The 57,671-nt window shown below is 54.7% G+C and carries 50 protein-coding genes (2 of these 50 only partly in view); 26 read left to right on the plus strand and 24 right to left on the minus strand.

The window, feature by feature from the left end:
* Positions 1-1,370: the 3' portion of a Re/Si-specific NAD(P)(+) transhydrogenase subunit beta gene (gene pntB, locus NXS97_RS02390; protein ID WP_013025871.1), read on the plus strand. 19 nt of this gene lie to the left of the window's left edge; 1,370 of the gene's 1,389 nt are visible here — the last part of the coding sequence; its start codon lies off the left edge, out of view; its stop codon occupies positions 1,368-1,370.
* A gap of 48 nt (positions 1,371-1,418) precedes the next feature.
* On the opposite strand, the gene uspE is transcribed toward pntB, so the two are convergent.
* Both uspE and NXS97_RS02400 read right to left on the minus strand, forming a co-directional pair.
* The gene (gene uspE / locus NXS97_RS02395; RefSeq protein ID WP_013025870.1) at positions 1,419-2,372 is read right to left on the minus strand and encodes a universal stress protein UspE; all 954 of its coding nucleotides are present in this window, start codon (positions 2,370-2,372) and stop codon (positions 1,419-1,421) included.
* 119 nt (positions 2,373-2,491) lie between these two features.
* Complete coding sequence (locus tag NXS97_RS02400) at positions 2,492-3,232, minus strand: FNR family transcription factor (RefSeq protein ID WP_013025869.1); 741 nt, start codon at positions 3,230-3,232, stop codon at positions 2,492-2,494.
* 318 nt (positions 3,233-3,550) lie between these two features.
* On the opposite strand from NXS97_RS02400, the gene smrA reads away from it, so the two are divergent.
* A complete protein-coding gene (gene smrA, locus NXS97_RS02405) occupies positions 3,551-4,117 on the plus strand; it encodes a DNA endonuclease SmrA (protein WP_014593778.1) in 567 nt (188 codons plus the stop codon).
* Here the strand turns inward: smrA and NXS97_RS02410 are convergent.
* Positions 4,114-5,034: a LysR substrate-binding domain-containing protein gene (locus tag NXS97_RS02410; RefSeq protein ID WP_013025867.1), complete on the minus strand. Its 921-nt coding sequence runs from the start codon at positions 5,032-5,034 to the stop codon at positions 4,114-4,116. The two genes, smrA and NXS97_RS02410, sit on opposite strands and share 4 nt — an antisense overlap.
* A 318-nt stretch (positions 5,035-5,352) precedes the next feature.
* Between NXS97_RS02410 and NXS97_RS02415 the strand changes: the two genes are divergently transcribed.
* Both NXS97_RS02415 and NXS97_RS02420 read left to right on the plus strand, forming a co-directional pair.
* Positions 5,353-6,693, plus strand: a complete 1,341-nt coding sequence (locus NXS97_RS02415; RefSeq protein WP_013025866.1) for an aromatic acid/H+ symport family MFS transporter — start codon at positions 5,353-5,355, stop codon at positions 6,691-6,693.
* Between the two features lie 67 nt (positions 6,694-6,760).
* A complete protein-coding gene (locus NXS97_RS02420; RefSeq protein ID WP_116219753.1) occupies positions 6,761-8,101 on the plus strand; it encodes a VOC family protein in 1,341 nt (446 codons plus the stop codon).
* A 33-nt stretch (positions 8,102-8,134) separates the two neighbouring features.
* Here NXS97_RS02420 and NXS97_RS02425 read toward each other — a convergent pair whose 3' ends face one another.
* Positions 8,135-8,569: a DoxX family protein gene (locus tag NXS97_RS02425; RefSeq protein ID WP_029568808.1), complete on the minus strand. Its 435-nt coding sequence runs from the start codon at positions 8,567-8,569 to the stop codon at positions 8,135-8,137.
* A gap of 172 nt (positions 8,570-8,741) precedes the next feature.
* Here NXS97_RS02425 and NXS97_RS02430 point away from each other — a divergent pair, with 172 nt between their 5' ends.
* Both NXS97_RS02430 and NXS97_RS02435 read left to right on the plus strand, forming a co-directional pair.
* Positions 8,742-10,262 (plus strand): carboxylesterase/lipase family protein, encoded by a 1,521-nt coding sequence (locus NXS97_RS02430; RefSeq protein ID WP_112900368.1) that lies wholly within the window; start codon positions 8,742-8,744, stop codon positions 10,260-10,262.
* 210 nt (positions 10,263-10,472) lie between these two features.
* Entirely contained in the window at positions 10,473-12,143 is a 1,671-nt protein-coding gene (locus NXS97_RS02435) for a methyl-accepting chemotaxis protein (RefSeq protein ID WP_013025862.1), read from the plus strand.
* Between the two features lie 56 nt (positions 12,144-12,199).
* Here NXS97_RS02435 and pepT read toward each other — a convergent pair whose 3' ends face one another.
* Positions 12,200-13,426, minus strand: a complete 1,227-nt coding sequence (gene pepT / locus NXS97_RS02440; RefSeq protein ID WP_116219752.1) for a peptidase T — start codon at positions 13,424-13,426, stop codon at positions 12,200-12,202.
* A 127-nt stretch (positions 13,427-13,553) separates the two neighbouring features.
* Between pepT and NXS97_RS02445 the strand changes: the two genes are divergently transcribed.
* Positions 13,554-15,149 carry an ABC transporter substrate-binding protein gene (locus NXS97_RS02445; RefSeq protein ID WP_013025860.1) on the plus strand — a complete coding sequence of 532 codons (1,596 nt, stop codon included), beginning with the start codon at positions 13,554-13,556 and terminating at the stop codon, positions 15,147-15,149.
* A 102-nt stretch (positions 15,150-15,251) separates the two neighbouring features.
* A complete protein-coding gene (locus NXS97_RS02450) occupies positions 15,252-15,518 on the plus strand; it encodes a DksA/TraR family C4-type zinc finger protein (RefSeq protein ID WP_014605780.1) in 267 nt (88 codons plus the stop codon).
* Between the two features lies 1 nt (position 15,519).
* On the opposite strand, the gene NXS97_RS02455 is transcribed toward NXS97_RS02450, so the two are convergent.
* The 6 genes from NXS97_RS02455 to NXS97_RS02480 form a co-directional block, all read right to left on the minus strand.
* Positions 15,520-15,618, minus strand: a complete 99-nt coding sequence (locus tag NXS97_RS02455) for a YoaK family small membrane protein (protein ID WP_015700245.1) — start codon at positions 15,616-15,618, stop codon at positions 15,520-15,522.
* A gap of 26 nt (positions 15,619-15,644) precedes the next feature.
* Complete coding sequence (locus NXS97_RS02460) at positions 15,645-15,968, minus strand: hypothetical protein (RefSeq protein ID WP_112900371.1); 324 nt, start codon at positions 15,966-15,968, stop codon at positions 15,645-15,647.
* Between the two features lie 456 nt (positions 15,969-16,424).
* On the minus strand, positions 16,425-17,609 hold the full coding sequence (locus NXS97_RS02465; protein WP_019105173.1) for a sugar transporter: 1,185 nt from the start codon (positions 17,607-17,609) through the stop codon (positions 16,425-16,427).
* A 165-nt stretch (positions 17,610-17,774) separates the two neighbouring features.
* Positions 17,775-18,320, minus strand: a complete 546-nt coding sequence (gene cybB / locus NXS97_RS02470) for a cytochrome b561 (protein WP_112900372.1) — start codon at positions 18,318-18,320, stop codon at positions 17,775-17,777.
* 202 nt (positions 18,321-18,522) lie between these two features.
* Positions 18,523-18,780 carry a hypothetical protein gene (locus tag NXS97_RS02475; RefSeq protein ID WP_112900373.1) on the minus strand — a complete coding sequence of 86 codons (258 nt, stop codon included), beginning with the start codon at positions 18,778-18,780 and terminating at the stop codon, positions 18,523-18,525.
* A gap of 165 nt (positions 18,781-18,945) precedes the next feature.
* Entirely contained in the window at positions 18,946-20,193 is a 1,248-nt protein-coding gene (locus NXS97_RS02480) for an MFS transporter (RefSeq protein ID WP_015700247.1), read from the minus strand.
* Positions 20,194-20,287: 94 nt separating this feature from the next.
* On the opposite strand from NXS97_RS02480, the gene NXS97_RS02485 reads away from it, so the two are divergent.
* The 3 genes from NXS97_RS02485 to bioD all read left to right on the plus strand — a co-directional run bounded on the left by NXS97_RS02485 (position 20,288) and on the right by bioD (position 23,340).
* Complete coding sequence (locus NXS97_RS02485; protein ID WP_014593769.1) at positions 20,288-21,175, plus strand: LysR family transcriptional regulator; 888 nt, start codon at positions 20,288-20,290, stop codon at positions 21,173-21,175.
* A gap of 133 nt (positions 21,176-21,308) precedes the next feature.
* On the plus strand, positions 21,309-22,526 hold the full coding sequence (locus tag NXS97_RS02490) for an ROK family transcriptional regulator (protein ID WP_014605784.1): 1,218 nt from the start codon (positions 21,309-21,311) through the stop codon (positions 22,524-22,526).
* A 115-nt stretch (positions 22,527-22,641) separates the two neighbouring features.
* Positions 22,642-23,340, plus strand: coding sequence for a dethiobiotin synthase (gene bioD, locus NXS97_RS02495; RefSeq protein WP_013025851.1), 699 nt, complete (start codon positions 22,642-22,644; stop codon positions 23,338-23,340).
* A gap of 124 nt (positions 23,341-23,464) precedes the next feature.
* Here bioD and osmV read toward each other — a convergent pair whose 3' ends face one another.
* The 4 genes from osmV to NXS97_RS02515 all read right to left on the minus strand — a co-directional run bounded on the left by osmV (position 23,465) and on the right by NXS97_RS02515 (position 26,902).
* A complete protein-coding gene (gene osmV, locus NXS97_RS02500) occupies positions 23,465-24,601 on the minus strand; it encodes an osmoprotectant ABC transporter ATP-binding protein OsmV (RefSeq protein WP_015700251.1) in 1,137 nt (378 codons plus the stop codon).
* On the minus strand, positions 24,601-25,248 hold the full coding sequence (osmW, locus tag NXS97_RS02505) for an osmoprotectant ABC transporter permease OsmW (RefSeq protein WP_116219751.1): 648 nt from the start codon (positions 25,246-25,248) through the stop codon (positions 24,601-24,603). Before osmW ends, osmV begins: the two co-directional genes overlap by 1 nt.
* A 9-nt stretch (positions 25,249-25,257) precedes the next feature.
* Positions 25,258-26,121: a glycine betaine ABC transporter substrate-binding protein gene (locus NXS97_RS02510; RefSeq protein WP_227008738.1), complete on the minus strand. Its 864-nt coding sequence runs from the start codon at positions 26,119-26,121 to the stop codon at positions 25,258-25,260.
* A 64-nt stretch (positions 26,122-26,185) separates the two neighbouring features.
* A complete protein-coding gene (locus tag NXS97_RS02515; protein ID WP_013025847.1) occupies positions 26,186-26,902 on the minus strand; it encodes an ABC transporter permease in 717 nt (238 codons plus the stop codon).
* Between the two features lie 377 nt (positions 26,903-27,279).
* Between NXS97_RS02515 and NXS97_RS02520 the strand changes: the two genes are divergently transcribed.
* On the plus strand, positions 27,280-28,743 hold the full coding sequence (locus NXS97_RS02520) for an MDR family MFS transporter (protein ID WP_116219750.1): 1,464 nt from the start codon (positions 27,280-27,282) through the stop codon (positions 28,741-28,743).
* 115 nt (positions 28,744-28,858) lie between these two features.
* Here NXS97_RS02520 and NXS97_RS02525 read toward each other — a convergent pair whose 3' ends face one another.
* Both NXS97_RS02525 and NXS97_RS02530 read right to left on the minus strand, forming a co-directional pair.
* Positions 28,859-29,155 carry a DUF1161 domain-containing protein gene (locus NXS97_RS02525; protein ID WP_110015140.1) on the minus strand — a complete coding sequence of 99 codons (297 nt, stop codon included), beginning with the start codon at positions 29,153-29,155 and terminating at the stop codon, positions 28,859-28,861.
* Between the two features lie 45 nt (positions 29,156-29,200).
* The gene (locus tag NXS97_RS02530) at positions 29,201-29,524 is read right to left on the minus strand and encodes a DUF1283 family protein (RefSeq protein WP_013025844.1); all 324 of its coding nucleotides are present in this window, start codon (positions 29,522-29,524) and stop codon (positions 29,201-29,203) included.
* 132 nt (positions 29,525-29,656) lie between these two features.
* Here NXS97_RS02530 and NXS97_RS02535 point away from each other — a divergent pair, with 132 nt between their 5' ends.
* Entirely contained in the window at positions 29,657-29,983 is a 327-nt protein-coding gene (locus NXS97_RS02535) for a YnfA family protein (RefSeq protein WP_028715174.1), read from the plus strand.
* A gap of 28 nt (positions 29,984-30,011) precedes the next feature.
* Here NXS97_RS02535 and ydfG read toward each other — a convergent pair whose 3' ends face one another.
* The gene (gene ydfG / locus NXS97_RS02540; RefSeq protein ID WP_014605789.1) at positions 30,012-30,758 is read right to left on the minus strand and encodes a bifunctional NADP-dependent 3-hydroxy acid dehydrogenase/3-hydroxypropionate dehydrogenase YdfG; all 747 of its coding nucleotides are present in this window, start codon (positions 30,756-30,758) and stop codon (positions 30,012-30,014) included.
* 372 nt (positions 30,759-31,130) lie between these two features.
* Here ydfG and guaD point away from each other — a divergent pair, with 372 nt between their 5' ends.
* From guaD to dcp, 5 genes are read left to right on the plus strand one after another with little or no spacing between them, the layout of a single operon-like run.
* Positions 31,131-32,459, plus strand: a complete 1,329-nt coding sequence (gene guaD / locus NXS97_RS02545) for a guanine deaminase (protein WP_024471971.1) — start codon at positions 31,131-31,133, stop codon at positions 32,457-32,459.
* Complete coding sequence (gene xdhA, locus NXS97_RS02550; protein WP_116219749.1) at positions 32,456-33,895, plus strand: xanthine dehydrogenase small subunit; 1,440 nt, start codon at positions 32,456-32,458, stop codon at positions 33,893-33,895. The genes guaD and xdhA overlap by 4 nt, the downstream gene beginning before the upstream one ends.
* On the plus strand, positions 33,885-36,251 hold the full coding sequence (xdhB, locus tag NXS97_RS02555) for a xanthine dehydrogenase molybdopterin binding subunit (protein ID WP_014605792.1): 2,367 nt from the start codon (positions 33,885-33,887) through the stop codon (positions 36,249-36,251). The genes xdhA and xdhB overlap by 11 nt, the downstream gene beginning before the upstream one ends.
* The gene (gene xdhC, locus NXS97_RS02560) at positions 36,238-37,026 is read left to right on the plus strand and encodes a xanthine dehydrogenase accessory protein XdhC (protein WP_013025839.1); all 789 of its coding nucleotides are present in this window, start codon (positions 36,238-36,240) and stop codon (positions 37,024-37,026) included. Before xdhB ends, xdhC begins: the two co-directional genes overlap by 14 nt.
* A gap of 48 nt (positions 37,027-37,074) precedes the next feature.
* Entirely contained in the window at positions 37,075-39,117 is a 2,043-nt protein-coding gene (gene dcp / locus NXS97_RS02565) for a peptidyl-dipeptidase Dcp (protein WP_013025838.1), read from the plus strand.
* Between the two features lie 30 nt (positions 39,118-39,147).
* On the opposite strand, the gene hpxO is transcribed toward dcp, so the two are convergent.
* Positions 39,148-40,305, minus strand: a complete 1,158-nt coding sequence (gene hpxO, locus NXS97_RS02570; protein ID WP_013025837.1) for an FAD-dependent urate hydroxylase HpxO — start codon at positions 40,303-40,305, stop codon at positions 39,148-39,150.
* Between the two features lie 259 nt (positions 40,306-40,564).
* Here hpxO and NXS97_RS02575 point away from each other — a divergent pair, with 259 nt between their 5' ends.
* Positions 40,565-41,746, plus strand: coding sequence for a glycosyltransferase (locus NXS97_RS02575; protein WP_013025836.1), 1,182 nt, complete (start codon positions 40,565-40,567; stop codon positions 41,744-41,746).
* A gap of 532 nt (positions 41,747-42,278) precedes the next feature.
* The gene (gene ampC, locus NXS97_RS02580) at positions 42,279-43,421 is read left to right on the plus strand and encodes a class C beta-lactamase (RefSeq protein WP_370620509.1); all 1,143 of its coding nucleotides are present in this window, start codon (positions 42,279-42,281) and stop codon (positions 43,419-43,421) included.
* A 58-nt stretch (positions 43,422-43,479) separates the two neighbouring features.
* Here the strand turns inward: ampC and NXS97_RS02585 are convergent, their stop codons facing one another.
* On the minus strand, positions 43,480-44,373 hold the full coding sequence (locus NXS97_RS02585; protein WP_014593760.1) for an SDR family oxidoreductase: 894 nt from the start codon (positions 44,371-44,373) through the stop codon (positions 43,480-43,482).
* 610 nt (positions 44,374-44,983) lie between these two features.
* On the opposite strand from NXS97_RS02585, the gene NXS97_RS02590 reads away from it, so the two are divergent.
* Positions 44,984-45,733 (plus strand): LuxR family transcriptional regulator, encoded by a 750-nt coding sequence (locus tag NXS97_RS02590; RefSeq protein ID WP_013025833.1) that lies wholly within the window; start codon positions 44,984-44,986, stop codon positions 45,731-45,733.
* Here NXS97_RS02590 and NXS97_RS02595 read toward each other — a convergent pair.
* A complete protein-coding gene (locus NXS97_RS02595) occupies positions 45,705-46,337 on the minus strand; it encodes an acyl-homoserine-lactone synthase (RefSeq protein ID WP_014593759.1) in 633 nt (210 codons plus the stop codon). The genes NXS97_RS02590 and NXS97_RS02595 overlap by 29 nt on opposite strands.
* Positions 46,338-46,862: 525 nt before the next feature.
* Here NXS97_RS02595 and NXS97_RS02600 point away from each other — a divergent pair.
* Positions 46,863-48,251: an MFS transporter gene (locus NXS97_RS02600; protein ID WP_014593758.1), complete on the plus strand. Its 1,389-nt coding sequence runs from the start codon at positions 46,863-46,865 to the stop codon at positions 48,249-48,251.
* A 22-nt stretch (positions 48,252-48,273) separates the two neighbouring features.
* Complete coding sequence (locus NXS97_RS02605; protein WP_116219748.1) at positions 48,274-50,649, plus strand: glycoside hydrolase family 3 N-terminal domain-containing protein; 2,376 nt, start codon at positions 48,274-48,276, stop codon at positions 50,647-50,649.
* Positions 50,650-50,712: 63 nt separating this feature from the next.
* On the opposite strand, the gene NXS97_RS02610 is transcribed toward NXS97_RS02605, so the two are convergent.
* Positions 50,713-51,156 (minus strand): GNAT family N-acetyltransferase, encoded by a 444-nt coding sequence (locus NXS97_RS02610; RefSeq protein ID WP_013025829.1) that lies wholly within the window; start codon positions 51,154-51,156, stop codon positions 50,713-50,715.
* A 114-nt stretch (positions 51,157-51,270) separates the two neighbouring features.
* Here NXS97_RS02610 and hipB point away from each other — a divergent pair, with 114 nt between their 5' ends.
* Complete coding sequence (gene hipB / locus NXS97_RS02615; protein WP_013025828.1) at positions 51,271-51,510, plus strand: type II toxin-antitoxin system antitoxin HipB; 240 nt, start codon at positions 51,271-51,273, stop codon at positions 51,508-51,510.
* Positions 51,510-52,619: a HipA domain-containing protein gene (locus tag NXS97_RS02620; RefSeq protein WP_116219747.1), complete on the plus strand. Its 1,110-nt coding sequence runs from the start codon at positions 51,510-51,512 to the stop codon at positions 52,617-52,619. Before hipB ends, NXS97_RS02620 begins: the two co-directional genes overlap by 1 nt.
* A gap of 45 nt (positions 52,620-52,664) precedes the next feature.
* Here NXS97_RS02620 and NXS97_RS02625 read toward each other — a convergent pair whose 3' ends face one another.
* Positions 52,665-53,081, minus strand: a complete 417-nt coding sequence (locus NXS97_RS02625; RefSeq protein ID WP_014605803.1) for a GFA family protein — start codon at positions 53,079-53,081, stop codon at positions 52,665-52,667.
* 450 nt (positions 53,082-53,531) lie between these two features.
* Entirely contained in the window at positions 53,532-55,400 is a 1,869-nt protein-coding gene (gene kup, locus NXS97_RS02630; protein ID WP_013025825.1) for a low affinity potassium transporter Kup, read from the minus strand.
* An 873-nt stretch (positions 55,401-56,273) separates the two neighbouring features.
* Between kup and NXS97_RS02635 the strand changes: the two genes are divergently transcribed.
* Positions 56,274-57,671, plus strand: the 5' portion of a protein-coding gene (locus tag NXS97_RS02635) for a methyl-accepting chemotaxis protein (RefSeq protein WP_064373810.1). It continues 243 nt past the right edge of the window; the window shows 1,398 of its 1,641 coding nt (coding positions 1-1,398); its start codon is at positions 56,274-56,276; its stop codon lies off the right edge, out of view.

Below are 57,671 nucleotides of genomic sequence, written 5' to 3' on the forward strand. Positions count from 1 at the left end.
CAGCAGCATACATTGTTGCCGCAATACTTTTTATTATGAGCCTTGCCGGGCTTTCTAAACATGAAAGCTCAAGACAAGGGAATCTCTTTGGCATCAGCGGCATGGCAATTGCGCTCATCGCCTCCATTTTTGGTCCCGATAGTAGCAATGTCGTCTGGATTTTGCTGGCCATGGTGATCGGCGGGGCCATCGGCATCCGGTTAGCCAGACGGGTTGAAATGACAGAAATGCCCGAGCTGGTTGCCATTCTGCACAGCTTTGTCGGGCTGGCTGCGGTATTGGTGGGGATCAACAGCTATATCGATCATGCCCCCGGACTGCCCGCAGTCATGGAAAATATCCATCTCAGCGAAGTGTTTATCGGTATCTTTATTGGTGCGGTCACCTTTACAGGATCGCTGGTTGCGTTCGGTAAGCTGTGCGGGAAACTGTCGTCCAGACCGCTGATGTTGCCTCACCGGCATAAGCTGAATCTGCTGGCGCTGATCGTGTCATTCCTGCTGTTGCTGTGGTTCGTCAACACAGACAGTAGCGGCGCGCAGGGATTTGCCCTGTTTGTCATGATGGTCATTGCACTGGCTTTCGGCTGGCATCTGGTTGCCTCCATCGGCGGGGCAGACATGCCGGTCGTCGTTTCTATGCTGAACTCCTATTCAGGCTGGGCGGCGGCGGCGGCAGGCTTCATGCTCAGCAACGATCTGCTTATCGTAACCGGCGCGCTGGTGGGGTCATCGGGTGCCATCCTCTCCTACATTATGTGTAAGGCGATGAACCGTTCGTTTATCAGCGTCATTGCCGGCGGCTTTGGCAGCGACAGCAGCGCGGTAACGGACAGCGAAGAGGCTGGCGAACACCGCGAGATCAGTGCGGAAGACACCGCAGAAATGCTTAAGTCATCCACGAGCGTCATTATCACGCCCGGCTACGGGATGGCGGTGGCACAGGCACAGTATCCGGTGGCCGAGATCACCGAAAAACTGCGCGCCCGTGGCATCAAGGTACGCTTCGGTATTCATCCGGTCGCTGGGCGTTTACCCGGCCATATGAACGTCCTGCTGGCTGAGGCAAAAGTGCCTTATGACGTGGTACTGGAGATGGACGAAATTAACGATGACTTCAGCGACACGGATACGGTGCTGGTGATCGGTGCCAACGATACGGTCAATCCCGCCGCTCAGGACGATCCCGGCAGCCCGATTGCCGGTATGCCGGTGCTGGAAGTGTGGAAGGCGCAAAACGTGATTGTGTTTAAGCGGTCAATGAATACCGGCTATGCCGGTGTGCAAAACCCGCTGTTCTTCAAAGAAAACACCCAAATGCTGTTTGGTGATGCCAAAGCCAGCGTGGAAAATATTCTTAAAGCGCTGTAATAAACAAGGGCGACACAATGTGTCGCCCTTGTTGCGAACCTCGCCTGATTAGTCGTGCTCGTCATCCTCTTCAAGCGTAATCGGCGAAACAAAGTCATCCGGTTTTATCGCCAGCAGATCGCAGCGCAGGTGATCGATCACCTGTTCCGCCGTGTTGCCCAGGAAAGCGGCCGATAGTCCGGTTCGGCCAATAGTGCCTAATACCACAATCCCCGCGCCCAGATGCCCTGAAAGTTCGGGTATGACTTCTTCCGGTAAACCTTTCTCGACATGGGTGAACTCTTCACTGATAGAGAACTTCTGCCGTAGCGCTTTCATCGCCACCAGGTGCTGGCCACGAATCGCGTCGTTGTACACACTGGGATCAAAGTCGGGCAGCTCAATGGCAATATTGATCGGCGTGATGGGATAGGCGCCCACCAGATGAACTTCGGTATGGTTTACGCTTTCTGCCAGTTTAACGGTTTCACGAATGAGTTTCTGATTCAGTGCATCGTGGTGAGGTTCTTCGCTGGCGAGGTTAACCGCCACCAGAGCTTTGCCACCTTCGGGCCAGGGCTGATCTTTGACCATCCACACCGGACAAGGACATTTACGCAACAGATGCCAGTCCGTTGGCGTAAAGATCACCGCTTCCAGCCGATCGTGCTGGTGCGCCATCTTAAGCACCAAATCATGCTGATGAGCCAGCACTTCCTGAATGATGGCTTCGTAAGGACGGTTATGCCAGATCACTTTGATATCAATATCCACGCCTGCATCCAGATAGGCCTGGGCCTGTTCGCGTATCCACTCTGAGCGCTGAGAGATCACGCCCTGACGCATTGAGGTGCGCTCATCCGGTGAGAGCAGGGTGGTCATCTCATATGAGAAGTCGTAGATAGGCAGAAAAGCTTTGATTTTGCCGCCGATAAGCTGGTTGAGATATACCGCACGTCGCAGCGCGGGCTGGTCATCCTGTTGAGGATCGATGGCGACCAGAATATTTTGATACTGGGACATAGGCTACTCTCCTTAAACCAAAGCGACTGGATTAAAGATAGCCTATGTTCAACGCAGTAAGAAAGTGAAAAAGATGTAGCCGGATCAATAAAATAACATTTATTAACCCGGCTTAACCATCAGGCTGCCTGATGGCTCTGGCCCGCCAGACCTTCCAGCATGGCGTGGTTCTCAATAGTGATGTATTTCCCTTTCACCGCCAGCATGCCTGATTTCTGAAAACGCCCCAGCAAACGGCTAATGGTTTCAACGGTTAACCCCAGATAGTTGCCGATATCGCCACGCGTCATGGTCAAACGGAACTCACGCTGTGAGAACCCCCGCTGACCGTAACGGCGGGATAAGTTCCAGATAAAGGCCGCCAGCCGTTCTTCAGCGTTCTTCTTGGACAGCAACAAGATCATGTCCTGATCGCCTTTGATTTCGCCGCTCATCAGACGCATCATCTGCTGACGCAGGGCCGGCATTTTGCCCGATAAATCATCCAGCGTATCAAAGGGGATTTCACAGACCATCGCCGTTTCCAGCGCCTGGGCAAAGCTTGGATGGCTGGCATTCATGATGGCGTCAAAACCGACCAGATCACCCGCCAGATGGAACCCGGTAATTTGTTCATCGCCCTGTTCAGTGATGGTATAGCTTTTGATCGTGCCGGAACGGATAGCATAAAGGGAGCGGAGGTCGTCACCGGCTTTAAACAGCGTATGACCTTTCTGAATGGGTTTCTTTCGCTCAATAATGTTATCTAGCTGATCAAGCTCATGTTCGTTCAGTGTGAAAGGGATGCATAACTGGCTAATGCTGCAATCCTGGCAGTGAATCGCACAACCGCCTGACTGTATACGTTTTTCAGGGAACATAGTGGTTTGCTCGACGATAATTGACTGCGGTCAATTTTACCATTTTTCGCTCGCAAAGGAACTCATCCGAGCAGTTTTTAGGCATACAAAAAGTGTGGTCTGTTACACTTCGCTTAAGGCTGTTATTACTGGCTTTCTTGATGTCAAAGTGTAACGGCCGTCAATATATGTTTACGGTTTTATGATTTCAGACAGGATCTTTCTTTATCTTAAGGCCGGGAATAAGGGTTAAAAACGGGGTTAGCGCAGACTTTCCCGATTTTGCTACTATTCGGGTTAAGCACTATTTTGCGTCATATCATTTTACAGGGGCGAGCGATGAACCTTGACGATGACAATCTGTTCCGTGACGCGATGAATGACGTTACGCCACTCAGAGATGCGGACAACACGCGGTGGAATCCGCTCTCCGCCAGTAAAAAAGCACGTCAACTGCCGCCAGAACAGGAAGATGAAAACATCTTAACGCGCGGTTATCTGGATATTATCCCGCTGGATCAGCCTCTGGAATACAAAGCAGAGGGCATTCAGCAGGGCGTGTTAGATAAGCTACGCAAGGGGCAGTATACGCTGGACGCCAGCCTTAACTTACTGCGTCAGCCTGTAGAGGTCTGTCGCCAGAACCTGTTTAATTTCATTCGTGAGGTGCGGCAAGCCGGGTTTCGCAACCTGCTTATCATTCACGGTAAAGGGCGCGACAGTGAATCCCACGCCAACATCGTACGAAGTTATCTGGATCGTTGGCTACGGGAGCTGGATGAGGTGCAGACCTTCTGTGTGGCGCAAAAGCAGCACGGCGGGGCGGGCGCGCTTTACGTCGGATTACGTAAGACCGAGAAAGCGCGTCAGGACAACTGGGAGCGACATGCAAAACGCAGTCGCTAACTGTGAAATTTACGAATAGTACTCATCAGAACCTCAGCGCTCAGGCTTAAGGTATCGCCGGTCCGGGTGATAATACCGACCGGCTCGCCAGGGCCTGGAGAGGTAATGGGCAGCGAGAAGACGGCGTTGTGACTGAGATCTTCTTTAATAGCGCCTGAAGGCACAAACCAGATGTAGTCATAGCGTAGCGCCAGTTGGCGGGCCAGCGAGGTGGAAGAGGTTTCAACGCAATGTGGCGGTAAACAGCAGCCCTGCTCGTCAAGCATCTGCTGGGCCAGGCGGCGCGGAGCCGTCCCTTCGGGGGAAATCACTACCGGCCACTGCATGGCGCGGGATAAGGTGACGTTGTCACTTAACAGGGGATGTTCCGGCCTGACAACCAGTTTTAATGATTCGAGGAACAGCAGTTCATAGGTTAAGCCGGTCATCATCTCTTTATCAGCCATACGACCAATGCCGATATCAAATTCGCCCGCGCGCAGTCCGGCCAGCAAGACATTGTTGTGCAACGTGGCAACCTGAATGGTGGTGTTAGGACGCAGTTGATGAAAGCGATCGAGAATCTGTGGCAACATGCCCATCGCGGCAGTCGTAAGCGCGCCAAGCCGAATCACGGCAGGACGCTCGTTGATCTGTTCGTTAAAACTCTGACCGGCATGGTTCAGTGCATCCAGCACCTTTACCGCATGCGTCAGAAACTGCTCTCCCATGGTGGTGAGCTGTGCGCCCAGTCGGCCGCGTTCGAACAGCCTGACGCCCGTTAGTTCCTCGAGTTCGTTAAGGGTTTTAGAGAGTGCAGGCTGGCTAAGACTTAACGTCTCGGCTGCACGCCCCAGCGTTCCCTGCTGCGCAACGGCAACAAAGGCATGTAAATGACGCAAGCGAATGCGCTGATTGAAAAGGATATTTTTTTCCATTTCCTAAACTTAATGACATTGCCAGGTAACTGGCAACTATTTAAGCTGGATTTTGTTAACTTTGCTGCAAATTTTTATTAACAATATGTACTTTTTATCGGGTTTTCATTTAAGTTACTGATAAATAATGCTTGAGGCGCTATCGTCGGATAACGTAGCCGCCAGTCGTGACTGAAAAATCATTAACTTAACTGACCATTTTTTGAATGATTATTATTCTCGTGTAAAATTCACGCGTTTTATCGTTAACGATCGGCTATCATAAGCGCCGTTTTTTTTACCAAAACTGATAGTTATTTCGTTAAGGAGAGTACGTCCGTGAGCAGCGTTGAGTCGGTAGACGTTCGCCGGTTAATCAATCAGGGTGCCCTGAGCGGTGGCCAAATTCGATTGATTGTACTCTGTTTTATCGTCGTGGCGCTTGATGGGATGGATATCGCCATCATGGGGTTTATCGCGCCCTCGCTGAAAGCGTCCTGGAACGTCACGAACCATCAGTTAGGCGTCGTCATTAGTGCGGCGCTTATTGGCCTGGCGCTGGGCGCCATGATCGCCGGTCCACTGGCCGACCGCTTTGGTCGTCGCTTAATGATTATATTCAGCGTGCTGTTTTTTGGCTTATGGACGCTGGTCACCGCGTTTTCGCATAGCATTGAGCAGATGATCCTGTTCCGCTTTTTGACCGGGCTCGGATTGGGCGCAGCCATGCCGAACGTCAGCACCCTGGTCGCAGAATATGCCCCCGAGCGCCGTCGCTCATTCATCATCACCGTGGTTTTCTGCGGCTTTACCTTTGGCGCAGCCAGCGGAGGCTTTGCGGCATCCTGGCTGTTACCGCGTTACGAATGGCATTCTGTTCTGTTGCTGGGCGGTATTTTACCGCTGCTGGTGCTCCCGGTGCTGATACGGCAACTGCCAGAATCAGTGCGTTTCTTAATTAGCCGTGGTGCGCCGGCAGAACGCATCCGAACCATTCTGGAGCGTATGATTCCGGGCAGTACGAACCCGCACAGTCAGTTTCAATCTTCCGAAGCGGACGCCACTCAGCCAGACAAAAACGCAATCGCCACGGTTATCTCTCCCCGCTACCGTACTGGCAGCCTGATGCTGTGGGGCGGCTATTTTATGGGGCTCTTTCTGGTTTATCTGATAGGCAGCTGGCTGCCTTCGCTGGTGAGTAAACAGGGGATGACCGTGACCCAGGCCGCCATTATCACCGCCATGTATCAGGCGGGCGGCACCCTGGGCTCGTTATTTGCCGGCTGGCTGATGGACAGATTTAATGCCAACCTGGCGTTGGCCGTCATCTATTTTTGTGGCGGGATTGCCATTGTGGCGTTGGGTTTCTCACCGGCGCAGGTCACCGTCATGAGCAGCATAGCCTTCTGTAGCGGCTTTTGCTTTAACGGTGCTAATACCGGAATGAATGCCTTATCAGCCAGCTATTATCCTACCCATGCCCGCGCGACCGGCTCCAGTTGGATGCATGGCGTGGGCCGAATCGGTGCCATCCTCAGCGCGTTTGTGGGAGCAGAAATGCTGTCGCTCGGCTGGTCTTTTAACCTGATCTTTTTGCTTCTGGCGATTCCGGCCGTCCTCACGACAGCGATGCTGGTGATTAAAAACCGTTATGGTTTTAAGCCGATCACAAATTCATGATTTTTTCCGCTGACGGCAACGCGTTGGATTACAGTAGCTGCAACGCTCATGCTTTCAGGTGGTGATTATGGATAACGCTATCAGTGCGGATGCCATCCGTACGGGCTTTTCAAAGGCAATGTCGGACATGTATCAGCAGGAAGTGCCGCTGTACGGCACGTTGATGCAGTTGGTCAAAGACGTTAATCAGGCCTCGCTGGCGGCGGACAGCGCCCTGCAGCAGCGCCTGGCGCAAGCCGATGAGCTGAGCCGTTTAAGCCTGGAACGCCACGGTGCAATCCGCGTTGGCAGCGCCGAAGAACTGGCCATGCTGCGTCAGATGTTCGCCGTTATGGGCATGTTCCCGGTCGGCTATTATGACCTTTCTCAGGCGGGCGTACCGGTACACTCAACCGCGTTTCGCCCTGTTGACGACGACGCGTTGCGTCGTAATCCGTTCCGTATTTTTACCTCATTACTGCGGCTTGAATTGATTGAAGACCCGGCGCTGCGCGATGAAGCTGCCGCAATCCTGGCCTCGCGGGACATTTTCACCGCAGGCTGTCGCGCATTAATTCAACAGCATCAACAGCAGGGCGGTCTGACTGAGACGCAGGCGCAGCGCTTTATTACCGAGGCGTTAGAAACCTTTCGCTGGCACTCGCATAGCCTTGTTGAAAGCCACACCTATCAGGCCCTTAATCAACAACACCGGCTAATTGCGGACGTCGTGTGTTTTCCTGCCTGTCATATCAACCACCTGACACCGAGAACCCTGGACATTGATCGCGTTCAGGCGTTAATGCCCGAACGTGGTATCGATCCCAAAAACGTTATTGAAGGCCCGCCTCGGCGCAAGGTGCCGATTTTATTACGCCAGACCAGTTTTAAAGCGCTGGAGGAACCTGTCGTTTTCAAAGATGGCTATCAGGGCACCCATACGGCAAGATTTGGTGAGATAGAACAGCGCGGCGCAGCCTTAACCCCACAGGGGCGCGCGCTTTACGATCGGCTGCTGACTGAGGCCGGAAGCGGCGCTGACAATCAACAGCATCAGCAACGGTTGTCTGCTGTATTTCAGGCTTTTCCGGATAACGAAACCGATCTACGCCGGGAGGCTATGGCCTGGTTTCATTATCGCCTGAGTGATAAAGGCCGGGCTGAACCGCCTCAGCCCGGTGAACCGCTGGACGCCCTGATCGAACAGGGCCGCATTCTGGCCGATCCCATTATTTATGAGGATTTTCTACCGGTCAGTGCGGCGGGGATTTTTCAGTCCAACCTCGGGGATCACACCCAGGCGCGCTCGTCAGGCCAGGCAAGCCGCAGCAGCTTTGAAGCCGCACTGGGCTGCGCAGTACTGGACGAAATGGCGCTGTATGCCCAGCGTCAGGAAGCCTCATTACAACGTTGCGGCCTGGCATGCTAACCCACCGGGGCGCGATTGCCCCGGATTGCGCGACTATTGCAGCCGTGAATCACGTATCAGCGTGAATCTTCCCGCACCCAGCAGCATGATCACCAGCGCACCCAGCAGAAACAGCGCTTCGGTCTCCAGCGACCAGGCGCCCACGCCGGTGCGATGCCATAGTGCCCCAGTTTTGACCAGCAGCGTTGCCACCACCATATTCACCGCCACAATGAACGCCGCAGGCCGCGTCATCAGCCCCACAATCAGCATCAGCGGGGCGATAATTTCCCCGATCCAGGCACCCCAGGCAAGAAATCCTGGCAAGCCGTGCTGGTGCAGCAGTTGGGAAATCCAGCCCACCCCGTGCACCAGCTTGAACTCACCGTGAAACAGCAGCAGTCCACCCAGTGTCAGACGCAATAACAGCTTGCCCAGGTCAGGATGATCGGTCATTCGAACAAAAAGCTGATTGATGCCACTGAACATTTTCTATTCCTCTCACGCGTTAAACGACATGCAGTACTAAAAACAGGTTCGCCGGGAGCGGTCAATCCCGGCGGACGTGCGCCGCACATTTTCGGTATTTTTACCCGCTGTGTTTCTGGACAAAGACAGATGGCCTGAAATAATGACCGCCTACGCAGACAAGGAATAATGCATGAAAAATGAGCACGGCCTGAAGATCGCTATCGCGGACGGTGAGCTGCAAGGCGGCATCGATGACGGGATCTTTGTGTTTAAAGGTATTCCTTATGCTGCGCCGCCGGTGGGGGACCAGCGCTGGCGCGCGCCCCAGCCCGTCATCCCCTGGCAGGGCGTGCGAAGCGCACTGCATTTTTCTGCCGCGAGCTGGCAGAACCGCGAATACTGCCTTGCGATTGGCGGCGGCGATCCCGGCGATTTCAGCGAGGACTGTCTTTATCTCAATGTCTGGACGCCTGAACTGCAGCCCGATAAGCCTCTGCCGGTGATGGTATGGCTGCACGGGGGCGGATTTACCCTCGGTTCCGGCGGGCTGGCTCCCTACAACGGCAAACCGCTGGCCTCACGCGGCGCGGTTATCGTCACGATTAACTATCGGCTGGGCCATCTGGGCTTTTTTGCCCATCCGGCCATGGAAAAAGAGCAGTCGGCGACCGGGACGCTTCACAATTTTGCCCTGCTGGATCAGATCGCGGCTTTACGCTGGGTTCAGCGCCATATTCACGCATTCGGCGGCGATGTCCGTAACGTAACGCTGTTTGGCGAGTCATCTGGCGCACGTAGCCTGTTATCGCTGTGCTGTTCGCCCCTGTCAGCCGGTTTGTTCCACAAGGGAATTGTGCAGAGTGCCTATAGTCTGCCAGACGTGACGCGTACCACGGCGCTTGAGAAAGGCGTGCAGGTGGCCAGACGTTTAGGTTTGCCCGCTGATGCCAGCATGGAACAGCTGCGCGCGCTGCCTGCTGAGGCCTTTTGGTCACTGGACAGCAGCTACGGGCTCGGTCCTGTTGCCATCGCGGGCGATGCGGTCCTTCCCGCGCCGGTACTGGAGACGTTTATGGCCGGACGTCAGCATCGTCTGCCGCTGATGGCCGGAAGCAACAGCGACGAAGCCAGCGTACTGGCGTATTTCGGTGTCGATGCCGCCACGGTGGTAGACCGGCTTCGTCGTCAAAACCGGTTCAGCTATCAGCTGTTGAAATGGATTTATCCGCTTGAGACGGATGCGTTGCTCGGACGTGCCGTGGCACGGGATATGACGTTTAGCCTGCTTCCCTGGCTGGTGATGCGGGCGCAGCAAAAAGTCGCTATGCCGGGCTGGCGCTATTGGTTTGATTACGTATCTGAACATTCGCGGGACCTTTTTCCGCACGGCACCTGGCACGGTAACGAAATCCCCTACGTCATGAATACGCTGCATAACCTGCCCGCTGTCAGCGACGATCGCCGCTTTACGGCCGCCGATTACGCGTTTGCGCAGCAGGTCAGTGACTACTGGTTTCTCTTTGCCCGCGACGTGGACACCAGCACGACGCAACTGGACGGGATCTTGCCCTGGCCTGCCTGGCAGGCGAATAATGACGTGACAATGTCACTCGGGTGCGAGGGAAAAGCGGGGCTCAGACTCATGCCGCGCTTTATGCGTCGGCGGCTGGCGCTGTTTCGTCTGATGATGTCGCGTATGGTTCGCCTATAGTGCTCCCTCAGCCCTCAGCCCTCAGCCCTCAGCCCTCGTGCCGGGTGCCATCCTGCGCGCCCTCCAGGCTGATTTTTGCTGGAACGATAATCTGTCGCGGAGGCACTGCACCAGCATAAAAAAGTTTAACAGCGCTGTTACATTTTCGGTCTTTCTGCCGATATATCCCATACGCCCGGTGTCACGGGTTAACGTTTAAGGGATTTCAGTATGGGTATGCTTAAAAATTTCACAATTCGCGCGGTAATGCTGACAATACTCGGGCTGTTTTGCCTGCTGTGGAGCGGAATCGGGCTGTTCAGTATTCATTCGCTCAATTCGTTGAGTGACGGCAACGATGTCGATCGCCATATCGTGGAGCAGATGACCGCGTTGAGTAAGGGCAACGATCAGTACTTTCGTATGATTACGCGCCTGTCGCGCGTCATGGAGAAAAAAGCGGCAGGCACAGCGCAAAACGATGAGGCTTTCGCGCCCGTACAGCAGGCACTGGACAGTATGTCTCAGCAACTGACCCTGTTCAAACAGCTCTCTCCCGGCCCAATGGATGCAGCCGTTGCCAATGACGTTATTGATAAATGGCAAAAACTGCTCGACCAGGGCGTGACGGTTCAGCTTCAGCGTGCCCGCCAGGATTCGCTGGACAGCTATCGCCAACAGGCAAATGACGTCACCCCTGCGCTGAGCCGTGCCTTTGGTGCCAGTACTGAAAACTTCAATAAAGTGGCAAGTGTCAAACTGGGTCAAACGCGGGTTGAAGTCGATCGCATGACCGCGATGACCAAAACCCTGATTTCAGTCACCGTGGTGATTGGCTTGCTGATTCTGCTGTTTACCGACCGTTATCTGGTAAAAATGTTGGTTAAGCCGCTGGAAAAAATTCGCGAACATTTTTCAGTCATCGCCAAAGGCGATCTCAGCAAGCCGGTTGAAGATATGGGCCGTAACTGCGTCGGCAAACTGGTGCCCTTACTGAGCGCCATGCAGGACAGCCTGCGCGAAGCCGTCAGTGCGATTCGTAGCGGCACGGAAAACATTTCACGCGGAGCCGCTGAGATTTCGATTGGGAATAACGATCTGTCTTCACGTACGGAAGAGCAGGCTGCCGCGCTTGAGCAAACCGCAGCCAGTATGGAACAACTGACGGCGACCGTGAAATTCAATGCGGAAAATGCGCGTCAGGCCAGTACCCTGACCGAAGCCGCAACGATCACGGCCAAACAGGGCGGTAGTCTTGTCGGTGAAGTGGTCACCACGATGAACGGAATCTCTGACAGTTCGAAGAAAATTGCAGAGATTACTAACGTCATCAACAGCATTGCGTTCCAGACCAATATCCTCGCGCTTAACGCCGCAGTAGAAGCCGCCCGCGCCGGGGAACAGGGCCGTGGCTTTGCCGTTGTGGCCAGTGAGGTCAGAAATCTGGCCCAGCGTAGTGCGGGTGCGGCAAAAGAGATCGCTGGCCTGATTGCGGATTCCGTTGAGCGCGTGGAAAAGGGGGCGCAACTGGTTAGCACGACCGGCGGCACCATGAGCGGTATTCTGAAATCGGTGCAGGATGTTGACGCGATCATGAAGCAAATCGCGGCCGCCTCAGAAGAACAAAGCAAAGGCATTTCGCAGGTTGGCACGGCGGTAACGGAAATGGACAGCGTAACCCAACAAAACGCCGCGCTGGTGGAAGAAGTCTCCGCCGCCGCCAGTGCGCTGGCGCTGCAGACGGAAGCCTTGCAGGCCTCTGTCGCACAGTTCCGCCTGTCCAGCGATGCGCCCCTGGCACCGACGTCAACGCGGAAGCCGCCCTCACAGCCGGCCAGCCCAACGACCTCATTCCAGCCTAAAGCCGCGTCGGCGGATAACGGCGATTGGGTAACTTTCTAAACCCGCATCTGACCACCGCCTTCATCGCGAAGGCGGTTTTTACTGCCTGTATCCCATCACTCCGCCGCCAGATAACACAGCTTCTCTGCCACCTGGTATGACTTCACAAAGGAGGTCACGGGCAGGAACTCAAAGCGCGAATGGAAGTTATGCGCGCCAGTAAAGAAGTTGGGTGTTAACAGACCTTTCGCCGACAAAGCCGCGCCATCGGTGCCGCCGCGCATGGGGATCACCTTAGGCGCAATATCCAGCGCTTGCAGGGCGGCGAAAATCAGATCAACCGCCCGACGATCTTCGCCCATCGCATTGCTGATATTGCTGTAAATATCGCGAAGGGTTAGCTCAACTTTGCCCGTGGGATAGCGCGCGGCGATGATATCTCTGACCGCCTGCAGCTGCTGTTTGCGTGCAGCAAAGCCTGCCAGATCAAAATCGCGAATCGAGGCGTTAAGCGTGGCAATGCTGGCGTTGGCCTGCATCTCGTTAAACCAGATATAGCCTTCGCGACCCTCGGTATGTTCCGGCGTCGCCTGCCGGTCGAAGTGGCTGATAAAATCGTGAGCCATCAGTAAGGGATTGACCAGCACGCCTTTGCCCGACATCGGATGCGCCGGCACACCGGTAAAGCGGATTTCCGCTGCGGCCGCGTTGAAGTTCTCATAAACGACTTCGCCCAGCTCGCAGCAATCAATCGTCCAGGCGAAATCCACATTAAAACGGGTTTCAAGATCCAGCGCTTTCGCGCCGCGCAGCCCGATCTCCTCATCCGGCACGAACGCCACCACGACGTCGCCGTGTTTGCCCTGCAAATTCTCCATCAGCGTCATGACGACGCTCACGGCCGCCTTGTTATCGGCGCCCAGCACGCTGGTGCCGTCGCTGAAAATAATCTGCTGGCCGATATAGGGCGCGATCTCCGGGTGCGCATCCCGACGTAACCAGATGTCCTGCTGTGGGTTCAGACAAAGGTCTTCACCCTGCCAGGTGAGGATCTGCGGGTGAATGTCAGGGGACAGCCCCACGTCAACCGTGTCGATATGGGTGATAAACCCCACGCGCGGCGCATCGGGGCAGTTTCCTCGTTTCAGCGCCGTTACCGTGGCATGTTCATCAATCACAACCTGCTCAAGGCCAAGGTCACGTAATTCGTCCGCCAGCAGCTGCGCCATCGCGTGCTGGCTGGGGGTGCTGGGTAAGGTGGTGGACTTTGCATCACTTTGGCTGCTTACCGCCAGGTAACGAAAAAAACGCGTAATGAGTTGCGCCTGAAGTTTGTCGGTCATTACTAATCCTTATTAGTTGACGTACTGCGGGGTTCGCTATGGTGGTGATTCATGCTATCTATCAAAGCGCTAAATCATTCATTTAGATATTCAGACTAACGGAAGTCAACAGAAAGCGAGGACAATAATGAGAAACAGGTTTACGACCCTGGCACTGCTTACTGCAGGTGTGGCTCTGGCGGGCGGCGTCCATGCAAAAACGCTGGTGTACTGCTCCGAAGGCTCCCCTGAAAATTTTAATCCGCAACTTTACACCTCGGGAACCAGCGTGGATGCCAGTGCTGTACCGGTATTCAATCGCCTGGTGGACTTCAAACCGGGCACGACCGAACTGATTCCCAGCCTGGCAGAACGTTGGGATATCAGCCCGGACGGCAAGGTTTATACCTTTTATCTTCGGCACAACGTCAAATTTCAGAGCAATAAGCAGTTTACGCCCAGCCGCGATTTCAACGCAGATGATGTGATCTTCTCGTTTATGCGGCAAATGGACAGCAAAAATCCCTATCATGCGGTCTCTGGTGGCAATTATTCCAACTTCGACAGCCTGCAGCTGGCGACGCTTATCACCCATATCGATCGCATCGACGATCACACCGTGCGCTTCACCCTGGCCCATCCGGAGTCACCGTTTTTGGCCGACCTGGCCTGGTACTTTGCCTCTGTCCATTCAGCGGAATACGCGGACAAGATGCTAAAGGCCGGCACGCCAGAGAAGGTGGATATGGACCCGATAGGCACCGGACCTTTCCAGCTAGTGCAGTATCAAAAAGATTCACGCATTCTCTATAAGGCGTTTCCTGACTACTGGCAGGGGAAAGCCAAACTGGATCGGCTGATTTTCAGCATCACGCCGGATGCCGCCGTGCGCTACGCCAAACTGGAAAAAAATGAGTGTCAGGTGATGCCATTCCCTAATCCGGCCGACCTGGACAAAATGCGACAGAACAAGGCGATCACGCTCAAACAGGCAGCAGGGCTGAATACCGGTTTTCTCGCATTCAACACCACTAAAGCGCCCACTGATAATGTGAAAGTCCGTCAGGCGCTGGCCATGGCGATAAACAAACCCGCCATTATTGAGGCCATTTTTAAAGGCACGGGCACGGTCGCCAAAAATATTCTTCCGCCTGGCGTCTGGAGCGCAGACAAGGATCTCAAAGACTACGATTACGATCCGGAAAAGGCTAAAGCCCTGCTGGCCGAAGCGGGTGTGAAACCGGGAACGGAAATCGCGCTGTGGGCGATGCCGGTTCAGCGCCCCTATAATCCGAATGCGCGCCGGATGGCGGAGATGATCCAGGCCGACTGGGCAAAAGTCGGCATCAAGGCCAACATCGTGAGTTATGAATGGGGCGAATACCTCAAACGCGTGCGCAACGGTGAACATCAGGCTGCCCTGATGGGCTGGACAACGGCGACGGGCGATCCGGATAACTTTTTCGGACCGCTCTATACCTGCACCGCGGCGAAAGGTGGTTCAAACTCATCAAAGTGGTGCTATCAGCCGTTTGAAACCCTGATCACCCAAGCCCGGGCCGAACCGGATCAGCGCAAACGGACTCAAATGTACCTGCAGGCGCAGCAGATCATGCATGACCAGATGCCCGCCGTCATGATTGCCCACTCCACCATTTATGAACCGATACGCACGACGGTCAGCGGTTATGAAGTGGATCCCTTCGGCAAGCATATTTTTTATCAGGTCGATATCAAGCCGTAATCCATGATGCGGCGGCTCACAGGGACGTGTGCCGCCTTGCCTGCAAAATGTCAGATATGTTGTACAGTTAAGAGTGTGTTTGGTGTTCAGAAGGGAAATAACATGGCGAACGGTTGGGCTTCAGAAGGGGCGGTTCAGGAACAGATCGACAGTACCGTTAACGACGGGATCGAACGCGTGCGCCAGTCGATCGGTCAGGGCGAAAGCGCCACGGAATGTGAACTGTGCGGCGAACCGATACCGGCGGCGCGCCGTCAGGCACTGAAAGGCGTGCGCTACTGTGTCACCTGTCAGGAAAAAATCGATAAGCAGCAAAAAGAAACCAGCCTTTACAACCGTCGCGGCAGTAAAGACAGCCAGCTTCGCTGACTTATGATCCCGGCATGGCCAGGCCGCTGCCGATGAACCAGGCGAGAAAACCGATGCCGGCCACGATGATAGCAATGGGGAACAACAGACCAATTCTCATGTTTATCCTGTGAGTCTATTCAGGGATTAAGCCAGCCGTAACACGGCGTGATGGTTCTTCAGCAACGTAAAGAGTTCAAACTGGGTCGCCTCATTTACCGCACGCCGTATCTCGCCTTTGGTGTAAATCATTGTGTGGATATGACCCAGTTGACGCCACACAACAATCGCCGAGGCCACAAGCGCGCAGGTATTCTCTGCCTGCACACATTCTACTGTGGCATGGCAGGCATCGTCTAAGTCATTGAGAAAAATTTTCACCTCATCAGTGGGCAAGATTGCCCGAATATCATCCAGCATGACCCGGCTGACGCTGCGTGACAAATAAAGAGTTAACCACTTCCTCGTCATTATGACACCTGACGTTAACGATTTTCTCCGTTATACGGGGTAAACATAGGTAATGGAAGTGTTGAGAATAGGGTAGTGATATTTAACGAACTTTTTTAGCTTATTAACGGCAGGCGAATTCCCAGACGTTTTTTACCTTAACGATGCGGCTTAAATAACCAATTTACACGTGCCAATTTTATACCGGCCAATACGCTGTCTCAGGTTACGACGTTAAAAACGCGGGGGGCGGTGCGTATTCCGTTATTTAATGTTTAGGGTTGTCTGTGACCTTAATTCACAGACTCGTGCTGGCTAATGTCGGGCAGGCTGGTGACGCGGCGTGATCGATGACGCAGATAACCGCCAACGCGCGGCGGCATTATCCCGGTGCCGGTAGCCGAGCGGCTGTTTTCACGCATTGTGTCTGTGAGGAATAAACCAGAGCAGGCTCCGTCATCACGAAGCCTGCTGTTGTCATCCGTTCGAACGCAGTTGCGGATAACGTTTGAAAATATAAATACACCATAACAGCGCCGCGAGTCCGATGATCGCTCCCACATTACCCACATCAGACAGGCTCATGTAAGCGCTGACCTGGCTGCCTAATAGCGCGCCCGCACCAATACCGATATTATAAATACCGGACATTAATGACATCGCGACGTCCGTCGCGTCTGAGGCTAAAGACAGCACGCGGATTTGCATCGCCAGGCCAATCATCATCATTGCCATTCCCCAGACCACGCACAGGGTAATGATTGCGCCGGGCCGGACTGCGGCGAAGATTAACAGTCCCATGCACAGCGTCACCAGCGCGATAGCGGCAATCAGCAACGCAGAGGGGAATTTTTTCCCCAGCGAACTGAATAACAGGCTACCAATAATGCCCGCCGAACCGAACAGCAGCAGCAGTAAGGTGGTGAACCCCTCGCTGGCATTGGCAACGAGCTGCATAAAAGGCTCAATATAGCTGTAGGCCGTATAGTGCGCGGTCACAATTAACGTCACCAGCAGGTACATCCCGACCAGCGCCGGTCGGCGGAACAGCAGGGGAACGCTGCTAAGCGAACCCGTGTGCTCGCTGGGCAACCGTGGCAGGATACGCGCCAGCATAATCATCAGCACCAGGGCGGACAGCCCGATCACGCCAAACGTTGTTCGCCAGCCCAGCGCCTGACCGACCACGCGTCCAATCGGCACGCCCAAAACCATTGCCAGCGCGGTGCCGGTTGCCAGCATGCTGAGTGCCTGGGTTTTTTTACCTGCGGGGGCAACACGAATTGCCAGCGATGCTGTAATTGACCAAAACACCGCATGGGACAACGCAATTCCCACACGGGATACGATCAGGGAGGTAAAACTCCACGCAAATGTAGAAAGCACATGACTGGCAATAAAGACGATAAACAGAACCGTTAACAGGAACCGGCGTTCAATATTCCGCGTCAGCAGCATCAAAGGCAGTGACAGTAAGGCCACCACCCAGGCATAGATCGTCAGCATAATGCCCACTTCAGACGTTTTCATCGAAAAGCCTGCGGCAATATCGGACAGTAAACCGACCGGCACAAATTCGGTGGTATTGAACACAAAAGCGGCGATGGCCAACAAGACCACGCGTAGCCAGGCCGTTTTACGGGAAACAGTTGTTAATGGCATGAGAAGTTAAATCAGTCTGTGCGTCAAAAAGGAGTCAGGGCGATCACCCCATGATAGTGACCTGCGTCACACTTTAGCGGTTATTGTGGAGGAATTACGCGCCGGGTGGAACCACCAGGCGCAGATTAAGATGAAATTTTTTTGCCCGATACGGCCGTATGGCGTTTACGGCTCGCGATGACGCTGTCCGGGCATCATCCGCAGCAGCGTATTGTCCTTCAGGGCGTAATGATGAAACAGCGCCGCCGCCACATGTAAGCCAATCAGCCAGTAGCCAAGTGGGGCCAGCATTTCGTGCCAGTCGGTCAGCATATCCGACAGATCAAAGTCAGGTTCGGCCGCCACCGGCATCGGTATACCAAATAACTGCCACTCGCGACCTTTCAGATAACGCGATGCCAGTCCCAGCACCGGAAGCGTGATGAAAAGCGCATAAATCAGCGTATGCGTCAGGTGAGCCAGCCCGGTTTGCCAGCGCGGCACCGGAGGAACAATGGCGGGACTACGATGACGGAGTTTCAGCAGTAATCGCGACAGCATCACCACCAGAATCGTCGCCCCGGCGCTGAAATGCGTCACCATCATCGCAAAGCGCTGCCAGGAACCCCGCTCGACATAGCCGCGTAACTCCATCGTGGCATAGGCAATGATGAGCAGCAGAACAGTAAGCCAGTGAAGCGCAATTTGAGACGATGCGAATTTATTACGCATGGTAGAGCCCTGTATGAAAGTAAGGGTTCTAAGATAACGGAAAAAAATGAAAAAGCTTAACGAAATGACGACTCTGTGGGATGACAGACCAACCGCAGACAGCAGACTCGGGGGCAGAGAAGGCGAGGATAACCGGCACACGGGCTGAGCTGAGAATGGCGGCCAGCAACCGCCATACTGACGTCAAACGGGCGTTGCGTAATCAGAAATCCACGCCGTGCTTAAGCGCCACACTGTCCTGAGTGTGCACATTTTTACCCGGGACAACCGGGCAACACGCATCGCACCCTAATGAACCGGGATAGTACTTACGGGCCTGCTGAATGGCTGCGGTTGCGGAATAAAATGTGCCGAGAAACAGCCGACCTTCCAAATCCGGAAGATATTTACAGCCGCTTGCATGAACCACGTGATTATCGTTGTAGCCTGATTGTTTGTTGACGTAATAGTATCGCGCCATTAGGTCTCCCCCTTGCTGTGAATTCAAAGATGACATTAATCTTTGGGATCAAACCGATTATAGCGGGGAAACGCGTGCTTTAGGCAATCATACTGATAATACGGACAATTCTTGTACGGGCCGCATTCCGGGCAGTCAAACACCCGGAATATTCATTAAGTTTTGCTAGAGTTTGCGGCGGTGCAGCTGCCAGGCAACCCACAACGCTAACAGCAGTAAAGCGGAGATAAACAGTGTCAGGCCGCCCCAGCCAAACTGATGCCAGAAAAAGCCGCCAGCCGTACCCGCCACGCTTGAGCCGACGTAATAGCTGAACAGATAGAGCGAAGAAGCCTGACCTTTTGCCCGACGAGCGCGTGGGCCAATCCAGCCGCTCGCCACGGAGTGCGCAGCGAAAAATCCTGCCGTAAACAGCATCATACCAATGAAGATCAGCACGATACCGTTAAATGCCGTCAGCAGTAACCCCATCAGCATAATAAAGGTCGAGCCAAACATAACCGGGCCGCGCCCAAACCGGCTGGTTAACGCGCCGGCTTTCGGGGAACTCCATGACCCGGTCAGATAAACCACCGACAGCAAGCCCACCACAGCCTGACTTAAATGCCACGGCGCGCCCAACAGGCGATAGCCAATATAGTTGAACAGCGTCACAAAGGCGCCCATCAGCAGCAGGCCTTCGGCAAACAGCAGCGGCAATCCCGCATCGCGCCAGTGCAGACGGAAGTTAATGGTCAGATGGCGCGGGCGCAGCGAGGCCGGACGGAAATGGCGCGATTCCGGTAAGATTTTCCAGAACATCAGGGCAGCGGCGAGGGCAAAACAGCCAATGGCCGCAATGGCTATGCGCCATGAAAAGAAGTCAGTTAATACACCGCTTATCAGGCGGCCGCTCATGCCGCCAATCGAGTTTCCGCTGATGTACAGCCCCATCGAAAAGGCCACCACGCTGGGATGAATCTCTTCACTCAGATAGGTCATGCCCACCGCGGCCACACCGCTCAGCGATAAGCCGATCAAGCCCCGCATCAGTAAAATGCCGTGCCAGCTGGTCATAGTGGCAGAGAGCAGGGTACAGATTGCGGCCAGCATGAGCGCCGTTACCATCACGGACTTCCGTCCTATGGCATCTGACAGCGGGCCTGTCACCAGTAATCCCAGGGCCATCATGGCGGTGGAAATGGAAAGCGAAATACTGCTCGCGGCGGGAGAAATGCCAAACTGTGCAGAGAGCACCGGCAGAATAGGCTGCACGCAATACAGCAGGGCAAAGGTGGCCAGCCCGGCAGAAAACAAGGCGAGCGTGACGCGCATAAAAGGCCGGGTGCCGCGCACAATCCAGTCAGACGCGGAAGCCTCAGACTGCGCAGGCATATCGCTGTCCAGCGGCACCGCAGGTGAAGAGCGATTCACAGGGGATCCTTATGAGTAAAAACAGAGTGTTACTGTAGAAAAGGTCTATTAGGTTGTCTAATATATTAATCATCTTAAATAAGACGTTTAACCTATGAATATTGAACTGCGTCACCTGCGCTATTTTATTGCCGTTGCGGAAGAGCTGCATTTTGGTCGCGCAGCCCAGCGCTTACACATCTCCCAGCCGCCGTTGAGTCAGCAAATCATGCAGCTTGAAGCGGAAACCGGCGCGCAGCTGTTTAACCGCACCAACCGTAGCGTGCAGCTTACGCCGGCCGGCGCGCAGTTTTTACAGGATGCGCGGGCAATCCTGTTACAGGTCGAGCAGGCAACCCAGCGCGCCGCGCGTCTGCATCGCGGTGAAGAAGGAGAGCTGCGCATTGGATTTACCTCCTCTGCGGCTTTTATTGGCGTGATGTCAGATGCGCTTTATGTGTTTCGCCAGCGCTGGCCCAACGTACATGTTCAGATGCAGGAAATTAACACCCGTCAGCAGCTGGCTCCGCTGCATGAGGGCAAGCTGGACCTCGGCGTCATGCGCAACACGCCGCTCCCCGCCGATTTGCATCATCAGCTTTTGCTGCGCGAGCCATTGTGCGCCGTGGTGCATAAAGCCCATCCGCTGGCGACGGCAGGGCGGATCACCTTGCAGGCGCTGGCGCGGGAACCCTTTGTGTTTTTTGATCCTCAGGTGGGAACGGCACTGTACAGCGAAATCCTGGATTTGCTTCAGCGCTATCAGATCCGGCCCTACATTACCCAGGAAGTGGGCGAGGCCATGACTATTCTCGGACTGGTCGCGACCGGGCTGGGTGTATCTATCTTGCCTGCCTCCTTCAGCCACGCGCGTCTGGCGAACGTAGTGTGGTTACCGCTGGAGGAGCCTGATGCGCAGTCGGAGATGTGGCTGGTCTGGTCGGGCGAACGCGAAATGAGTGCGCAGATGGCGCATATGATGGCGTTACTGCGCCGTGAGTGACAATTTATCCGCCTAAGCCAGAAAAATTATGTGTGTTAAATCACATATCTAAGCAAATATTTGCCGCAAAAAGTGAATCTGCCGCACCATAGCGGATATTTATTTAGAAGCGCGAAAATAACCGGAGCAGGGTGTGAGTTCGGACAGTCAACCTGGCCATATTGACCAAATTAAACAAATTAATGCTGGCGTCGTTTACCGGTTAATCGATCAGCATGGGCCAGTCTCGCGTATTGAACTGTCCAAACGGGCCCAGCTGGCGCCTGCCAGTATTACCAAAATCGTGCGGGAAATGCTGGATGCCCACCTGGTTCAGGAAACCGAGTTTCAGGAGCCAGGCGCTCGCGGCCGTCCGGCGATTGGTTTAATCCTTGATACGGACGCCTGGCACTATCTGGCGATTCGTCTGCACCGTGGCATATTGACGCTGACCTTGCGTGACCTCAGCAGCAGGGCGCTGGTCGAAGACAACCTGCCGCTCATTGATGACGCCACGGAGCCGCTGCTGACGCGGTTGACCGACCATGTTGACGCGTTTTTTATCCGTCATCAGAAACGGCTGGAAAGGCTGACCGCTATTGCCATCACCCTACCAGGGCTGATTAATGCCGCATCCGGTGTGGTGCACCGTCTACCCGGCTATACCTGCCATGATATGCCGTTGGGCAGCACCCTGGCGGCGCGGACCGGCCTGCCGGTATTTATCCAGCACGATATCTCCGCCTGGACGCTTGCCGAGTCGCTGTTTGGTGCGTCACGCGGTGCGCAGGACGTGATTCAGATTGTGATCGACGAAACGGTAGGGGCTGGCGTGATCACTGGTGGTCAGCTGTTGCACAAAAGCGGACGCGCGCTGGTGGAAGTCGGCCACACCCAGGTCGATCCTTACGGCCAGCAATGCTACTGCGGCAATCACGGCTGTCTTGAAACAGTCGCCAGTACCGGCAGCCTGCTGGCGCTGATTGCGCACCGACTTCCGGGTCAGCCCGACAGCCTGTTACACCATCAGCCCTTAACGCTTTCTGCCATTTGTGAGGCAGCACAGAGCGGCGACAGGCTGGCGCGGGATGCCATCGCGACAGTGGGGCATCATGTTGGCAGGATCCTTGGCATGATGGTCAATATCTTTAATCCTCAACAAATTCTTATCGGTTCGCCGCTAAATCAGGCGGCAGATGTTCTCTTTCCGGCAGTACAAAATACCATTCACCAGCAGTCTTTACCTGCATACAGCGCAGTGATTCAGCTTGCACCCACTGAATTTACTGAGCCAGGTACGCTGGGTGCCGCCGCGTTGATCAAGGATTCGCTTTACAGCGGCTACCTGTTAATTAAGTTACTGCAAGGTTAAGCAACACTAACCTTGCGCTAACGCAATCTGCTCCCCCTTTTCCTTCCTTAGAATGATCATTCGCATGAAAGCCGAATCGTCAGTGAGCTGACACCGCTTGTGAAGGAGAAGTAGAGTGAAAACGCTATTTATTACCGGAACCGATACCGAAGTGGGGAAAACCGTGGTCGCACGCGCCCTGCTGCAAAGTTTTACCCAGGCGAACGAGCGGGCTGCGGGCTACAAACCTGTTGCCCGCTGGGGCGTCAAAACAGAAGAGGGCCTGAGAAACAAGGATGGGTTGTTTTTGCAGAGCGCCTCTTCCCTTGCGCTGCCTTATCAGGCAGTGAATCCGGTCATTTTTGAGAAAGAAGAAATCTGCGGCTATCCGCCCAATAAGGTCGATTATGCGAAAATCACGCAGGGGCTTCAGCATCTCAATCAGCTTGCCGATCGCGTGGTGGTCGAGGGCACCGGGGGCTGGCGCAGCCTGATGAACGATGCCCAGCCGCTGTCGGCCTGGGTGATCGAGCAGCAACTGCCCGTCATCTTAGTGGTCGGGATTAAGTTAGGTTGTATCAGCCATGCGCTACTGACCGCTCAGGCGATCCAGGCCGACGGATTGCCGCTGGCCGGATGGGTGGCTAATCGTATTAATCCGGGGCTGGCGCACTATGCCGATATCATTTCCGTCCTGCGTGAACAGATTACGGCACCGCTTCTCGGTGAGTTGCCTTACTTGCCCCGCGCAGAGCAGCGCGATCTGTCCCGTTATCTGGATATCTCCCTGCTGAATAGCGATAACCTGCACTACGCCCGGACAAAAACAGCCTGAGAGAACCAGAGCAGGATGGCGCCACGCGCGCGACGGTGCCATTCATCAGAGATAACTGACCAACAGTGATACGGAATGAGAGGCAGGATTAAGTGGGCCGCAACCAACGTGCGGCCCTGATTCATTATGGATTCAGGCGGCGACGGGTGCGCCCGGAGCTGAGATAATCAGCAATGTAGTCCTGGGAAATCTCGCCACTGTAACGGCCATCTTCGTCCACAATCGGCATCCAGACGGTGTTGTGTTCATAGAGTTTCGACAGAACCACACGCAGGTTCTCTTCTGCTTTACCGGTCACTTTAAACGTATGCAGCATCTCTTCACAGCGCCCACTCGCGTGACGCGCCTCACGGCGTTTTACAAATCCTAACGGCTTGCCGTCGTCGTCAACCACGGTGATGGAACGCATGTCGTTTTCGTCCATGGTGCCAAAAGCCTCCGGTAACGGCGTCGAGCGTTTTACCGTGATGGTGGGCTGTTGGTCGGTCACGTCGCCTGCCTGTACCAGCAGCAGACGTTTCAACGTACGGTCCTGGCCAACAAAGGAGCCGACAAAATCGTTAGCCGGCGTCGCCAGCAACTCATCGGGGCTGGCGCACTGGACAATTTTGCCCTGGCCGAAGACCGCGATGCGGTCGCCAAGTTTGAGTGCTTCATCAATGTCGTGGCTGACCAGCATCACCGTTTTCTTTAACTGACGCTGCATATCCAGAAACTCATTCTGAATAACTTCCCGGTTAATTGGGTCAACCGCGCCGAAAGGCTCATCCATCAGCAGTACCGGCGGATCAGCCGCCAGCGCGCGAATCACCCCAATGCGCTGCTGTTGTCCACCGGACATTTCACGCGGGTAGCGATGCAGAAACTTATTCGGATCCAACGCCACCATGCTCATTAACTCCGTTGCCCGCTCGCGGCACTGCTTTTTATCCCAGCCCAGCATGCGTGGCACCACGGTGATGTTCTCTTCAATCGTCATATTGGGGAACAGACCAATTTGCTGGATCACGTAACCAATATTGCGACGCAGGGTGGTGGTATCCTGAGTGCTGGTGTCTTCCCCGTTGATGAGAATCCGCCCGCTGGTAGAGGGAATTAAGCGGTTAATCATTTTCAGCGTGGTGGTTTTGCCACAGCCCGAAGGCCCAAGCAGCACGCACATCTCGCCAGCAGGAACCTCAAGACTCACATTGTCCACCGCTTTCATCAGCGTGCCGTTTTTCTGGCTGAAGGTTTTCGTCAGATTTTCAAGTTTTATCATTATCGAATTCCCTTAGGAGTCAGCGCCAGCTGCAAACGGTGCAGCAGCCAGTCAAGAACAATCGCCAGCAGGCAAATCATCAGCGCCCCGGCAATCAGCATACGAATATCACTGCCGCTAATGCCATCCAGCAGCAGCATGCCCAGCCCGCCAGCACCAATCACCGCCGCGATAGCCATTACGCCAACGTTCATGACCACGGCGGTGCGAATACCACCAAAAATCACCGGAAGCGCCATCGGGATCTCAACCCAACGCAGGCGCTGCCAGAACGTCATGCCAATGCCACGACCCGCTTCACGCAGGCCGTCCGGCAGATTTTCCAATGCGGTATGCGTGTTGCGCACAATCGGCAGTAATGAATACAGGAAGACCGCCGTGATAGCCGGTAGCGCACCAATCCCTTTCCCAATCAGCGAGAAAAGCGGAATCATCAGGCCAAACAACGCAATCGTCGGGATGGTCATTACAACGGTGGCAATGCCGAGCACCGGCGTGGCCAGCCATTTAAAGCGCACAATTAAAATTCCAAGGGGTACGCCAATAACAATCGCGCATCCTACTGCAACCAGCACCAGCCAGGTATGTTGCCAGGTCAGCGTGAGCAGGTTATTCCAGTTATCAATGATGTAATGAAGGGTATCCACGATGCCTCCTTACAGCATGTTTTTGGATTGAAGGAAATCGCGCGCCACCTGTTCAGGCGACTGGTGATCGATGTCCACGCGCTTGTTCATCTCGGTAATGGCCTCATCGGTGATCAGCGGGGAAAGCTGATTCAGGGCGGCTTCAAGACCGGGATGGCTCGCCAGCACGTCTTGTCGCACAACCGGCGTCACGTTGTAGCTGGGGAAAAAGTGTTTATCGTCTTCCAGTACCTTGAGATCGAAACCTTTCACGCGCCCGTCCGTGGTGTAGATCAGGCCGGCATCCACAAAACCATCGCGCACGGCGTTATAGACCAGCCCCGGATCCATCTGGCGAATCTGTGGCCTGTCGAGCGTCAGGTTGTAGGTCTTCTGCAGTGGCTTCATGCCGTCTGAACGGCCATAAAACTCCAGGTCCAGCCCGAGTCGCCAGTTATGTTTCGGATCTGTTTTACGCACCTGATCCATTTTGGCCACCAGTTGCGACAGCGTCGAAATACCTTCTTTTTCCGCGCGCGCGCGCTGCATGGCAAAGGCATAGGTGTTATTCATCGGGGCGGGATTGAGCCAGATAAGACCCAGTTTGCCGTCCAAATTTTTCACGGTTTTATAGGCGTCCTCGGAGGACATCGGTTTATTAATATGGTTAAAGATGATCAGTGAGGTACCGGTATATTCCCAGGTCATGTCGATCTGCTTGTTAATCATGGCATTACGACTGATGGTGGTGGCGATGTTGCGTTTCGGGATGACCTCAAAGCCTTTCTTTTGGAGCCACATAACCGTCATGGCTGAAAGAATATGTTGCTCGGTAAAGCTTTTTGTCGCGAGCACCAGCGGCGTGGCCGCCTGTACGCTTTGGCTGAGTGCCATTGAGGCCACCAGTGCCAGGGTAGAGCTCTTAATCCAGCGCGTTAGCATTACAAACCCCTTATCGTTATGCCGCAGCGTGCGGACTAAGGTAGCGCCCTAATGACGCCAGTAGCATATCCAGCACCAGTGCAACCAGCGCCGTAGCAACGGCACCCAGGATAAGCACAGGGAAGTCATTAAGATAAATGCCGGGGAAAATCAGTTCGCCAAAGCTGCTGGCGCCAATCAGGAAGGCGAGCGGGGCGGTGCCCACGTTAATGGCGGTGGCAATGCGCACGCCCGCAAGAATAACCGGCAGGGCGTTAGGAATCTCAACCTGACGTAAGCGCTGCCATTTGGTCATGCCGATGCCGTTCGCGGCTTCGATCAACGAAGGCGGTACGGCGCTGAGTCCGGAGTAGGTGTTACGGACGACAGGCAACAGTGATGCCAGAAACAGCGCGACCAGGGCGGGCTTATCACCAATGCCAATGACAACCATCGCCAGCGCCAGAACGGCAAGAGGAGGCAGCGTATTGCCGACGTTAAAGATTTGCATGACATATTCCGCCCAGCGCCGGGCAAAAGGGCGGCTGAGTAGAATACCGCTGGGTATACCGACCAGCAGGGCGAACAGCATCGACCAAAACACCAGAAACAGGTGCTGCTGTCCAAGGTAAATCAGATCGTCTTTGCGGGCGACCAGCGTATCCCAGCCAAGCCCCCATACCAGCGCACCTGCCACTGCGACCACAGCCAGCAGTGCCAGACCGGCACGCCTGGCCAGTGAAGCGTTATGCATACGGTTTCTCCCTGTTTACGGATCTGTTGTCATAGCTACCTAAACCAGCATGACAAAAGTGGCTATCGTCAGCGCCCCTTCCAAAACCATGCCGGTCGCTAAATGCGGCAAACCGCAGTGAATTTCTGCGTAATTTCACCAAGTGCGGAAAATAGCGCTTTATTTCTATAGCAGCGGTAAGCGGAGCGCGCCAGCTTTTATCGGAAAAATCAGGAAGATAGCATGAGCCAAAAAACGCCTCAGCCCTTACAGCAACAGGTTTCAGAGTGAAACGACCTGAAAAGGCCTTTTTTAAGTGACAGTGTCACAATTTGGATTGAATCGGTTCCCGTCTGGTGAAATATGCGCTAGCCTTAGGGAACAAAAAAGGGAGCATCATGACCAACAGCACCTCCGCACCACGCCGTCGCCACTGGATTCTCTTTGCCTGTATGCTTGCCATGTTTATGGCTGCTATTGAAGTCACGATTGTGGCGACCGCAATGCCCACCATTGTGGCCGATCTCGGCGGTTTTTCGCAGTTTGGCTGGGTTTTCTCTGTCTATCTCCTTACCCAGGCGGTGAGCGTGCCGCTCTATGGCAGGCTGGCGGACCTGTGGGGCCGCAAAAAAATGCTGTTTCTGGGCATCGCGATCTTCCTTACCGGGTCGGTGCTCTGCGGTTTCGCCCACACGATGCTCTGGCTGATTGTCTTCCGGGCATTTCAGGGGCTAGGGGCGGGCGCGATCATGCCGCTGAGCTCCACCATCGTGGCAGACATCTATTCCCCCCGGGAACGCGCCAGCGTGCAGGGCTGGTTGTCCAGCGTCTGGGGCGTTGCGGCGATTGTCGGTCCGCTGTCCGGTGCCTGGCTGGTCCAGCACTTTAGCTGGTCCGTCATCTTCTGGGTCAACGTACCGATCGGCATCGTCAGCATGCTGATGCTGGCAGCCTTGCTGCCTGCCTATACGCAGACACAACCCTCCCAGTCTTTGAATCTGACCGGGAGCGGCTGGCTCACGCTGTGTATCAGCGCCGTTCTGATTGCGCTGCTGCAGGCGGAACAGCTTGGCTACTGGCTGCTGCTGTTCTTAGCCATTGGCCTGGTGGCTGGCTGGCAGTTAACCCGTCATGAGCAGCGCACCCGCTCGCCGCTGTTCCCGCTCAGCCTGTGGAAAAGCCCACTGATTATCGCGGGCAATCTCGGCAACTTCATCATTGGTGCAACCATGATGGGCGTCAGCGCTTTTCTACCGACCTGGATTCAGGGCGTAACCGGCGGATCGCCGCTTCAGGCCGGAACTGCGCTGGCCATGATGTCTGTTGGCTGGCCGCTGGCCAGTACGCTAAGTGGCCGTCTGATGCTGTTGAACTCCTACCGTTTTACCGCGCAGCTGGGCGCACTGTTATTAATCGGCGGCAGCGCCTTGCTACTGCTGTTGCACACAGAAAGCACGCTGTTCCAGGCGGGATTCACCGCCTTTGTCATCGGAACCGGCATGGGAATGACCAGCACGACATTTCTGGTATCTGTCCAGAATCATGCCGACTTTAACGTGCAAGGCATTTGTACAGCGTCGGTCATGTTTAGCCGTATGATTGGATCGGCGCTGGGGACAGCGGTGATGGGCGCGGTGCTTAACCTGAACCTGCAATGGCGGTTGCCCCATGCGCAGGATCCGGTTCAGCAAATCATGTCGCAGGAAACGCGCGACCGCCTGGCACCGGACGTGCTTCAGCCAATGCTGCAGGCAATAGCCGCATCGCTACATTGGGTCTTTATTGTGGCACTGGTCATTGCGTTCCTCACCCTGTGGGTGGCGTGGAAGATGCCGCGTCAGCAGCCGCAACAAACGGAATAGTGCGCTGAAACCTCAGGCGTGATGGTCAGAGAAGGGCCAGCAAAAGGCAGGAAAAGGCAGGAAAAGGCAGGAAAAGGCAGGAAAAGACAGGGCGACATCATCGTCGCCCTGAACATTATTGTGTAGCGGAGTCTTGTGAGCTGCCTGCGCTGTCGGGCACGGAGGCGCCCTCATCACGGCCCAGCTTTTTATAAACAATTTTCTGTGTGTCGTTATCGCAATGGCCGACGACCTGACCGCCAGCCTGATCAACCTGATCGTTGGCGACCACATCCAGGCTAAAGCCTGATTCAGGCACGCCGTTTTGAATGATTTTCTGGCTGATATCCGCTTTTACAGATTCGCAGGATGCCTGAGCCAGCAGGGGGAAGGCTAAAAACGTCGCTGTCAGTAATGCACTCTTGATCTTCATAACCCTTTCCTTTTGTCATGCGTCAGTCATTACTATAGCCGAAATTTACGGCAATACCGGGCGGCCCGTGCGGCGGTCTAAGCAGCGCAGCGTATTGGGTTCCCAATAGGCATTCAGATTAGCGCTCTGTTCACATTTGTCGCGCGTGTCGAATGCGCGATCGGCTTTATCGAATTCTTTCTCAACCCGGCTGTTCACTTTGTTGCGCAGCATGTGCGTATCATTCCACTGCTCTTTACTCTGACGTGCCGCTTCGTTGCTCAATGCGCTGCTGCCGTTTTCAATAATCACGTGTTCGGTGTTCGCACTGACACGCATCGCGGTGGCAGAAAGCAGGGCCACCATCAGAACCGGAACCAATTTTTTCATCGTAATATCCTTCGGTTAACACTGTTTTACTCTTGGGTAAAACTATTGCATCAAATGAGAATAGTATACCATTGCCGATTACTTGCTCACCAGTTGTGTGCATGTTGTTTACCTGTCAGAGAGATTATTGTGCTGCTTAAAACCACGCTGCTGTTTTTTATCACCGCGCTGGCGGAAATCATCGGCTGTTTTCTGCCGTGGCTGTGGCTAAAGAAGGGGGCGTCCATGTGGCTGTTGTTGCCTGCCGCATTGAGCCTCGGGTTATTTGTCTGGTTGCTGACCTTACATCCTGCGGCCAGCGGCCGGGTTTACGCGGCGTACGGCGGCGTCTATGTGCTGACGGCCATGCTTTGGCTGCGCGTGGTCGAAGGTGTCAAGCTGAGCGCATGGGACTGGAGTGGTGCGCTGATTGCGCTGAGCGGCATGCTGATTATCGTAGCGGGATGGGGCAAAGCGTAAAAGCCAGCCTTTGCGGCTGGCTTATCGGTCAGGGTTTATGCACTTTCAACCCTGCCAGCGTCTGGCTGACAGGCATCATCTCAAGCGTATTGATGTTGACGTGTTTCGGCAGCGTGGCCACCCAGTAAACGGCTTCGGTAACGTCTTCAGGCGTCAGGGCCGTGGCGCCCTCGTAGACCTGTTCGGCCTTGCCATCGTCCCCTTTAAAGCGCACGTTAGAAAACTCCGTGCCGCCGACCAGGCCCGGCTCAATATCGGTCACACGCAGGGCCGTACCGTGTAAATCGGTGCGTAAGTTAAGGCTGAACTGGCGCACAAAGGCTTTGGTGGCGCCATAAACGTTGCCCCCGGCATAAGGCCAGCTGCCGGCAATCGAACCAATGTTGATAATGTGACCGACGTTACGCTCTACCATGGCAGGCAAAACCGCGCGCGTCATATAGACCAGCCCTTTGGTATTGGTGTCGATCATATTTTCCCAGTCGTTCACATCTGCCCGGTGCGCGGGTTCGATGCCCAACGCCAGACCGGCGTTATTCACCAGGACATCAATATTGCGCCACTCGGCAGGCAGCTGTGTGATAGCCTCTTCAATCGATGCCCGGTTACGCACATCTAACTGTACGGTATACAGATTCTCACCCAACTCCGTTTTCAGCGCCTTCAGGCGTTCAGCACGACGTCCACTGGCAATCACCTTGTGACCTGTTTCGATGAATCGGCGGGTAATGCTTTGGCCAAAACCGGCTGTGGCTCCCGTAACAAAAATAATCATCTCACTTTTCCCTCTTCCAGTTTCGTGATGTCTCCTCACCTTATCACGGCATTTTAGCCTGTGTCCGCTGAATTCCGTGGGGAGGCGCTTTTGCGCGCTTTTAGCGCACGCTGCCCCGAAATCGTGCAGAGAACAGGGCAGCAAGGTAACGTGGCAGGGGGCATTTTTACTGGCAACCGATTGCGTTAGATGAGCAACCGATTGCGTGGCGATTTTATCGGCGAAAGCGTTGCGCAACAGGATTATTGACATAAGTTGATGATAATAAAGTAATTTATCAGTCGCTAATCTGGCATGCGTCTTGCAGAGTGTTTAAAGAGAGTACGAGATGAACAGGGCGACAACATCAGGCGCCCGGTAAGAGGAAACGATATGTCTACATGCCAGGACACGGCGATTCGTGCCAGTTTTTTTGATTTTGCCGCGGTGGCGAACGAGCCTGAGGCTATTCTGTCTCAGGCGCGTTATATCGAAGATGGTCTGCTCATTCTGCGAGAGGGCCGCGTAGTCGGTTTGCACCCCTGGTGTGATGTCAGCAGCAGTCAGGCAGCAGAGCGCGTTATCGATCTGCGCGGTAAGCTGATCCTGCCGGGTTTTGTCGACTGCCACATTCATTACCCGCAAACAGAAATGATCGGCGCCTATGGTGAGCAGCTTCTCGAATGGCTGAATCAGTATACGTTTCCGGTTGAGAGGCAGTACCGCTGTGCCGAGCATGCCGCGCAAATGTCAGCGTTTTTTCTCCATCAGCTACTGGCTAACGGCACCACCAGTGCGTTGGTTTTTGGCACGGTGCATCCGCAGTCGGTAGAGGCGCTTTTTAGCGCGGCCGAAGCGCTTGAGATGCGCATCATCGCCGGTAAAGTCATGATGGATCGCAATGCGCCTGATTACCTCACCGAAACGCCGGAGGAAAGCTATCAACATTCCCGCGATCTGATTGAGCGCTGGCACGGCCGCGGCCGACTGAGCTATGCCCTGACGCCGCGTTTTGCGCCCACCTCGTCACCCGACCTGTTAAAGAAAGTGCAGGCGCTGCGCACGGCTTACCCGGATGTCTGGCTCCACACACACCTCAGCGAAAACCCACAGGAAGTTGCCTGGGTCAACGCGCTGTTTCCCGAACGCAATGGCTATCTGGACGTTTACCACCACTATCAGCTGACCGGCCGGCGAAGCGTCTTTGCACACTGCCTGCATCTGGAAAATCATGAATGGCAGTGTCTGCACGATACGGATTCCGCCATTGCCTTTTGCCCGACCTCAAACCTGTTTTTGGGGAGCGGCCTGTTTAATATCAAGCGCAGCTGGCAGCAGGGCATCAAAGTGGGCATCGGCACCGATGTTGGCGCCGGAACCACCTTTAATATGCTGCAAACGCTGGGCGAGGCTTACAAGGTCGGCCAGTTACAGCAATACAGGCTGAGTGCTGCAGAAGCCTTTTACCATGCCACGCTGGGCGGGGCCCGTGCGCTGGATCTTGACCAGCACATCGGTAATTTTGCACCAGGTAAAGAAGCTGACTTTGTCGTGCTGGATCCCGCCGTATCGGCGCTGCAAAAGCTGCGTATGGGGAACTGCAAGGATATCTGGGAAAAACTGTTCGTCTTGATGACGCTGGGTGATGACAGAAACATCGTAGAGACGTGGGTTAACGGCCGACCGGTCTGGCAATCCACCACAAAGGAGAATGCCGCATGATTCAGTTTCTGCTTAACGACCAGCTCGTCACAGAAGAACGTATCGATCCCAATCTGACGGTACTCTCTTATCTGCGCACGCATCAGCGTCGCTGTGGCACCAAGGAGGGCTGTGCGTCCGGCGACTGCGGTGCCTGCAGCGTCACACTGGGGAGCGTGGTGGACGGCAGGTTGCACTATCAGACCGTTAACAGCTGCCTGATGCTGGTCAGTGGATTACAGGGCAGGCAGCTCATCACCGTCGAAGATTTACGTGAGGTGAAAACCCTGCATCCGGCTCAGCAGGCGATGGTGGACTGTCATGGCTCGCAGTGTGGCTTCTGCACGCCGGGCTTTGTGATGTCATTGTTCAGTCTGCAAAAAAATCACAGCGACTGGGACCGGCAGCAGGCAGAGCATGCGCTGGCCGGCAACCTGTGTCGCTGCACCGGTTATCGTTCCATTATGGCGGCGGCCGAACAGTTGGTGACGCGGGCACAGCCGGACAGCTTTGATCGCTGTGAGCAGGGCGTGGTTGAGCGCCTGCGCGCGCTGGAGAATCAGGAGGTCCGGGTAATTCAGGACAAAGGCCGTCACTGTTACCTTCCCACCACCGTCGCGCAGCTCGCTGCACTCTGTGTCGCGCACCCCGATGCCGCGTTACTGGCGGGCGGCACGGACCTGAGCCTGCTGATTACCCAACGCTACCAGGGCATTCCAGTGATGATTGCGCTGGGGCAGGTGGATGCACTGAAACACTGTTATGAGGACGACGCATCCTATCACTTAGGCGCCGCCGCCTCGCTCGACCAGATCGCAGCGTTTATGGCGACGCGCATTCCGGGAGTGACGGAGATGCTGACGCGTTTTGCCTCGCTGCAAATTCGCCAGCTTGGCACACTGGGCGGTAACCTTGCTAATGCTTCCCCGATTGGCGATGCATCGCCAACGCTGCTGGCATTAAACGCCTCTCTGCTGCTGCAGAAGGGCGACACGCAACGCACTTTGCCACTCAGCGCGTTTTTTACCGGCTACCGGCAGACCGTGCTGCAACCCGGTGAGTTTATCCATACCATTATTATTCCAAAAGTGACGGTGTCACCTGATTTTGTTGCCTGGAAGGTCTCGAAACGGCTGGATGACGACATTTCAGCCGTGTTTGCCGCTTTCAATATCCAAACCGATAGCGGCATTGTGACAGCGGCACACATTGCCTTTGGCGGGATGGCGGCAACGCCGGTGCGCGCCACAGGCTGTGAGCAGGCCATGATTGGATCGGCCTTAACCGCACAAACGATAGCCACGGCCTGTCAGGCGCTGGAAGAGACCTTTGAGCCGCTCAGCGACTTTCGCGCCAGCGCCGGTTATCGCCTGCAGGTGGCGAGCAACCTGCTGCGCCGTTACTTTTACCGTCTCAACGGATTGTCCCTGACTGAGGTAAGCCGCTATGTCCCATAATCGTCCGGCTCTGCCCGATTCAGCATTACCCATTGCTCATGCGCGCGACATCAGCAGCGGCGTGGGGCGCAGCAATAAGCATGAAAGCGCCGATAAACACGTGTCCGGCGAGGCGATATATATCGATGACAAAGCGGAGCAGCCCGGTCTGCTGCATCTCTGTCCTCGCCTGAGCGATCATGCCCATGCCCGTATCACTCACGTTGATGTCCAGCCGTGCTACGACGTCCCCGGCGTCGTCCGCGTCCTCACCTGGCAGGACGTGCCCGGCGTCAACGATGTCGGCCCGCTGCAGCCCGGCGACCCGCTGCTGGCTCAGGACTGCGTCGAATATGTTGGGCAAATTATTATTGCCGTGCTCGCCGACTCGCCGGATGCGGCCCGACAGGGCGCGATGGCGGCGGTGATCGAGTATGAGGTATTGCCCGCGCTGCTGGATGTAGAACAGGCACTGTTGCAGGGCAGTTTTGTGCAGGAGCCCCATATCCACCAGCGCGGTGACGTCGAGGCGGCGCTGGCCCGTGCGCCGCACCGCATACAGGGCGCGTTTCATATTGGCGGGCAGGAACACTTCTATCTGGAAACCCAAACGGCCATGGTGATCCCGGGTGAGGACGACGCGCTGCAGGTGTTCTGCTCCACGCAAAACCCCACGGAGGTCCAAAAGCTGGTGGCAGAGGTCATGGGCATCAGCATGAACAAGGTCACGATTGATATGCGCCGAATGGGTGGCGGTTTTGGCGGTAAAGAAACCCAGGCGGCGGGCGTGGCCTGCCTGTGCGCCGTCGCGGCAGGCCTGACCGGCCGGGCGGTTAAAATGCGCCTGGCCCGACGCGATGACATGCGGATAACCGGCAAGCGACATCCTTTTTACGTGCGCTATGATGTGGGCGTTGAAGACGATGGCCGGTTGTGTGGGGTGAAAATCGATCTTGCCGGTAACTGCGGCTACTCGCTCGATCTGAGCGGATCGATAGTGGATCGGGCCATGTTTCATGCCGATAACGCCTACTATCTCGGTGATGCGCGTATCACCGGCTACCGCTGTCGCACCAATACCGCGTCAAATACCGCTTTTCGCGGCTTTGGCGGGCCGCAGGGCATGGTGGCGATTGAGCAGATTATGGATCACATCGCCCGCGAGCGCGGTCTGGATCCGCTTACGCTGCGAAAACGCAACTACTACGGCAAGAACGAACGCAATATCACCCATTACCATCAGCAGGTGAAAGACAACCTGCTGGATGAGATTACGGCGCAACTGCAAACCAGCAGTGACTATGATGCGCGCCGCGCGGCGATCGCAGCCTTCAATGCCAGCAGTCCCGTACTGAAACGTGGACTGGCGCTGACGCCGGTTAAATTTGGCATTTCATTTACCTCCAGCTTCCTCAATCAGGCCGGAGCGCTGATTCTGATCTATACCGACGGCACGGTGCAGCTCAACCACGGCGGAACGGAAATGGGTCAGGGGCTTAACACCAAGGTGGCACAGATTGTGGCGCAGGTGCTGCAAATCGAGGTCGATCGTATTCAGATCACCGCCACCGATACCGGGAAAGTCCCTAACACTTCGCCCACGGCGGCCTCCAGTGGCACAGATCTCAACGGCAAAGCGGCACAAAATGCCGCCGAGATATTGCGTGAGCGCATGACAACCATGCTGTGTACGCTGCACGGATGCGGGCCAGAGGCGGTGATGTTCAGTAACGGTATCGTCCGGGCTGCCGAGCACTATTACACCTTCGCCCAGGTCGCGCAGCTTGCCTGGCTGAATCAGGTACCGCTATCGGCGACGGGCTATTATCGCGTCCCCGGCATCCATTACGACCGTCAGGCCGGTCGCGGCGAACCTTTTTACTACTTCGCCTATGGCGCGGCCTGTTGTGAAGTCATTGTGGACACGCTGACGGGCGAATACCGGCTGCTGCGGGCGGATATTCTGCACGACGTGGGCGCGTCTCTGAATCCGGCCATCGATATTGGCCAGGTAGAGGGCGGCTTTGTCCAGGGGCTGGGCTGGCTGACCTGTGAGGAACTGGTCTGGAATGACAAGGGCCAGTTGATGACCGACGGCCCCGCCAGCTACAAAATTCCGGCGATTGCTGACGTACCGGCCGATATGCGGGTTACGCTGGTGGAAAACCGCAAAAATCCGCAGGACACGGTGTTTCATTCCAAAGCCGTGGGTGAACCGCCGTTTATGCTGGGGATAGCCGCCTGGTGTGCGTTACAGGATGCGGTAGCCAGCGTCGCCGATTATCGTCTGCATCCCGCGCTGGACGCGCCCGCTACGCCGGAGCGAGTATTCTGGGGCGTCCAGCGCATGGCGGGAGGCACCCATGATTTATCATGACTGGATAGCAATTTTGCACGACCTGCGCCAGAAGCGGCAACACTGCGTGCTGGTCACCGTGTTGCGCGATCGGGGTTCAGTCCCGCGTGACGGCGGCGCGAAGATGGTGGTGACGGCCAACGAAAGTTTTCTGACCATCGGTGGCGGCCATCTTGAGTTTCAGTGCATTGCGCAGGCGCGCGCGCTGTTGGAAAGTGGAGAGCGTCGTCCTCATACCGAAGACTACAGCCTGGGCGCCCGGTTAGGCCAGTGCTGCGGCGGGATGACCACCATTCTGTTTGAACCGTTGATGCAGGCGCAGCCGGAAATCCTGGTTTTTGGCGCGGGCCACGTCGGGCAGGCGCTGGTCAGCCTGCTGGCTACGTTACCCTGTCACGTTAACTGGATTGACGGTCGGGACAATCAGTTTGCCTCTGTGCCACCCGGCGTCAGCGTGCAACAGCCCGACGATCCCCTGGACTGCGTGGCCGCGGCGGCGGCGGGGAGCTATTATATTGTGATGACGCACCATCATCCGCTGGATCTTGCGCTGTGTGAGGCTATTCTGCGGCGCGGTGATTTCCGCTACGTGGGCGTGATCGGTTCGCAAACGAAAAGTCAGCGTTTTCGCTACCGGCTGGAAGGCAAAGGCATTGCCGAAGACCGGCTGGCGCGGTTACGCTGCCCCATGGGCCTGCCCGATGTAAAAGGGAAACTGCCTGCCGAAATCGCCGTTGCGATTGCCGGGGAAATCATTGCGGTGTATCAGCAACAACGCGGTCAGGTTGTTCTGTAAGAGGCAACCTGCCACTATGAGACTCTGTGTTGTTCACCAGGAGCGCCTATGAACGCCCGTCAAAATCCTTTTTTTAACGTCAGCAGCTTGCCTTATCACACGCCACCTTTTGATCAGATTCAGGAAACCGACTTTCTGCCCGCGCTTCAGGCCGGAATGGAAGAAAAGCGCCAGGAAGTTCTGGCCATCGCCACCAATCCGGAAGCGGCAACCTTTTTGAATACCTGCGAGGCCCTGGAGAAAAGCGGTCAACTGTTGACCCGTGTGAGCCTGGTGTTCAATGCCATGACCTCCGCCCACACCAGCCCCTATTTACAGCAGGTTGACGAGGATATTGCGCCACAGCTTACCGCGCTTAACGACGAAATAATGTTGAACCGGCCGCTGTTTTCACGCATCGACCAGGTCTATTTGCAGCGCAACCCGCTTGATGCTGAATCGAAACGCCTGGTCGAGGTGCTGTGGCAGCGCTTTCAACTGGCGGGTGCCAACCTGCCGGAAACACAGAAGCAGCAGTTAAAGGCGCTGAATCAGGAGGCTGCACGACTAAGTACGCAGTTTACTAATAAGCTGCTTGCTGCAACCAAGGCGGGCGGTTTAGTGGTCAATGACGTGCAGCAGCTAGCGGGGTTGAGCCCGTCCGATCTGGCCGTTGCTCAAGCGGCGGCGGCGGCACGAGGCCTGGAGAATGCCTGGCTGCTGGTGCTGCAAAACACCACGCAGCAGCCTGCGCTGCAGTCTCTGGAAGATCGCCCGACGCGCCAGGCGCTGTTCCAGGCCGCCATGACGCGCAGTGAGAAAAATGATGACAACGACACGCGAGCGTTAGTGCTGCGCCTGGCACAGGTGCGGGCAGAGCAGGCGAAGCTATTAGGATTTGCCAGCTTTGCCGCCTGGCAGCTACAGGATCAGATGGCGAAAACCCCCGATGCCGCCTTTGCGTTTATGCGCAATATCGTTCCTGCGGCCCGTGCGCGGGCCGAGCGGGAAGCCACGGCCATTCAGCAAACCATCGACAGCCAGCAGGGGAATTTTACCCTTGGCGCGTGGGACTGGAACTTTTACGCGGAGCAGGTTCGGCGGGCGCAGTACGATCTCGATGAAAGCCAGATTAAACCCTATTTCGAACTGAACAGCGTGCTGGAAAAGGGCGTATTCTGGGCCGCGACTCAACTTTATGGCATCCAGTTTACCCAACGTCACGACCTGCCGGTTTATCACCCCGATGTCCAGGTGTACGAAATCTTTGATACCGACGGCAGCGGAATGGCGCTGTTCTATACCGATTTTTTCAAGCGCGACAGCAAAGGCGGCGGCGCATGGATGAGCAACTTTGTTAACCAGTCCACGCTGCTGGACGAGAAACCGGTGATTTACAACGTCTGTAATTACACCAAACCCGCCAACGGCGAGCCTGCACTGCTGAGCTGGGATGACGTAATTACGCTGTTCCATGAGTTTGGCCATACGTTGCATGGCTTGTTTGCCAGCCAGCGCTATCCCAGCCTCTCCGGCACGGAAACGCCACGTGATTTTGTTGAGTTTCCATCGCAGATCAACGAGCACTGGGCCAGTGAGCCACAGGTGTTTCGTCATTTCGCCCGTCATTATCAGACCGGGGAGGCCATGCCAGCGGCCCTGCATGAAAAAATCATCAGAGCAGGCAAGTTCAATAAAGGTTATGAGATGACCGAGCTGCTGGCGGCCGCGTTACTGGATCTCCACTGGCATAGCCTGGAGGGGAAAACCCCGGTGCAGTCGGTCGACGCGTTCGAACAGCAGGCTTTACGCAGCGATGATATTGATCTGGCCGCCGTACCACCGCGCTACCGTTCCAGCTATTTTCAGCATATCTGGGGCGGGGGGTATTCTGCCGGCTATTATGCCTATATCTGGACCCAGATGTTGGCAGACGATGGCTACCAGTGGTTTGTCGAACACGGCGGATTAACCCGGGAAAATGGCGACATCTTTCGGCAAAAAATCCTGTCGCGGGGCAACAGCAGCGATCTTAAAGCGTTGTATGAGTCCTGGCGCGGCGGGGCGCCTCAACTGGAGCCGATGCTAAAAAATCGCGGCTTAGCCGAATAAGCGAAAGGGCGGTGATACCGCCCTTTTTGACTATCCCAGCGGTCCGCCTTCAATGGTTTCGCACAGTCCCGCCAGCACCCGTTCACCCGTTTCCGTTTTCAGCGACTGATACCATGCCGATGTCAGATGGGGATCTTTAGCATGCGTGATGTCGCAGCGTTTACGCGCTTTCAACACCAGATCCTTAACGCGTTCAACGCGGCGCATCTGGTAACGTAACAGCGCATCCTCAATGCCAAGCGAATGTGCAGACAATGCAGAGGCCAGTACAATCCCGTCTTCCATTGCCGCGCAACCGCCCTGACCAATATCCGGCGTGGTGCTGTGTGCTGCGTCGCCCAGTAAGACCACCCGGCCTTTTACAAAGCGGTGAAAAGGCTCGATGTCGTGAATCTCCACGCGGTTAGTGGTTTCCACATCAATTGCCGCGATGAGCTTCTGAACCGGTTCAGACCAGCCGCTGAAGTAGTGCTGCAAATCGTGCCGCATCGTTGATCGATCCTGCTCCAGCCCGGCGGGCAGCGGCACATCGAAAAAGAAGTAGAAGCGGTTGCCGCTGACCGGCATGAGAGAGACGCGTTTACCCTCGCCCACAAAGGTTGTCCATTGATCGGCAGGCGCGATGGACTCATCAACGCTAACCAGGCCGTTCCAGTTCACATAGCCTGCGTAGCGACGGGGCAGTTTTTCCCCCAGTACGTAATCACGAATAACCGAATGCGTTCCATCGGCCGCAACCAGAAAGTCACCCTGGGCCTGACTGTTATCTTCGAAGGTCGCGATCACGCCGCTGGCATATTGCTCCACCTGCACGATACGCTTGCCAAAATTCACCCGATGGCGGCCGTAAGCATCCAGCAGCATGGCCTGAAGCTCGGCGCGGGCAATGGGATAGGGAAACTCGCCCACCTGCTGCACCAGGGGGGAAAGGCTGAAACGGGTGAGGGTTTCACCCGAAAAGGCCTCTTTATAGGCCATATAGGCCATGTTGCCGCCGAGGGCACGCACTTTTTCTTTCAGTCCCAATGCATTAAGGCATTTCACCCCGTTAGGCCAGACGGAAATGGCCGCACCAACGGGACGTATCGTTTTGACCGCCTCAAAAACCTCAGTGTCGAAACCTGCCTGTTCCAGAGCCAGCGCGGCGGTCATGCCACCCATCCCGCCACCAATGACGATCGCTTTCATATGTTATCTCCTGTGCACATATCAGTTATTTGCAACTTTTGTACCAGAAGCGCGACGCGCGGAGTGCGCGTCTGAATGGGGGCATGAAGGGTGAAAATGGCGCAGATGCACGGTCGCTGTGCAACAGGTTGCACCTGTCGGGTGCAGAGAAATCTGTAAACCACAGTAATCACATGTTTTTAAGATGTTACCTATGATCTGTTTCATATTCAGCGTGATATAGATCACGTTCGCACTCACTACGACTTCGGAACCCTTCATGAAAATCGGCATAAGTAATAATCACTATCCGGAGCAGCGCAATATTTTGGTCAATCCGGAAAACGACTACATTAACCTGAAAAAACGTAACGTTTTCTATTTCCTCAATCCGCTGCGTACGCGTTTACTGAAAAAAAATAAACGTTTCGTCTTCTTACCTGTCCCGTTTGCAATGGGGCAGAAGCCCGACATACTCCATCTGTTCAATGAAGTGGCAATAACGCAAATGAACTGGGTCGCGACGTTTGAAACCGAGCTGCCGCGCGTTCTGCCGGTAGCAGGCGTGGCCAAACACGACAATCCAGAGCTGAAACAGCTGATCCCTTATTTGCTGAAAGATAACTGTTTCGGTCTGATTGCTATTTCAGAGGCGACGCTGCACATCCAGATGAAGCTGTTTAAACCGGATGTGGCGGCAAAAATTCGGGCTAAAACGCTGGTGATGCATCCGCCACAAACGCTGTTTACCCCGCAGAAAAGCGCACGTCACAGCGACAAAATCCGTCTGGTCTTTGTCGGCAATGAGTTTTATCGCAAGGGCGGGGCCGAAATTGTGCTGGCGCTGAGTGAGCTTGTCGAAGCGGGTCAGATCGATGCATCCCAGCTTGACGTGCAGCTTATCGGCGATTTGACTAAGCGTCATAACGTGGCACACCGTAAATTCCAGGACGACGAGGCTTTTTACCGAAATATCCAGGATCGTATCTCCCGCCTGAGCTTCGTCACCCATCATGCGCAGATGGCAAACTCGGCACTCCTGAAACTGTTCCAGAACAGTGATCTCGGTTTGTTACCGACCTGGCAGGAAACCTACGGGTTTTCCGTGCTGGAGATGCAGGCGAGCGGCTGTCCGGTGTTAACCAGTAATGTGCGTGCTCTGCCGGAAATCAACCCGGCCAGCGCAGGCTGGACGATCGGCGGCGAGCTGAATGACGATCGTGAATATCAGGTCAACAGCGAAGCCGATAAAGATCGCCTGCGCCGGGCGCTGATCGACGGCATAAAATCGACCCTGCTGGACATTCTGGCACACCCGGCCTGCCTGATGGAAAAGGGAGAAGGGTCAATTTTACGCATTAAACAGCAGCATGACCCGCGTCAGTACGGCGTCCGACTTAACGATATTTATCGTCGCGGCGTTGTGGAATGTGTTGAACATCCGCCCGCGCTCTCAATTTAACAAGATTTATCAGACGTTACGCGTCAGAGTTACCATACTTAACTGACGCGTATCTCTGGAGATCGGTTATGAAATGTCTTTTTGCTTTGCTGCTGTCCTGCCTGATGGCCAGCAGCGCACTGGCACAACCCGCACACAGCTTTCCGGCGCGCGCGCCGCTTCCTCAACTGATGCCCATCGCCGCAAAATGTGATCTCTCCAGCTGTCAGACTCGCTGTTATGTTGAGCAATCTCATTGTAATACGCGTAATTCCGGTGCCTGTAGTACCCAGGCGCAACTTTGCGTGCAATCATGCGCTGCTCAGTGTCATTGACGGCTCCCCGCCCTGGGCGAGGATTCCCACTTCACCGAGCCGAACCTAAGCCGCGTTAAGCGATTTGGAATTTACAGGCTCTCCGTGAGCTAACACTGCCTGCCCGGCAGCTTTTCTATTACGGGCCGCGTTAATGTCGCGATCATGGTCGCGCGCTTATATCTCCGCCCGATTGGGCGAAGTCTTACGCGCAAACTGATGAACTGTCACCTGAATGAGTGCTGATGAAAATATATTTTACTGCATTACTCGTCGCCCTTAGCGCCAGCAGCAGCGCGACGGATTTATCCTCACAGGAGATTGCCTCGCGGGTTAAGGACGTGATTACGCCATTAATGGCGGAGCAGGGGATTCCTGGCATGTCCGTCGCGGTCCTGTATAAAGGCCGCCCGCAGTACCTGAACTTTGGCGTAGCGGATACCGCAACCGATCGACGGGTGACGGAAAATACGCTGTTCGAACTTGGTTCCGTCAGCAAAACCTTTACCGGCGTACTGGCTGGCGTGATGATACGTAACAGCGAACTTCGCCTGAACGATCCGGTACAAAAGTACTGGCCCGCGCTAAAAGGCCCGCAGTGGCAGGCGATCAGGATGGTGCACCTCGCCACCTACAGCGCAGGTGGCATGCCGTTACAGCTTCCTGCCAGCGTGGTCGATCAGGATTCCTTACTCCGTTACGCGCAGCAGTGGCAGCCCGGTGTCGCGCCGGGCATTCAGCGGCAATATTCCAATGTCAGCCTCGGCCTGCTGGGTTATCTCATGGTAAAGGGCGAGTTTGAAGAAGCCATGCAGAAGAACGTCTTTACACCGTTGCGGCTCACGCGCACTTTTTATACCGTTCCCGCGTCCATGATGTTCGACTATGCGTGGGGCTATAAAGACGGTCAGCCCGTGCGCGTCTCTCCCGGAATGCTGTCGGCAGAAACCTATGGAGTGAAGTCCACCGCGCGCGACATGATGACCTTTATGCAGGCCAATGCGAATCCCAACGGGTTATCGTCCGGCAATACGGTCTTACGCAACGGCATACTCACCGCACAGTCGCACTATTTAACGGCAGGTCAACTTTCTCAGGGGCTGGGATGGGAAATCTATCCATGGCCGGTGAAGGAGCAAACGCTCATCGACGCCAGCGACACGAAAACCGCGCTGGAGGCTCAGCCTGCCACGCTGGTGAACCCGGTAAAACCCGCGGACCGCGCCAGCTGGATCCACAAAACCGGCTCCACAAACGGGTTTGGGGCCTACATTGCCTTTGTCCCTCAGCTCAACAGCGGCATCGTTATGCTGGCGAATAAAAACTATCCCAATCCGGAACGCATTAAGGCGGCCGTGGCGATTCTCGACGCGTTACAGTAATGCCGAAAAGCAGGCAAAAAAATGGCCGCGCAGTGCGGCCATGGCGTATTAAAAACGATTACAAGGTTCCGGTTCCCCCGTCAGAGCACCATACCTGCCCGGAGGCAAAGCTGCACTCGTCCGACGCAAGGGTGACGTAGAGTGGGGCAATCTCTACGGGTTGGCCGGGGCGGCCCAGCGGCGCGTCTGCGCCAAACTGTTCCACTTTCTCCTGCGGCTGACCGCCGCTCGGCTGCAGTGGCGTCCAGTACGGACCCGGTGCGACCGCGTTCACGCGAATCCCTTCCGGGCCGAGCTGTTTAGCCAGTGCTTTGGTAAAGGCGACGTTGCAGGCTTTAGTCTGCGCGTAGTCCAGCAGGATATCGCTGGGTTTAAAGGCCTGCACGGAAGAGGTGTTAATGATACAGGCCCCGCGCGGCAAATACGCCAGCGCGGCTTTCGTTACCCAGAATGGCGCATAGACATTGGTTTTAAAGGTGGCATCGAAATCTTCTGTGCTCAGCGTACGGATGGATTCATTAAACTGCTGACGTCCGGCGTTATTGACAAGAATATCCAGCCCGCCCAGCTTCTCGGCCGCTTCGTTAACCAGCGTCTGGCAAAAGGTTTCAGAACGCAGATCGCCGGGGATGGCCACAGCTTTGCGCCCTTCGGCTTCAATCAGTTTAATCACTTCAACCGCATCGGACTCTTCTTCCGGCAGATAGTTAATGGCCACATCTGCACCTTCACGCGCATAGGCGATTGCAACCGCACGGCCAATACCCGAGTCGCCGCCGGTGATCAGCGCTTTACGGCCGGTAAGGCGACCATGTCCACGATAGCTTTTTTCACCATGATCGGGAGCAGGATCCATTTCACTGGCTAATCCGGGTGCCTGCTGCGGCTGCTGCCTGAACGGCGGCTTCGGAAAGCGATCCGGGTCTTGAATGTGGTTATTTGACGTCGTCATAGTGAACTCCTTGAACAGGGTGGTCAGAGAGTTTAAGCCTGGCACAGATGTGATATTTGTCACATTCAAATGCTTATTTAATCCGTACTGGCAGATGAAAACAGGCTTTATGGCGAGGGTTTTCCGACGATATTGCAGATAAGCGCAGCGGAAGTAGCAGAGTATGTTGATTTTTCCTTAAGGGGGAGCGCCATCAGGCCAAAAAGAGCGCATCCTCTTTCCTGGCGACACGCACAGGTGAAGGCTAACGCATTGAATAAAAGGCGCTTATGGCATGAAAGAAGAGGGGAGATCATTGCATATGATAAAGGAAGACAATCAGGTGTGGGAAAGCGAAGGTAAATGTTTGTACAAATGTTTCTGGGATGTTACTCTGAGTGTCCCGGCCAGCATCACTTTATAGTTTGTGAAGTCTGGCCGGAAAGTTTTTCCCTGGTGTTGGCTGTTTCAGCGACCTGGCCTTGCAGGTCAGGTTTTTTTTTACCGCTAAACAACTGAACCCATTGTAACCTCTGGCTGAATCATTGTAAGTTATTCTTAAGTATTATCTTACCTGTACTAAAGTGCAGGTTATGTCATCGTTAAGTAAAAGAAGCAGCATGGAGCCTGAATGTTTTCTTTTTTTCTTGAAAATCAAACAATAACGGATACGCTTCAGACTTACATACAGAGAAAGTTATCTTCGTTTGGCAGTCCTGAGTACGCTTACACTGTTGTGAGCAAAAAAAATCCTTCAAATGTTCTGATTATTTCCAGTTATCCTGACGAATGGGTTAGGTTATACCGCGCCAATAATTTTCAGTTAACCGATCCGGTTATCCTTACCGCCTTTAAACGCACCTCACCCTTTGCCTGGGACGAGAACATCACTTTGATGTCCGATCTCCGGTTTACCAAAATTTTCTCATTATCGAAGCAATACAACATCGTTAATGGCTTTACCTACGTGCTCCACGACCATATGAACAACCTGGCGTTGCTATCGGTCATCATTAAAGGCAACGACCAGGCCGCACTGGAACAGCGTCTTGCCTCAGAGCAGGGCACGATGCAGATGTTGCTGATCGATTTTAATGAGCAGATGTATCGACTGGCTGGCGCAGAAGCGGAAAGAGCACCGACGGTGAATCAAAACGCCGATAAAACCATCTTTTCTTCGCGTGAGAATGAAGTGTTGTATTGGGCGAGTATGGGGAAAACCTACTCTGAGATTGCCGCCATTACCGGTATTTCTGTCAGCACTGTAAAATTTCACATCAAAAATGTGGTGGTTAAACTGGGCGTCAGTAACGCCCGACAGGCTATCAGACTGGGTGTTGAGTTAGATCTTATCAGACCGGCAGCGTCAGCGGCCAGGTAGTTACGGCGACGGGCGCGCAGCCCGTACGTGCAACAATATCCCCACCCAACTGCTGTTTATCGGCTTCCCCGGCTGGCAGCGTCAGCAGATAAATACGCTCTTTTTCCGTCAGAAAAGCTTCTTTGACCACGCTGATTTGCCATCCGGACCGTTTCAGTATTTTCAGCATTGCCCGGCTGACTATCGTGTAGATATGCGTATAAGCATTGTTCTGCGCCCAGTTAACCATGGCTAAAAACAGTACCTGGCTGACAGGATAGTGCTCACCCAGCAGTTCGCGCGCGCGGGCTTTATCAACAAAAAAACGGCTGGACTCGGTGCCGTAAGCGGGCAGGGGAACGTCGTCAAAACAGTGACGAAAGGTGTGGGTAATCATATTGGGGCGATCCAGGCAGGTAAAGCGGACACTGCACACTAACTGCCCTTCGCAGATACCCAGAATATAACGCGTCCCTGGGCCATCAAACTCATCCGACTCCATGCCCTGACTGCACACGACTTCCCATCCCAGGCGGTCGCTAAAAGTTTTTTTTCTGAGCTTATAAAGTTCTTCTGAACGTGTGGTTTGCAGCTCTTCATAACTGACGTCAAACAGTTCAAGCATTCCATTTCCTCTAAAAGTTACTGCAGCCCTCACGGCTATCCTGTACTGATTTTACTAACTTTTCACTCTGACGTTCAGCTAAATAACATTTATTCATCTGAAAATAGGGCTGCTCAGTCGTTCAGTGGGCAGGATAACGCATCTCGGGCGGTAAAATTCTCCCTGAAGAGATATTATTTGCCATAACGCAACAGAAAACAATACAAATAGTAACAAGGCTGTACTATTTCAAGCGTGCATATTCGCCATGTCATAGCGATTTTATATGAGAACATTACAGGCTTATAACAAAGTAACCCCACCTGGTGTCAAAAATATTTCGTCAAAAATGTATTGATCGATAAGTTATCAATATGCACTGCATCACAAACCCGCAAAAAAACTAAATATCATAAATTGGCTGTTAATTTCTGGAATTGTTGCTACTCCTCCAGACTACTAATACTTGAGCCTGGCCTGCCTGTACAGGCAGAGCGTGGAAAGCTGACTGAACAGGTTTTTCACCTAATTATAAGGCTCATAACAATGACTATATCCTCTGTATCCTCTGTGCTCACGACAAAAGATAAAATGGGTTACGGCATCGGTGATGCCGCCAGTTCAATGGTGTGGCAAACCGCCACCTTGTTTCTCGCCTACTTTTACACAGATGTGTTTGGGTTACCGGCCGCCATTATGGGGACGATGTTTTTGGTGGTTCGTCTGGCCGATGCCTTTGTCGATCCCTGTATTGGCGCGCTGGTCGATCGCACCCGAACGAAGCACGGTCGTTTTCGGCCCTGGCTGATGTGGTTTGCGATTCCGTTTGGCGTCAGTTGTCTCATTACCTTTTATGTTCCGGATGTCGGCCCCACGGTGAAGATCGTCTATGCCTGTGTCACTTACACGATTCTCAGCTTTATTTACTCTGCGGTAAACGTCCCTTACTGCGCCATGCCCGGTGCACTGACGCTCGATCCCCGCGAACGCCATTCTTTGCAATCCTGGCGGTTTGCCTGCGCGTTTATCGGCGGGCTGGTGGTGACCGTCATCGGGCTGCCGCTGGTGGATCTGTTAGGTCAGGGTGACAAGGCAAAAGGCTACCTTTTTGCCATGGGCTTCATGGGGTTCTTAGGGGTGGTTTTAATCTACTGCTGCTTCTTTATGACCCGGGAACGTTATTTACCCCGCAGTGACAGCGCAAACTCGATGTGGTCCGACCTCAAGGCGCTGAGTAAAAACAGCCAGTGGTGCATCATTGTTATTTTTAACATCCTGCTGCTCACGGCGGTGGTAACCCGTGGCTCCTCCACCATTTATTACATGAACTACGTTTTATTGCGTCCTGACCTCGTATTCACTTTTATAATTACCGGCATGATAGCGGCATTGTGCGGGGCCTTTTTTTCAGAGCGGTTATTGGGAAAATTTGATCGCGTGCGCACTTATCAGATTTGCCTTGCCAGTTTTGTTTTTTTTGTCACCACGATTTATTTTATTCCGCCTTCTCAGGTCTGGCTGATCATTGCCGTGAATATTGTTTTTGGTTTTGTTCAGAACCTGACCACGCCCATTCAATGGAACATGTTCTCGGATGTGGTGGACTTTGAAGAACAGCGCAGCGGAAGACGACTGGACGGCCTCGTATTTTCAACGGCGCTGTTTGCCATCAAATTTGGCCTTGCCATGGGCGGGGCTGTCGTGGGCTGGATTCTGGGACTGGTTCATTACCAGCCCGGCGTGGCCGCACAAACACCTCGCGTCATCACCACCATCAACCTGATGCACAACATTATTCCCGGCGTTCTGTTTACCTGCATGTTGCTACTGCTTTTTCTCTACAAACTGAACAGCGCGCGGGTGAATGCTATCGCCCTTGAGCTGGCTGCGAAGCGCGCCGCTGAAGAGAAAATGGACGCCAGCAAGACTATCTGAAATCTGCATAAAGGAGTGAAACATGACTGCAATCTATAAGGATCCTCATCGTCCGGTCGCTGAACGCGTCGCGGATCTGCTGCCGCGCATGACGACGGAAGAAAAGTTCGCGCAGATGCATGCTTACTGGCTCATTCTGGATGAAGAGGGCAATCACCAGGAACGCACAGATTTAAGCGATGAGTTTACTGGCGTCAGTGCCCAGACATCACTGAAAGAAAGATTAACCCGCGGTATAGGTCAGATTACCCGTCCGCTGGGAACGCATATCGTTGACGCGCTGACTGGCGTCCGGGCGGCGAATCGCCTGCAGCGCGACGTGACTGAAGGCTCACGCCTGGGCATCCCGGCGCTGCTGCATGAAGAGTGCCTGGTCGGTTTGCTCTGCAAAGGCGCCACGTTGTTTCCCTCATCGCTCAACTATGGATCGACCTGGGATCCTGAACTCATCAGGCGGGCGGCACAGCGGATTGGCACAGAGGCGCGTTCTGTTGGCTGTAAGCAGGGGCTGGCGCCGGTACTGGATGTGTCCCGCGATGTCCGCTGGGGCCGGACAGAAGAAACCTTCGGGGAAGATCCCTGGCTGGTGGGCGTCATGGCCACCGCCTACGTCGAGGGCCTGCAGGGTGACACGCGCGATCTGTTAGCCACGCTGAAGCACTACGTCGGCCACTCATTCAGTGAGGGCGCCCGTAATCACGCGCCGGTACACCTGGGTTTCAGCGAGTTAAACGATATCTTCTTACTGCCGTTTGAAATGGCGGTCAAGCTGGCGAATGCGGGTTCAGTCATGCCGGCATACCATGACATCGATAATCAACCCGGCCACAGCGATCGTTTTTTATTGACGGAGGTCTTGCGGGAGCAGTGGGGATTCGACGGCATTGTCGTCGCTGACTACGGCGGCGTCAGCCTGCTTCATCAGCATCATGGCGTGGCGCAGGATGCGGCAGAATCTGCCGCGCTGGCTTTTAACGCCGGGCTGGACGTCGAACTGCCCAAAGATGACTGCGCTCGCCATCTGGCGGACGCCGTATCACGTAATCTGCTGTCGATGGAGAAGGTGGATGAAATTGTTGGCCGCATCTTAACCGAAAAGTTTCGTCTGGGCCTGTTCGAGCAGCCCTACATTAATGAAGAGACGATTTCACTGCAGGACGAGGAAACCCGTCAGGTCGCCCGGGAGGTTGCCACGCGGTCGATCACGCTACTGGAAAATAACGGCATTCTGCCGCTGCAACAAGCCAGTCGCGTTGGGGTTGTGGGCCCCTGTGCAGACGATCCACTTGCGCTACTGAGTGGCTACAGTTTTCCTGTTCACCTGATCATTAGCGATATGCTGGAGGAAACCTCGCAGGTAACGACGCCGCTCGCCGCCCTGCGCCATACGCTGGGGCAGCAAAACGTCAGCTATGCCAAAGGCTGCCATATTATTGAGAAACGCGCGGCAGGCGCTCCCGTTTTCCCCGGAGACAGCGGGGCGAAACCTGTGCAGCAGTCGCCTGTTTCACAGGATACGCATCTGATTGCGGAGGCGGTTCGCGTGGCACAAGAAAGCGATGTCGTTGTTGCCTGCGTAGGCGATCTGGCGGGCCTGTTCCAGAGCGGCACCGTAGGAGAAGGTTCTGATACCGACAGCCTGAATCTGCCAGGCGTGCAGCAGTTATTGCTGGAGGCCCTTGTGGACACCGGAAAACCGGTGATCGTGGTCATGACCGGTGGGCGACCTTATAACCTGCAGGGCCTGGAGAACAAGGTCGCCGCCTTTCTGCTGGCCTGGGCACCGGGACAGGAGGGCGGCTGGGCGATAGCGGATATCCTCACCGGCCGCGCAGAGCCGCAGGGCCGCCTGGTGGTGAGCGTTCCGAAGAACGTCGGTGCGATGCCGTTCTATTACAACCACAAACTGAAAAGCGGCGGCACGCCAATCGCCTTCCATTTTGGCGCACGCTATCCGTTTGGCTACGGTCTGAGCGGGACAACGTTTAGTTGGGGGACGCTCCAGTCCGAGCAGGACAGCGTCGCTATTGACGGCGAAATCCGCCTCAGAATGACGCTAACCAATAGCGGCCAACGGCAGGGCAGTGAAGTGGTTCAGCTTTATATCCGGGACAAGGTCGCCAGCATGGTGCGCCCGCTCCAGGAGCTCAAAGCTTTTCAGCGCGTCACGTTACAACCGGGTGAAACGGCTGAGCTGTGCTTTACGCTTCCCGTTGATATGCTTAACTTTACCCGTCGCGATGGCAAGCGCATTGTTGAGCCGGGCGAGTTTGAACTCCAGGTCGGATCGTCCTGTCGCGATATTCATGGCGTCAGCACGGTAACGGTAAGAGGCGAAACGCGTGTTCTGCCTTGCCACTGGCGCATGTTAAGCGACTGCAAGGTCAATATCATCTGATGCCTTAACCCTGTCCATTGAGAGATGGACAGGGGCAACCCTTGCGTTTTTGCAGCGTGAAGATCAGCGCGCTGCGCTTAACGCTTTCGTCAGATAATGACGTTGCATGCCCGGTTGAGGGAAATCCGTTAACGACATCTGCCGGGCATAACCCTGCTTCTGGTAGAAGGGAAGTGCCTGGAAACTAAAGGTATCCACCAGGGCACTGTGGCAACCCGCCGTGACAGCATCCTGTTCGGCTGCATGAACCAACTGCTGGCCAAGGCCTGAACCGCGCACGGATTCACTCACCCAGAGAAACTCAATACAAAGCCAGTGCCCTTTTTGGCTACCAATCAGTCCGCCCAGCAATTTTCCCTGCGGATCACGACAAAATACCGCCAGCGGCCCCCATGTCGAAGTATCGATGAACGCGTTGTTATAGGCGCGCAGCCCGGCCAGTAAATCCTGCTTATCGTTCTCGGTGTAAGACCGCGTGACGGCCAGAGGAAAGTTACATTTGGTCATTATACCTCCAAAATATCCGCTATCGGGGATAATTAAGTTATCAGGCGAAAGAGCAGCAAGTCTGATAATATCCTCTAACGGGGATAAATCCTCACCTATCAGGGAGCATACAGCATGATTTACAGTCCCCGCCAGTTGGCGAATCAGGTCAGGCTATTGCGGCAGCAAAACGGCTGGACCCAGGTCGAACTGGCGAAAAAAGTGGGCCTGAAACAGGCAACCCTGTCTCACTTCGAAAATGCCCCGGATACAACCTCACTGGCAACGTTGTTCAAAATCTTACAGGCGCTCGATCTTGCTCTGTCGCTTCATGAAAACAGCGCATCCTCAGCCCCGGCTGAGGATGCCTGGTAATGGCAAAGCTCATTGCCTGGATAAACGGCGAGCGTACGGGAACGCTGACGCTGCATCACAACGGCGCGCTGCATTTCCAGTATGACGCCAACTGGCTTCAGCATCCGCTTGCCAGACCTCTCTCGCTTTCGTTGCCCTTACAGCGCGCCGCGATGCATTCTGAGAAAGTCGTGCACTTTTTCGAAAACCTTCTCTTTCCCAGTGCTTTGATCGAAAAGGATTTTTACCCCACTCACCCGATAAAATCCTGTGAGGTGTTTGCAGCATTGCAGAAAGTGGGACACACATTGCCCGGGGCGCTCAGTCTGCTGCCGGCAAAGCGGCAGCCCGTCGCGCCGGACCAGGCAACGCAAAGCATCTTCACCCCCGCCGATGAGGCACAGCAGTTCGATATCGATAATGCGTATCTGTGTCTGTCCCTGGCCCGGGAGCTGACTATCCCGGTGCCGGATGCCGTGTTAGTTCATGAGAACGGCATCCGTAAATTGAGAACAGAACGATACGATCGCCGTTGGCGTCACGACGGACAACACCTTTATCATCTTCCTGAAGAAGACGTGTGTCAGGCGCTCGGCGTGCCGCTCTCTGGCCGCGATGAGCAGCAGGGCGGTCCGGGAATTGATGACATCATGGCCTTGCTGATGGGCTCAAGCTCCGCCATGAAAGACCGTGAGGATCTGATGCGCTGTCTGGTATTTCAGTGGCTGACGGGCATCACGCGCGTCAACGCTAAACATCTTTCGCTGCTGATTGCTCGCGGTGGCAGCTTCCGGCTCGCGCCTTTTAAGCATCTTCTTTCCGCCTGCCCGGGCCTTTCTCTGCGCACAACAGACAGACGGGATTTCCAGCTGGGGATAGGCCTGACAGGCCCTGAGGGCAAACAGCATCACATTGACGCGATTGGGCCCGCGCATTTTCTTGCCCTTGCGGGGAGCGTGGGGTTCAGTCAGGCAGCGATGCGGCAGATACTGGCGGCCTTTATTCCGGGCTTGCCTGCCGCGATTATTAAGGTGCGGGACAGCCTGCCCGATGATTATCCCCTGACGCTCGCCGATGCGGTTTTCAGCCACGCAATGATGATGCTGGAAAGGGTGCGCCAGGCGATCTGAGGTTAATGGCCTTCTGGTGCCCGGCGCCAGGGTTTTACTGCAATGTCAGGGTTTTACTGCAACATAGTTAAGATGGCCGACTACGCCGCCTTTGCCGCCATCCCGGGGATGATTATTGCCATCGGTGACGGGCACGGAGGCGAAATCGAAAGGCGAAACGCCCGTCAGACAGGCGGCATTCACGCCGTACTGTTCAGGATTGGACCGGCTTTGATGAAACGTGTAGATGCCACAAATGGAACAGAAGTAGTGGACTGCCTCACCCGAATTAAAACGGTACTCGCTTAGCGTCTCTTTGCCTTTCACCACCTCAAGCCCCGAGACGGGCGCAAACACCACGACCGCGCCGCGCATACGGCAGAAAGAGCAGTTACAGCGCCGGGCCGTGTTCAGGCCATCCAGCAGTTTTACGTTAAACGCTACAGCGCCACAGTGGCACTGAGCCGATGTCGCATCAGACATGATTTGCTCCTTTTTTCATCCTGCAACCTCTGGGGAGGTGACAGGGATGAAGCGTTGGTGGCACAGGTAAAACAGGGGATCCCGGCTGGTATTGTGACGGGTTAAGGTCAAAGACACCAGACGGGATCCCGCAGCCTACAGATTTTTCTTCAGCATCCTGCGTTTGGTGCGCTGATGAGGGCCGTTCTGCAAGTCAGCGTTGAGTTCAACGGGCACTATTGACGGGATAACGCGGCAGGCGGTACTTGCGCCACAGCGGCGCCTGCTGTCCCGTTATGCCTGTATGAGCATACATTTTGCCTGGCAAAGCCTGACGAGATCCAGGAGACGCGTGAAGAAGGCCGTTACAACGGGTGGTGAAAGGGTGCAGAACGCGAGCGGGGAACACGCGGGCATCCTGACAAAAGAAAACGGCAGAGCCCGTGACGCGCTCTGCCGCAAACGCCCTTATCAGAACTCTTTTTGCCCGCCCAGTTCGATCACCCGGTTAGCCGGGATTCTGAACTGCTCATGTGCGCGTAGTGCATTGCGCTGGAAGAAGTGGAAGATAACGCCTTTGGCATGGGCCAGACCGCGGCGCTTTTTCATCACCAGCGTGTCGTGCGAGGTAAAAAACGACGCTTCATTTAACGTACAGCCAAAGCCTTCCAGCCCACAAAGATGCAGGACATCCTGCATCGACGGACGCTCATGCCAGCCATAGGTGGCCGTCACCTGCCAGAACGACGGGGACATCTGGCGCAACGCAATGCGCTGCTGATTGTGTACGCGGGGCAGATCGACCGTTTTGATATGCAGTAAGACAGTGCGCTCATGCAGTACCCGGTTATGTTTCAGGTTATGCAGCAGCGCCTGCGGAATTTCATACTCTTTACGCGTCAGGAAGATAGCCGTTCCCCCCACCCGCATCGGCGGAGAGGCTTCCAGGGAGCTAATCAGTGCTTTCAGCCGCACCGGATCGTCAGTGAGACGGCGGATAAGCCGGGAACGCTCACTGCTCCAGATAAGCATCAGCACCAGCATGGTCATCGCCAGCAGCACCGGCACCCAGCCGCCAGACAGGAGTTTCATCAGATTGGCGGCAAACAGCGGCACATCAATTAACAGCATGCAGAGCAGAAAAACCAACGCCACCGGCAATGGCCACTTCCAGTTTTTAAACGCCACAATACCGGCCAGACAGGCCGTCAGCACCATCGTGCCCGTCACCACGATACCGTAAGCGGATGAGAGCGCTGAGGACTGGCGGAAAGCCAGGATGACGACAGTTACCGCCGCAAACAGCAGCCAGTTTACGACCGGGATGTAGATTTGTCCTGATTCCGTAGCAGACGTAAAGATCACTCGCATCGGCGGCAGAAACCCCTGGCGAATGGCCTGATGCGTCAGCGTGTAAACGCCGCTGATGATTGACTGGGCAGCAATGACCGTGGCCAGGGTTGACAGGACAATCAGCGGGATCTGTGCCCAGACGGGCGCGAGAATATAAAACGGATTTTGCACCGCGCTGGGTTCGGCAAGCACCAAGGCGCCCTGACCAAAATAGTTCAGCACCAGAGCGGGCAGGGCAATGATCAACCAGGCCAGCCTGATAGGGGTTTTGCCCAGATGTCCCATATCCGCATACAGGGCTTCAGCACCGGTGACGGCCAGCACCACCATGCCGAGCGCGGCAAATGACAGGGCTTCATGATGAAGCAAAAAGGTCAGGGCAAAGGCCGGATTGAGCGCATGTAAAACGTGCGGATTCATGGCGATGCCGCGCACACCGAGTATCGCCAGGGTAATAAACCACACCAGCATGATCGGGCCAAAAACTCGGCTGACGCGCTCGGTGCCGTGCTTCTGGATCACAAAGAGTACCGCCAGTATGACCATGGCCAGCGGCACAATAAAGCGATCCAGCGCCGGGGCCACGACTTCAATCCCCTCAACGGCGGAAAGCACCGAGATTGCCGGGGTGATAATGCCGTCACCGTAAAAGAAGGCTCCTCCTGTGAGGCCTGCCAGTACGATGATGCGGCTGAGCCGCGCGCCGACATTTTGCCGGGCCAGGGACATCAACGTCAGTATTCCGCCTTCGCCATCATGATCTGCACGCATGATAAAGATGACGTATTTCACCGTCACAATCAGCGTCAGTCCCCAGAATATCAGAGAAAGAAACCCCATGACCGCCTCTTCGGTCACCGCCCCAGAGGGAAGAATAGACAGACACTCTTTTAAGGTATAGAGCGGGCTGGTGCCGATATCACCAAATACGATCCCCGCTGCCGCCAGCATGCCTGCAGGAAGAGACTGTTTTTCAGACTGCGCCATTTAATATCCTGTTTTGCTTCACGTAACTATCCACCTTCGCCGGAAAGGTTATCCGGTCAGCGATCAGCACGAGATTACGCGGTTTAGCGTGAGTTAGGGAGTAGGTGGTTAAGTTATGAACTGCATTTTTACAGGTTTGTACCTTTTTTTTACGACATTTTTACACGACTGTCGATTAACTCAGCAGTTATTTCGCGCGAGAAGTGGCGTAAATCCGCCGTCACGACCAGGCTGTTTAAAACCGGTTTAGTCAGCGTGTTGCATTAAGCCAAATTATGTCTTTTGCTTTGTCAGCCATGCCGACCCGCGGCGTGAATGCGGCGAATGACAAGGCTGTGTCGCGGCGGATACAGGGAAGCCAGCGCTATGCGGGTTTTTAACGCCCGGCCCGAACGAATGGAGAAGAACGTCCCGGCGTTAACAAAAAAAATAAAAAAATTTTTAAAATAGTCCTTACTTATGATTAATTCGTTCGCATTTGTTGCAGCGTTAATTTATTTCAAAAACGGCGGCATTAAACAACGGCGCAGCCGGTATATTCAGGCACAATTTTAAGCTGGCCTTAAGCGAAATTTTATTAATTAAACGCGCGCGCCATTTTGAATAAAGATTATTTCCCTCCTCTTAAATAAAAATTGACTTTCCTCCATCCATTAAATCCATTTGTATTTTCTGAGTCATAAATCCCTACGTCTTTATTTATGCATTCAACGGGCTAATGCTTTTTAACGGTAATGCAGCGTCCGCCCCCATTATTCAGCGGATTTACCATTCAGCGCATTAATGCTCATTCACGCCCTGTCGATATCTTTATGGCTAGCGTGCTTCAGCATAACGTAATGAATAACGAACACAGTATTCGGGGAATTTAATATGACTATTACTCAGCGGCTTTTCCTGACGTTTTCACTGCTCTCGGCATCGATGATTGCCATGGTGGTGATCGTCATCATGGTATTGAGCGGCTTCCAGTCGCGCTTTCAATACGTACAAACCAATACGCTGCCTTCACTGGTTGACCTGGATAAAATGGTCAATGGCAGTAACCGGCTTAACGTCTCGCTTTACCGACATTTGAGTGCAAAAGATCAAGGCAAACAGGCCGAGTTCGAAAAGGAAATAACAACGCGGCTGGATACCGTTAAAGCGCTGACTGAATTTTATTTGAAAAATGAAACCACTAACGATCAGGACATCAGGCTGAGTCAGCATGCCTTAGCGCTGATTAAGCAGATGGATGACCGTTTGCCCGGTTTTATGGCGAATTCCCGTCTGCATGACGACGCTGCGCTGGCCGATCTGCAGGGCAATAGCGGGGTCGGGCAGTCTATTCGCGATTTAATTGAAAGTTACCAGAAACAGTTACAGTTTAATGTGGAGGTAGGGGCGGCATTTGAAAAAGATAACAACAAGGTTTACCGGCAAACGCTGGTGTGGTTAATTGCCGGTTCGGCCGCCATCATTCTGCTGCTGGGCGCGTTCTCCGTCAGAACGATTCTGGGGATCCGCAGGCACCTTAACGGTATGCGAATCACCATGGAACGTGCCAGCGAGCGACTGGATCTTACCCTGCGTGCGGATGACTCCCGTCAGGATGAAATTGGTCTTACGGCTAAAGCGTTTAACAACCTTATCGGGAATGTGGCCCATTCCCTGTCGTCCGTTGAACGTTCGGCCCATTCTGTCAGTTCTGCCACCTCGCAAATTTCGGCCGGCAACGAAGATCTCTCTTCACGCACCGAGCAGCAGGCGGCCTCGCTGGAACAGACGGCTGCCAGTATGTCAGAGCTGAGTGAAACCGTGCGCCAGACGGCTGAAAACACCCGACTGGCCAGCCAGCTGTCGAAAAACGCCCGGGACATTTCGGACGACAGCGCCACGAAAGTTCACACCATGCTCGGCACCATGACCGACATTAAACAGAGTTCTGAAAAAATCACCGCCATTATTAGCCTGATCGAAGGCGTGGCTTTCCAGACCAATATTCTGGCGCTCAACGCTGCCGTTGAAGCCGCCCGGGCTGGCGAGCAGGGACGAGGTTTTGCCGTTGTCGCCGGTGAAGTGCGTAACCTGGCGCAGCGTTCTTCGGCTTCAGCGCGCGAGATTAAAGAACTTATCGAATCCTCGATGCGCTATGTGGAAACCGGCGTTAATCAGGCTGAACAGGTGGGTGACAATATCGGACGAATGAAGGACGCGGTGCGACAGGTAACCGACCTCGTTGACGAAATTGCCGTCGCGTCTCAGGAGCAGTCATTGGGGATTGGTCAG

Source organism: Pantoea sp. B623, assembly GCF_024814475.1.
In the GTDB taxonomy this organism is placed as follows: domain Bacteria; phylum Pseudomonadota; class Gammaproteobacteria; order Enterobacterales; family Enterobacteriaceae; genus Pantoea; species Pantoea ananatis.

Bases quoted from the DNA above. Each gene is read 5' to 3' on its own strand.
- uspE (WP_013025870.1), bottom strand. From the start codon at position 2,372: ATGTCCCAGTATCAAAATATTCTGGTCGCCATCGATCCTCAACAGGAT.
- NXS97_RS02400 (WP_013025869.1), bottom strand. From the start codon at position 3,232: ATGTTCCCTGAAAAACGTATACAGTCAGGCGGTTGTGCGATTCACTGC.
- smrA (WP_014593778.1), top strand. From the start codon at position 3,551: ATGAACCTTGACGATGACAATCTGTTCCGTGACGCGATGAATGACGTT.
- NXS97_RS02410 (WP_013025867.1), bottom strand. From the start codon at position 5,034: ATGGAAAAAAATATCCTTTTCAATCAGCGCATTCGCTTGCGTCATTTA.
- NXS97_RS02420 (WP_116219753.1), top strand. From the start codon at position 6,761: ATGGATAACGCTATCAGTGCGGATGCCATCCGTACGGGCTTTTCAAAG.
- NXS97_RS02425 (WP_029568808.1), bottom strand. From the start codon at position 8,569: ATGTTCAGTGGCATCAATCAGCTTTTTGTTCGAATGACCGATCATCCT.
- NXS97_RS02430 (WP_112900368.1), top strand. From the start codon at position 8,742: ATGAAAAATGAGCACGGCCTGAAGATCGCTATCGCGGACGGTGAGCTG.
- NXS97_RS02435 (WP_013025862.1), top strand. From the start codon at position 10,473: ATGGGTATGCTTAAAAATTTCACAATTCGCGCGGTAATGCTGACAATA.
- pepT (WP_116219752.1), bottom strand. From the start codon at position 13,426: ATGACCGACAAACTTCAGGCGCAACTCATTACGCGTTTTTTTCGTTAC.
- NXS97_RS02445 (WP_013025860.1), top strand. From the start codon at position 13,554: ATGAGAAACAGGTTTACGACCCTGGCACTGCTTACTGCAGGTGTGGCT.
- NXS97_RS02450 (WP_014605780.1), top strand. From the start codon at position 15,252: ATGGCGAACGGTTGGGCTTCAGAAGGGGCGGTTCAGGAACAGATCGAC.
- NXS97_RS02455 (WP_015700245.1), bottom strand. From the start codon at position 15,618: ATGAGAATTGGTCTGTTGTTCCCCATTGCTATCATCGTGGCCGGCATC.
- NXS97_RS02460 (WP_112900371.1), bottom strand. From the start codon at position 15,968: ATGACGAGGAAGTGGTTAACTCTTTATTTGTCACGCAGCGTCAGCCGG.
- NXS97_RS02465 (WP_019105173.1), bottom strand. From the start codon at position 17,609: ATGCCATTAACAACTGTTTCCCGTAAAACGGCCTGGCTACGCGTGGTC.
- cybB (WP_112900372.1), bottom strand. From the start codon at position 18,320: ATGCGTAATAAATTCGCATCGTCTCAAATTGCGCTTCACTGGCTTACT.
- NXS97_RS02475 (WP_112900373.1), bottom strand. From the start codon at position 18,780: ATGGCGCGATACTATTACGTCAACAAACAATCAGGCTACAACGATAAT.
- NXS97_RS02485 (WP_014593769.1), top strand. From the start codon at position 20,288: ATGAATATTGAACTGCGTCACCTGCGCTATTTTATTGCCGTTGCGGAA.
- osmV (WP_015700251.1), bottom strand. From the start codon at position 24,601: ATGATAAAACTTGAAAATCTGACGAAAACCTTCAGCCAGAAAAACGGC.
- NXS97_RS02510 (WP_227008738.1), bottom strand. From the start codon at position 26,121: ATGGCACTCAGCCAAAGCGTACAGGCGGCCACGCCGCTGGTGCTCGCG.
- NXS97_RS02515 (WP_013025847.1), bottom strand. From the start codon at position 26,902: ATGCATAACGCTTCACTGGCCAGGCGTGCCGGTCTGGCACTGCTGGCT.
- NXS97_RS02520 (WP_116219750.1), top strand. From the start codon at position 27,280: ATGACCAACAGCACCTCCGCACCACGCCGTCGCCACTGGATTCTCTTT.
- NXS97_RS02525 (WP_110015140.1), bottom strand. From the start codon at position 29,155: ATGAAGATCAAGAGTGCATTACTGACAGCGACGTTTTTAGCCTTCCCC.
- NXS97_RS02530 (WP_013025844.1), bottom strand. From the start codon at position 29,524: ATGAAAAAATTGGTTCCGGTTCTGATGGTGGCCCTGCTTTCTGCCACC.
- ydfG (WP_014605789.1), bottom strand. From the start codon at position 30,758: ATGATTATTTTTGTTACGGGAGCCACAGCCGGTTTTGGCCAAAGCATT.
- guaD (WP_024471971.1), top strand. From the start codon at position 31,131: ATGTCTACATGCCAGGACACGGCGATTCGTGCCAGTTTTTTTGATTTT.
- xdhA (WP_116219749.1), top strand. From the start codon at position 32,456: ATGATTCAGTTTCTGCTTAACGACCAGCTCGTCACAGAAGAACGTATC.
- xdhB (WP_014605792.1), top strand. From the start codon at position 33,885: ATGTCCCATAATCGTCCGGCTCTGCCCGATTCAGCATTACCCATTGCT.
- xdhC (WP_013025839.1), top strand. From the start codon at position 36,238: ATGATTTATCATGACTGGATAGCAATTTTGCACGACCTGCGCCAGAAG.
- dcp (WP_013025838.1), top strand. From the start codon at position 37,075: ATGAACGCCCGTCAAAATCCTTTTTTTAACGTCAGCAGCTTGCCTTAT.
- hpxO (WP_013025837.1), bottom strand. From the start codon at position 40,305: ATGAAAGCGATCGTCATTGGTGGCGGGATGGGTGGCATGACCGCCGCG.
- NXS97_RS02575 (WP_013025836.1), top strand. From the start codon at position 40,565: ATGAAAATCGGCATAAGTAATAATCACTATCCGGAGCAGCGCAATATT.
- NXS97_RS02585 (WP_014593760.1), bottom strand. From the start codon at position 44,373: ATGACGACGTCAAATAACCACATTCAAGACCCGGATCGCTTTCCGAAG.
- NXS97_RS02590 (WP_013025833.1), top strand. From the start codon at position 44,984: ATGTTTTCTTTTTTTCTTGAAAATCAAACAATAACGGATACGCTTCAG.
- NXS97_RS02595 (WP_014593759.1), bottom strand. From the start codon at position 46,337: ATGCTTGAACTGTTTGACGTCAGTTATGAAGAGCTGCAAACCACACGT.
- NXS97_RS02600 (WP_014593758.1), top strand. From the start codon at position 46,863: ATGACTATATCCTCTGTATCCTCTGTGCTCACGACAAAAGATAAAATG.
- NXS97_RS02605 (WP_116219748.1), top strand. From the start codon at position 48,274: ATGACTGCAATCTATAAGGATCCTCATCGTCCGGTCGCTGAACGCGTC.
- NXS97_RS02610 (WP_013025829.1), bottom strand. From the start codon at position 51,156: ATGACCAAATGTAACTTTCCTCTGGCCGTCACGCGGTCTTACACCGAG.
- hipB (WP_013025828.1), top strand. From the start codon at position 51,271: ATGATTTACAGTCCCCGCCAGTTGGCGAATCAGGTCAGGCTATTGCGG.
- NXS97_RS02620 (WP_116219747.1), top strand. From the start codon at position 51,510: ATGGCAAAGCTCATTGCCTGGATAAACGGCGAGCGTACGGGAACGCTG.
- NXS97_RS02625 (WP_014605803.1), bottom strand. From the start codon at position 53,081: ATGTCTGATGCGACATCGGCTCAGTGCCACTGTGGCGCTGTAGCGTTT.
- kup (WP_013025825.1), bottom strand. From the start codon at position 55,400: ATGGCGCAGTCTGAAAAACAGTCTCTTCCTGCAGGCATGCTGGCGGCA.